At 74.8% G+C, this 55,212-nt stretch carries 52 protein-coding genes and 1 pseudogene (1 of these 53 cut by a window edge); 26 read left to right on the forward strand and 27 right to left on the reverse strand.

The window, feature by feature from the left end:
* From ABTZ58_RS04375 to ABTZ58_RS04385, 3 genes are all read left to right on the forward strand, one after another.
* Positions 1 to 3, forward strand: the end of a protein-coding gene (locus tag ABTZ58_RS04375; RefSeq protein ID WP_351350242.1) for an extracellular solute-binding protein. Its footprint begins 1,437 nt before the window's first position; only the last 3 of its 1,440 coding nucleotides appear in the window; its start codon lies off the left edge, out of view; it ends in the stop codon at positions 1 to 3.
* Positions 4 to 96: 93 nt separating this feature from the next.
* Positions 97 to 282 carry a hypothetical protein gene (locus tag ABTZ58_RS04380; protein WP_351350244.1) on the forward strand — a complete coding sequence of 62 codons (186 nt, stop codon included), beginning with the start codon at positions 97 to 99 and terminating at the stop codon, positions 280 to 282.
* Between the two features lie 113 nt (positions 283 to 395).
* Positions 396 to 920: an ATP-binding protein gene (locus ABTZ58_RS04385; RefSeq protein WP_351350246.1), complete on the forward strand. Its 525-nt coding sequence runs from the start codon at positions 396 to 398 to the stop codon at positions 918 to 920.
* Positions 921 to 970: 50 nt separating this feature from the next.
* On the opposite strand, the gene ABTZ58_RS04390 is transcribed toward ABTZ58_RS04385, so the two are convergent.
* Entirely contained in the window at positions 971 to 1,120 is a 150-nt protein-coding gene (locus ABTZ58_RS04390) for a hypothetical protein (RefSeq protein ID WP_351350248.1), read from the reverse strand.
* Between the two features lie 128 nt (positions 1,121 to 1,248).
* Between ABTZ58_RS04390 and ABTZ58_RS04395 the strand changes: the two genes are divergently transcribed.
* From ABTZ58_RS04395 to ABTZ58_RS04410, 4 genes are all read left to right on the forward strand, one after another.
* Positions 1,249 to 2,592, forward strand: a complete 1,344-nt coding sequence (locus ABTZ58_RS04395; RefSeq protein WP_351350250.1) for a tetratricopeptide repeat protein — start codon at positions 1,249 to 1,251, stop codon at positions 2,590 to 2,592.
* A gap of 63 nt (positions 2,593 to 2,655) precedes the next feature.
* On the forward strand, positions 2,656 to 3,654 hold the full coding sequence (locus ABTZ58_RS04400) for a permease (protein WP_351350252.1): 999 nt from the start codon (positions 2,656 to 2,658) through the stop codon (positions 3,652 to 3,654).
* The gene (locus tag ABTZ58_RS04405; protein ID WP_351350403.1) at positions 3,651 to 4,415 is read left to right on the forward strand and encodes a TIGR03943 family putative permease subunit; all 765 of its coding nucleotides are present in this window, start codon (positions 3,651 to 3,653) and stop codon (positions 4,413 to 4,415) included. The genes ABTZ58_RS04400 and ABTZ58_RS04405 overlap by 4 nt, the downstream gene beginning before the upstream one ends.
* A gap of 237 nt (positions 4,416 to 4,652) precedes the next feature.
* Positions 4,653 to 5,459, forward strand: a complete 807-nt coding sequence (locus ABTZ58_RS04410; RefSeq protein ID WP_502996004.1) for a GAF and ANTAR domain-containing protein — start codon at positions 4,653 to 4,655, stop codon at positions 5,457 to 5,459.
* Positions 5,460 to 5,711: 252 nt separating this feature from the next.
* Here the strand turns inward: ABTZ58_RS04410 and ABTZ58_RS04415 are convergent, their stop codons facing one another.
* Positions 5,712 to 6,500 carry a hypothetical protein gene (locus ABTZ58_RS04415; RefSeq protein ID WP_351350256.1) on the reverse strand — a complete coding sequence of 263 codons (789 nt, stop codon included), beginning with the start codon at positions 6,498 to 6,500 and terminating at the stop codon, positions 5,712 to 5,714.
* Positions 6,501 to 6,914: 414 nt separating this feature from the next.
* Between ABTZ58_RS04415 and thrS the strand changes: the two genes are divergently transcribed.
* The gene (thrS, locus tag ABTZ58_RS04420) at positions 6,915 to 8,135 is read left to right on the forward strand and encodes a threonine--tRNA ligase (protein ID WP_351350258.1); all 1,221 of its coding nucleotides are present in this window, start codon (positions 6,915 to 6,917) and stop codon (positions 8,133 to 8,135) included.
* Between the two features lie 355 nt (positions 8,136 to 8,490).
* On the forward strand, positions 8,491 to 9,471 hold the full coding sequence (locus tag ABTZ58_RS04425; protein WP_351350260.1) for a nucleoside hydrolase: 981 nt from the start codon (positions 8,491 to 8,493) through the stop codon (positions 9,469 to 9,471).
* A gap of 331 nt (positions 9,472 to 9,802) precedes the next feature.
* On the opposite strand, the gene ABTZ58_RS04430 is transcribed toward ABTZ58_RS04425, so the two are convergent.
* A complete protein-coding gene (locus ABTZ58_RS04430; RefSeq protein ID WP_351350262.1) occupies positions 9,803 to 10,744 on the reverse strand; it encodes an LAETG motif-containing sortase-dependent surface protein in 942 nt (313 codons plus the stop codon).
* Positions 10,745 to 11,040: 296 nt separating this feature from the next.
* On the opposite strand from ABTZ58_RS04430, the gene ABTZ58_RS04435 reads away from it, so the two are divergent.
* Complete coding sequence (locus ABTZ58_RS04435) at positions 11,041 to 12,723, forward strand: glycoside hydrolase family 13 protein (RefSeq protein WP_351350264.1); 1,683 nt, start codon at positions 11,041 to 11,043, stop codon at positions 12,721 to 12,723.
* 391 nt (positions 12,724 to 13,114) lie between these two features.
* On the forward strand, positions 13,115 to 13,849 hold the full coding sequence (locus ABTZ58_RS04440; protein WP_351350266.1) for an Ig-like domain-containing protein: 735 nt from the start codon (positions 13,115 to 13,117) through the stop codon (positions 13,847 to 13,849).
* On the opposite strand, the gene ABTZ58_RS04445 is transcribed toward ABTZ58_RS04440, so the two are convergent.
* Both ABTZ58_RS04445 and ABTZ58_RS04450 read right to left on the reverse strand, forming a co-directional pair.
* The gene (locus tag ABTZ58_RS04445) at positions 13,843 to 14,328 is read right to left on the reverse strand and encodes a hypothetical protein (RefSeq protein ID WP_351350267.1); all 486 of its coding nucleotides are present in this window, start codon (positions 14,326 to 14,328) and stop codon (positions 13,843 to 13,845) included. The two genes, ABTZ58_RS04440 and ABTZ58_RS04445, sit on opposite strands and share 7 nt — an antisense overlap.
* A 42-nt stretch (positions 14,329 to 14,370) precedes the next feature.
* Positions 14,371 to 14,745, reverse strand: coding sequence for a DUF6479 family protein (locus tag ABTZ58_RS04450; protein WP_351350269.1), 375 nt, complete (start codon positions 14,743 to 14,745; stop codon positions 14,371 to 14,373).
* 186 nt (positions 14,746 to 14,931) lie between these two features.
* Here ABTZ58_RS04450 and ABTZ58_RS04455 point away from each other — a divergent pair, with 186 nt between their 5' ends.
* The 3 genes from ABTZ58_RS04455 (at position 14,932) to ABTZ58_RS04465 (ending at position 18,980) form a co-directional block, all read left to right on the forward strand.
* Complete coding sequence (locus ABTZ58_RS04455; RefSeq protein ID WP_351350271.1) at positions 14,932 to 15,345, forward strand: DUF5994 family protein; 414 nt, start codon at positions 14,932 to 14,934, stop codon at positions 15,343 to 15,345.
* 533 nt (positions 15,346 to 15,878) lie between these two features.
* Entirely contained in the window at positions 15,879 to 17,783 is a 1,905-nt protein-coding gene (locus tag ABTZ58_RS04460) for a hypothetical protein (protein WP_351350273.1), read from the forward strand.
* Between the two features lie 324 nt (positions 17,784 to 18,107).
* A complete protein-coding gene (locus tag ABTZ58_RS04465; RefSeq protein ID WP_351350275.1) occupies positions 18,108 to 18,980 on the forward strand; it encodes a putative RNA methyltransferase in 873 nt (290 codons plus the stop codon).
* Here the strand turns inward: ABTZ58_RS04465 and ABTZ58_RS04470 are convergent.
* The 4 genes from ABTZ58_RS04470 to ABTZ58_RS04485 all read right to left on the reverse strand — a co-directional run bounded on the left by ABTZ58_RS04470 (position 18,974) and on the right by ABTZ58_RS04485 (position 23,099).
* Positions 18,974 to 19,636, reverse strand: coding sequence for a DUF4328 domain-containing protein (locus ABTZ58_RS04470; protein WP_351350277.1), 663 nt, complete (start codon positions 19,634 to 19,636; stop codon positions 18,974 to 18,976). The two genes, ABTZ58_RS04465 and ABTZ58_RS04470, sit on opposite strands and share 7 nt — an antisense overlap.
* Before the next feature lie 4 nt (positions 19,637 to 19,640).
* Positions 19,641 to 20,003: a DUF952 domain-containing protein gene (locus tag ABTZ58_RS04475; RefSeq protein ID WP_351350279.1), complete on the reverse strand. Its 363-nt coding sequence runs from the start codon at positions 20,001 to 20,003 to the stop codon at positions 19,641 to 19,643.
* A 25-nt stretch (positions 20,004 to 20,028) separates the two neighbouring features.
* Complete coding sequence (bla, locus tag ABTZ58_RS04480; RefSeq protein ID WP_351350281.1) at positions 20,029 to 20,988, reverse strand: class A beta-lactamase; 960 nt, start codon at positions 20,986 to 20,988, stop codon at positions 20,029 to 20,031.
* Positions 20,989 to 21,455: 467 nt separating this feature from the next.
* Positions 21,456 to 23,099, reverse strand: coding sequence for a penicillin-binding transpeptidase domain-containing protein (locus ABTZ58_RS04485; protein ID WP_351350283.1), 1,644 nt, complete (start codon positions 23,097 to 23,099; stop codon positions 21,456 to 21,458).
* Between the two features lie 114 nt (positions 23,100 to 23,213).
* Here ABTZ58_RS04485 and ABTZ58_RS04490 point away from each other — a divergent pair, with 114 nt between their 5' ends.
* Together ABTZ58_RS04490 and ABTZ58_RS04495 are read left to right on the forward strand one after the other, a co-directional pair.
* Complete coding sequence (locus tag ABTZ58_RS04490) at positions 23,214 to 24,164, forward strand: LysR family transcriptional regulator (RefSeq protein WP_351350285.1); 951 nt, start codon at positions 23,214 to 23,216, stop codon at positions 24,162 to 24,164.
* Positions 24,161 to 25,033, forward strand: coding sequence for a serine hydrolase (locus ABTZ58_RS04495; RefSeq protein ID WP_351350287.1), 873 nt, complete (start codon positions 24,161 to 24,163; stop codon positions 25,031 to 25,033). The genes ABTZ58_RS04490 and ABTZ58_RS04495 overlap by 4 nt, the downstream gene beginning before the upstream one ends.
* Position 25,034: 1 nt before the next feature.
* Here ABTZ58_RS04495 and ABTZ58_RS04500 read toward each other — a convergent pair whose 3' ends face one another.
* The 6 genes from ABTZ58_RS04500 to ABTZ58_RS04525 form a co-directional block, all read right to left on the reverse strand.
* A complete protein-coding gene (locus tag ABTZ58_RS04500; RefSeq protein WP_351350288.1) occupies positions 25,035 to 25,595 on the reverse strand; it encodes a tellurite resistance TerB family protein in 561 nt (186 codons plus the stop codon).
* Between the two features lie 176 nt (positions 25,596 to 25,771).
* A complete protein-coding gene (locus ABTZ58_RS04505; protein ID WP_351350290.1) occupies positions 25,772 to 26,332 on the reverse strand; it encodes a flagellar biosynthesis protein FlhF in 561 nt (186 codons plus the stop codon).
* Positions 26,316 to 26,807 carry an RNA polymerase sigma factor gene (locus ABTZ58_RS04510; protein WP_094057990.1) on the reverse strand — a complete coding sequence of 164 codons (492 nt, stop codon included), beginning with the start codon at positions 26,805 to 26,807 and terminating at the stop codon, positions 26,316 to 26,318. Before ABTZ58_RS04510 ends, ABTZ58_RS04505 begins: the two co-directional genes overlap by 17 nt.
* A complete protein-coding gene (locus ABTZ58_RS04515) occupies positions 26,804 to 27,421 on the reverse strand; it encodes a class F sortase (protein WP_351350292.1) in 618 nt (205 codons plus the stop codon). The genes ABTZ58_RS04510 and ABTZ58_RS04515 overlap by 4 nt, the downstream gene beginning before the upstream one ends.
* Positions 27,418 to 27,819 (reverse strand): sortase-dependent protein, encoded by a 402-nt coding sequence (locus ABTZ58_RS04520; RefSeq protein ID WP_351350294.1) that lies wholly within the window; start codon positions 27,817 to 27,819, stop codon positions 27,418 to 27,420. Before ABTZ58_RS04520 ends, ABTZ58_RS04515 begins: the two co-directional genes overlap by 4 nt.
* Positions 27,820 to 27,981: 162 nt before the next feature.
* Complete coding sequence (locus ABTZ58_RS04525; protein ID WP_351350404.1) at positions 27,982 to 29,517, reverse strand: alpha/beta hydrolase; 1,536 nt, start codon at positions 29,515 to 29,517, stop codon at positions 27,982 to 27,984.
* A 360-nt stretch (positions 29,518 to 29,877) separates the two neighbouring features.
* Here ABTZ58_RS04525 and pip point away from each other — a divergent pair, with 360 nt between their 5' ends.
* A complete protein-coding gene (pip, locus tag ABTZ58_RS04530) occupies positions 29,878 to 30,849 on the forward strand; it encodes a prolyl aminopeptidase (RefSeq protein ID WP_351350296.1) in 972 nt (323 codons plus the stop codon).
* 303 nt (positions 30,850 to 31,152) lie between these two features.
* On the opposite strand, the gene ABTZ58_RS04535 is transcribed toward pip, so the two are convergent.
* Positions 31,153 to 33,204: an RICIN domain-containing protein gene (locus tag ABTZ58_RS04535; RefSeq protein WP_351350298.1), complete on the reverse strand. Its 2,052-nt coding sequence runs from the start codon at positions 33,202 to 33,204 to the stop codon at positions 31,153 to 31,155.
* Between the two features lie 268 nt (positions 33,205 to 33,472).
* Between ABTZ58_RS04535 and ABTZ58_RS04540 the strand changes: the two genes are divergently transcribed.
* Complete coding sequence (locus tag ABTZ58_RS04540; protein ID WP_351350300.1) at positions 33,473 to 34,477, forward strand: LacI family DNA-binding transcriptional regulator; 1,005 nt, start codon at positions 33,473 to 33,475, stop codon at positions 34,475 to 34,477.
* A 78-nt stretch (positions 34,478 to 34,555) separates the two neighbouring features.
* Here ABTZ58_RS04540 and ABTZ58_RS04545 read toward each other — a convergent pair whose 3' ends face one another.
* Complete coding sequence (locus tag ABTZ58_RS04545) at positions 34,556 to 36,007, reverse strand: DEAD/DEAH box helicase (protein WP_351350302.1); 1,452 nt, start codon at positions 36,005 to 36,007, stop codon at positions 34,556 to 34,558.
* Positions 36,008 to 36,159: 152 nt separating this feature from the next.
* Positions 36,160 to 36,363, reverse strand: coding sequence for a cold-shock protein (locus ABTZ58_RS04550; RefSeq protein WP_003991681.1), 204 nt, complete (start codon positions 36,361 to 36,363; stop codon positions 36,160 to 36,162).
* Positions 36,364 to 36,715: 352 nt separating this feature from the next.
* Between ABTZ58_RS04550 and ABTZ58_RS04555 the strand changes: the two genes are divergently transcribed.
* From ABTZ58_RS04555 to ABTZ58_RS04565, 3 genes are all read left to right on the forward strand, one after another.
* Positions 36,716 to 38,923, forward strand: a complete 2,208-nt coding sequence (locus ABTZ58_RS04555) for an MMPL family transporter (protein WP_351350305.1) — start codon at positions 36,716 to 36,718, stop codon at positions 38,921 to 38,923.
* A gap of 106 nt (positions 38,924 to 39,029) precedes the next feature.
* The gene (locus tag ABTZ58_RS04560; protein ID WP_351350307.1) at positions 39,030 to 40,265 is read left to right on the forward strand and encodes a sensor histidine kinase; all 1,236 of its coding nucleotides are present in this window, start codon (positions 39,030 to 39,032) and stop codon (positions 40,263 to 40,265) included.
* A complete protein-coding gene (locus ABTZ58_RS04565; RefSeq protein WP_351350309.1) occupies positions 40,262 to 40,939 on the forward strand; it encodes a response regulator transcription factor in 678 nt (225 codons plus the stop codon). The genes ABTZ58_RS04560 and ABTZ58_RS04565 overlap by 4 nt, the downstream gene beginning before the upstream one ends.
* A 7-nt stretch (positions 40,940 to 40,946) precedes the next feature.
* On the opposite strand, the gene ABTZ58_RS04570 is transcribed toward ABTZ58_RS04565, so the two are convergent.
* The 3 genes from ABTZ58_RS04570 to ABTZ58_RS04580 all read right to left on the reverse strand — a co-directional run bounded on the left by ABTZ58_RS04570 (position 40,947) and on the right by ABTZ58_RS04580 (position 44,100).
* Positions 40,947 to 42,119: a serine hydrolase domain-containing protein gene (locus tag ABTZ58_RS04570; RefSeq protein ID WP_351350311.1), complete on the reverse strand. Its 1,173-nt coding sequence runs from the start codon at positions 42,117 to 42,119 to the stop codon at positions 40,947 to 40,949.
* A gap of 104 nt (positions 42,120 to 42,223) precedes the next feature.
* A complete protein-coding gene (locus ABTZ58_RS04575) occupies positions 42,224 to 42,928 on the reverse strand; it encodes a response regulator (protein ID WP_351350313.1) in 705 nt (234 codons plus the stop codon).
* Positions 42,925 to 44,100: a sensor histidine kinase gene (locus tag ABTZ58_RS04580; RefSeq protein WP_502996005.1), complete on the reverse strand. Its 1,176-nt coding sequence runs from the start codon at positions 44,098 to 44,100 to the stop codon at positions 42,925 to 42,927. Before ABTZ58_RS04580 ends, ABTZ58_RS04575 begins: the two co-directional genes overlap by 4 nt.
* A 109-nt stretch (positions 44,101 to 44,209) precedes the next feature.
* On the opposite strand from ABTZ58_RS04580, the pseudogene ABTZ58_RS04585 reads away from it, so the two are divergent.
* The 4 genes and pseudogenes from ABTZ58_RS04585 to ABTZ58_RS04600 form a co-directional block, all read left to right on the forward strand.
* Positions 44,210 to 44,502, forward strand: a pseudogene (locus tag ABTZ58_RS04585) (cation:proton antiporter); the annotation flags it as partial.
* A gap of 131 nt (positions 44,503 to 44,633) precedes the next feature.
* A complete protein-coding gene (locus ABTZ58_RS04590; protein ID WP_351350315.1) occupies positions 44,634 to 45,059 on the forward strand; it encodes a hypothetical protein in 426 nt (141 codons plus the stop codon).
* Between the two features lie 10 nt (positions 45,060 to 45,069).
* Positions 45,070 to 46,014: an RNA polymerase sigma-70 factor gene (locus tag ABTZ58_RS04595; protein ID WP_351350317.1), complete on the forward strand. Its 945-nt coding sequence runs from the start codon at positions 45,070 to 45,072 to the stop codon at positions 46,012 to 46,014.
* A gap of 104 nt (positions 46,015 to 46,118) precedes the next feature.
* Positions 46,119 to 47,357: an NAD(P)/FAD-dependent oxidoreductase gene (locus tag ABTZ58_RS04600; RefSeq protein ID WP_351350319.1), complete on the forward strand. Its 1,239-nt coding sequence runs from the start codon at positions 46,119 to 46,121 to the stop codon at positions 47,355 to 47,357.
* Between the two features lie 64 nt (positions 47,358 to 47,421).
* Here ABTZ58_RS04600 and ABTZ58_RS04605 read toward each other — a convergent pair whose 3' ends face one another.
* The 5 genes from ABTZ58_RS04605 to ABTZ58_RS04625 all read right to left on the reverse strand — a co-directional run bounded on the left by ABTZ58_RS04605 (position 47,422) and on the right by ABTZ58_RS04625 (position 52,813).
* Positions 47,422 to 48,087 (reverse strand): DUF305 domain-containing protein, encoded by a 666-nt coding sequence (locus tag ABTZ58_RS04605; protein ID WP_351350321.1) that lies wholly within the window; start codon positions 48,085 to 48,087, stop codon positions 47,422 to 47,424.
* A 97-nt stretch (positions 48,088 to 48,184) separates the two neighbouring features.
* Positions 48,185 to 48,610 carry a DUF6153 family protein gene (locus ABTZ58_RS04610; protein ID WP_351350323.1) on the reverse strand — a complete coding sequence of 142 codons (426 nt, stop codon included), beginning with the start codon at positions 48,608 to 48,610 and terminating at the stop codon, positions 48,185 to 48,187.
* 73 nt (positions 48,611 to 48,683) lie between these two features.
* Positions 48,684 to 49,175, reverse strand: coding sequence for a DUF4396 domain-containing protein (locus ABTZ58_RS04615; protein ID WP_351350325.1), 492 nt, complete (start codon positions 49,173 to 49,175; stop codon positions 48,684 to 48,686).
* Between the two features lie 155 nt (positions 49,176 to 49,330).
* A complete protein-coding gene (locus ABTZ58_RS04620) occupies positions 49,331 to 49,615 on the reverse strand; it encodes a DUF4190 domain-containing protein (protein WP_351350327.1) in 285 nt (94 codons plus the stop codon).
* A 132-nt stretch (positions 49,616 to 49,747) separates the two neighbouring features.
* A complete protein-coding gene (locus tag ABTZ58_RS04625) occupies positions 49,748 to 52,813 on the reverse strand; it encodes an FG-GAP-like repeat-containing protein (protein WP_351350329.1) in 3,066 nt (1,021 codons plus the stop codon).
* 323 nt (positions 52,814 to 53,136) lie between these two features.
* On the opposite strand from ABTZ58_RS04625, the gene ABTZ58_RS04630 reads away from it, so the two are divergent.
* A complete protein-coding gene (locus ABTZ58_RS04630; RefSeq protein ID WP_351350331.1) occupies positions 53,137 to 54,468 on the forward strand; it encodes a phosphatase PAP2 family protein in 1,332 nt (443 codons plus the stop codon).
* Positions 54,469 to 54,502: 34 nt separating this feature from the next.
* Here the strand turns inward: ABTZ58_RS04630 and ABTZ58_RS04635 are convergent, their stop codons facing one another.
* On the reverse strand, positions 54,503 to 54,829 hold the full coding sequence (locus tag ABTZ58_RS04635; protein WP_351350333.1) for an ATP-binding protein: 327 nt from the start codon (positions 54,827 to 54,829) through the stop codon (positions 54,503 to 54,505).
* Positions 54,830 to 55,212: the final 383 nt, after the last annotated feature.

Genomic DNA, 55,212 nt, shown 5'->3' on the forward strand with positions numbered 1-55,212 from the left:
TGAATTCCGCCCGGTGTGGGAGGCGCGAGGGCGGGAACACGTGATCGAGCGTGGAGTGTGTGCGGGCTGTGCCCCGCCCGAGGGAAGGACGTGGGCGTGCCCGGTGTCACCGGCCTCCTGCTGAGGAGAATGACCGTCGTCGCGTGCCGGGCGCGGCGGACGGTGGGAGGGGCCGTGCAGCCGGCCCTGGTCACTCTCGGCCGGATCCGCTCCTGCCCGTACTGCCGGGCCCTGATCACGGCCGACAGCGCCGTCTGCCCCGGCGGCCACCGCATGGGCTGACCGCGCCGCCGGTCACGGCCGGATCCGCGCGCCGCCCGCAGTGTGCCTGCCCGGCGGCCGGGTAGACGCATCGCGGTAAGCCGCCGAGCGGCGACCACAACGAAAGAGTCCGCATGGCCATCCCGCTTAGGAATCAGGCGGCAGATGAGCAGGACCCAGGCAAGCACGCCACGCTGCACTACGGCGTGGCCTGGGCCGAGGGCACGGCACGCTCCGTCGATGCGCGCCGCGCCCTGCACGCCGTCCTCGCCCACGCCGCACGCACCGGCCGCGCTCCCATGCCGGCCCCGACCGTCCAGGACGCGGAACTCGCGATCAGCGAGCTCGTCACCAACGCGCTGAAACACGCTCCCGGACCCTGCGGCATGGCCCTGCGGCTCTCCGGCGATCACCTGGCCATCACCGTGTGGGACACCTCCCCGGGCCGGCCCGTGCCCCAGGATCCCGACCCGCGCCGCTTCGGTGGCCACGGCCTGCGCCTGGTGCACGAGGTCAGCCACCGCGTGGCCGTCGCGCCCCGCGCCGCGGGCAAGCAGATCACCGCCTGCCTGCGCCTGTCCCCGCCTGACCTCGCGGGCCCGCTCGACCGGAGCGTCCTGTCCACGTCCCTGGCGGATTTGGTGCCACGGATGCCGTGAGCGGCGCCGCGGCGGGGCGCGACCGGCTCGCGCCCCGCCCCGGGCCCGGCTCAGCGGGCGTCGGCGACGGTCTGACCGTGCGGGGGCTGCTCCGGACCGGCCGGTCCGGCGTTGGCCGCCAGCAGGAGGGTGGCCATGGCGACCAGGGCGGCGGCGAAGCCCCGGGCGTACCGCTCGGCGGTGCGTGTGCGTTCGAGCACGGCGACCTCGCAACAGGGGCGGCGACTACGGCGGCAGCGTATTAAGCGTCTTCGGCAATTCGGCTTAACACTCCGTTTAACCTAGGGGCCGGCCAAGCCGAACGGCAAGAGGCACAGGGGGAGTTGGCGTGGGGGAACGGGATGATCCGGGGACCATCGGCCGCCGGGTGCAGCGGTTGCGTGTCGAACGCGGACTTACGCAACGGCAGTTGGCGGAACCTGTGTACACCCCCGCCTACATCTCGACCCTGGAGTCGGGCCGGGTGCGGCCCTCCGACGATGCCCTGCGGCATCTCGCCGGCCGGCTCGGCGTCGCCTTCGACGAGCTCGCCACCGGGCGTTCCGCGCGGCTCGTCACCGAACTGCGGCTGCGGCTGACCGAGGCCCAGCGGACCCTCGCCGTCGGCGAGACGGAGGCCGCGGCCGGACAGTACGCCGAGCTGCTCGCCGAGGCCGAGACGCACGGCCTGGCCGCCGAGCGGTCCGCCGCCCTGCTGGGACTCGGCGAGTGCGCCCTGGAGACCGGCGAGCTGGAGACGGGCCGCGCGTACTTCGAACGCGCCGAGGCCTGCCTGGCCGACGCGCCGCTGCCCGCCCGTGTGCCCGCCCTGCGCGGCCGGGCCGTCGCGCACTACCTCGCCGGGGAGCTGCGCTACGCCGTCTACCTGCTGGAGACGGCCCTGGACGAGCTCAACCGCGGCGGTCTGCACGACCCGGACGCCCTGCTGCTGCTCTACGCCAGCGCCATCGGCCCGTACATGGACATGGGCGCGCACGCCCGGGCCGCCCAGGCCGCCGAACTCGCCCTGGCCCTGGCCCCGCAGTCCGGCGACCCGGCCCTGGTCGCCCGGATGCACCGCTCGGTGGCCCGCACCCTGGTCGCCGAGGGCCGTCTCGCCGAGGCCGACGCCTCGCTGGCCAGGGCGGCCGAGCTGTACCGGGGCCTGCAGCTGCGCACCGAACTCGCCAACTGCCACTGGATGCGCGGCTACGTCTACGCCCAGGACGGGCAGCTGGAGCGCGCGGAGGCGGAGCTGCGCGAGGCCCTCGGCATGCTGTCGGCCAAGCGCGCCGCCCTCTACAGCAGCCAGGTCACCGTCGAACTGGCCGACGTGCTGCACAGGCGCGGCCGGTCCGACGAGGCCGCGGCCCTGCTGCACGACGTCCTCGGCCACCTGTCCCCCGAGCGCGGCGCCGTCCACGCCGCCGCCGCGCACCGGCTGCTCGGCATCATCGCCGAGGACGCCCGCCGCACCGAGGACGCCGAGGAGCACTACGTGCGCGCCCTGAGCCTGCTGGAGCGGGCCGGGGCCGCCGGCGACCTGGCCGACCTGTGCCGGCTGCTCGGCGACCTGCTGCGGCGTACCGGGCGGGTGGAGGCGGCCCTGGACGCCTACCGCACCGGCCTCGGGCACCGCACGGCCCCCGGCACCACCACCCTCGGACCCGCGCCCGCGCAGCCCCCTCTGTGACCGGGCACGGCTGTCACACAGCCGTGCGGGTTAGCCTCTCCCGGGAACGATGGGGGCGGGCACGTGGAGAACCGACCGACGGTGGCCGACGGCATACGGCTGGGCCTGCGGGCCCTGGTGTACGCCGTCCTCGGGGGCGCGGCGCTGATCGCCGTCGTGACGGTGGTGTCGGTGCTCGGGCCGATGGCCGCGCTCGACCTGTACACCCCGCCGGTCGCGGCCTGGTGGACGGTCTTCACGGCGATCGCCGTCCAGGGCGTACCGTTCCTGCTGCTGGGCACGGTGGTGTCGGCCGCGATCGGGGCGTTCGTGCCGCAGCGGGTCCTCACCCGGCTGCTGCCCCGGCGCGCGGCGCTCGCCGTGCCGGTCGCGGGGGCGGCCGGGGTGGTGCTGCCCGGCTGCGAGTGCGCGTCCGTGCCGGTCGCGGGCAGCCTGATGCGCCGGGGTGTCGCCCCGGCCGCCGCGCTGGCCTTCCTGCTGTCGGCGCCCGCGATCAACCCCGTCGTCCTGGTGGCGACCTCGATCGCCTTCCCCGGGCAGCCCGCGATGGTCCTGGGCCGGCTGGTCGCCTCGCTCGGCACGGCCGTGGTGATGGGCTGGCTGTGGGCGCGGTTCGGCAGGGAGGAGTGGCTGCGGCTGCCGAAGCGCGGCGGTGGCCACGAGCCCGGCGGCGGGGCGCGTGCCTTCGTCGCGGGCCTCCAGCACGACTTCCTGCACGCGGGCGGCTTCCTCGTGGTGGGCGCGGCGGCAGCGGCGACGTTCGCCGTCACCGTGCCGCGGTCCGTGATGGACGTCTTCACCGCCTCGCCCTGGCTGTCGGTGCTGCTGCTGGCGGTCGTGCTGTGCGTGTGCAGTGAGGCTGACGCGTTCGTGGCGGCGTCGCTGAGCGGCTTCTCGCCCACCGCCCGGCTGGCGTTCATGGTGGTCGGGCCGATGGTCGACCTGAAGCTGCTCGCGCTGCAGGCGGGCACGTTCGGCCGGGCCTTCGCGGTGCGGTTCTCGGCCGCGACCTGGGTGGTGGCGGTGGGCAGCAGTGTCCTGGTGGGGTGGTGGCTGCTGTGAGGCACTACGGACCGGCGGCGCTGCTCGCGCTCGTGGGGGCGGCGATCCTGCGGGTGTCCCTCCTCAGCGAGCTGTACCTGCGTTACGTCCAGCCGGGGCTGCGGCCGTACCTGGTGGTGTCGGGGGTGGGGCTGGTGCTGCTGGGGGTGGTCGCGGCGGTGTCGGCACGGACCGCCGGCCAGGCACGGTCCGGGGAGCGGCAGGACGCCGGCCCGGAGGGCGACGACCGGCACGGGGAGGCCCCCGGCCTCGGCCCCGGCCACGCCCACGGCCCGCGCGTCGCCTGGCTCCTCACCCTGCCCGCTCTCGCGTTGTTCCTCTTCCCGCCGCCCGCCCTCGGCTCCTACAGCGCCGAGCGCGAGGCGGCCCAGCGGGCGGCGCAGGGCGTCGGCACCTTCCCGGCGCTGCCGGACGGTGACCCGCTCGACCTCACGCTCGGGGAGTTCGGCTCCCGGGCGGTCTACGACAGCGGCCGCTCCCTGCGGGGACGCACGGTCCGGCTCACCGGCTTCGTCACCCGCGACGCCGACGGCACCTGGTACGTCACCCGGCTCCTGGTCTCCTGCTGCGCCGCCGACGCGAGCGCCGCCAAGGCCGAGGTGCGCGGCGCGGACGCCCCGCCCGTCGACACCTGGGTCACCGTCACCGGCACCTGGCACCCCGAGGGCGCCCTCGGCTCGGACGCCGCCTGGCCGCCCGTCCTGGACGCCACGTCCGTACGGCGGGTGCCGCAGCCGGGCAACCCCTACGAGAAGCGCTGAGGCCGCACCCCGCCGCAGACGGCCCACCACGGGTTTCGGCCCATCCGCCACGGGTAGTCGGGGCAGCACTCCGGGCGGGCGCCGGGGCACGACCCGGGTGCAGCGGGGGCGGCCACCCCGAGGTGATCGCTTGCGGCCCGACGCGAGGTGCTCGCGGCCGGCCGTCCCGGCGGGCGGCGCACGCGGGCCCGCCCCGCAGGAGCGGCGAAGTGCAGGTCGCGGTGATCGAAGGAGGCGGTGGCCGTGCGGTCCAGGGACGACCCCCACGGCGCGGCGGGTGACGACCCGGGCGCACGCGGTCCGGGGGGCGGCGACCTGGACGTGGACGGGATCCGGGCCGCCGACGCGATCGCCAGGGGCGTGCGCGGCGCCGATCCCGGTGAGGTGCCCGGGCGGCTGTGCGCGGTGGCCGTCGAACTGCTGCCGGTGACCGGCGCGAGCGTGTCGCTGCGCAGCGAGGGGATGCCCGTACAGCTGAGCGCGAGCAGCCCGCAGGCCGCGCATCTGGCGCGGCTCCAGGCCACCCTGGGCGACGGCCCCTGCCAGAGCGCGGTGGCGGACGGGGTGCCCGTGCTCGCCTGCGACCTGACGAGCGGCCGGGACGCCGGACGCTGGCCGGTCTTCGCCCAGCAGGCCACCGCGGCCGGGGTCCGGGCGGTGTACGCCGTCCCGCTCGGCAGTGACGCGGTGTGCGTCGGCACCCTCGACCTGTACCGCGACACCCCCGGCGGGCTCACCGAGCGCCAGCTGTACGTGGCCCGGCTCGTGGCCGGCGTCATGACCGTCGCCCTGATGGCCCTGCCGCGCGGGGACGAACCCGGGACGCAGGACGGGGAGCCCTGGCTGAGCGGGCTCGCCTCGGACCACGACGAGATCTACCAGGCCGTCGGCATGATCATGGCGCAGCTCGGCGTCGGCACCGACGACGCGCTCGCGCGGCTGCGGGGCGACGCGTTCGCACGCGGGCGCACGGCCCTGGACGTGGCCCGCGACGTCATCGCCCACCGCCGGCGCTTCGACCGGGACGGATCCGACCGCGACTGATCCGACCGGGACTGATTCGACCGGGACGGCTCGGCGGGGGCGGCTTCCACACGGGCGGCTACGGGCGGGACGTGTCGGGCCGCTGGGCGACGGATGCCGGCCCGGACCGCTCGGGCCGGAGACCCGCCGGGTCGGGCCGGATCGCGATCACCGTGGACGACTCCGCGGGCGAGCCCCCCGGCCACCCCGGCCCCCCCGCCCACCCCCAGCCGCGCTACGAGGCGGTCGGCACCCGGCGGCACGGGCCGGTGGTCAGATCTGTGCCCGGCCCCGCCGGGTGAGCTCCGTCAGACGCTGCGCCCCGATCCGTACGGCCTCCCGGGTGACCTCGGCGTCCACCTCGTCGAGCCCGCCGTGGGTGACGACGATCGCCTCGGCGCCGACACGCACGCCGGCGATGTCCATCATCAGGTACGTCGGCTCCCCCTCCTCGGTCTCGCCGGCCAGCGTGATCCGCAGGGCCTGGCGGGCGTCCCCCGCCGCCGGCAGCGGCAGCTCACCGACCTCGACGCCCTGGACGCCGCCGCGCGTGCTCGCGGCGGTGAACCGGCCGCACCTGCCCGGCAGCGACTTGAGCCAGTCCAGGGTGCGGTCGACGTCGGCCGGGGGATGGGCGGCGACCTGGTAGCGCACCTGGGCGTCGGTGTCGGCGGCGTCGAACGCGGCCGTCGCGCCGGGGCCCCCGGGCGTGCCGAACAGCTCCTCGGTGTAGAGGGCGTCCAGCAGCCGCTGGCACTCGGGGTCCTCGGTGGTCGCCTTCAGCAGTCCGTCCCGCCAGGTCCGCGCGCCCCGGGTCGGGCCCCAGGGTTCTCCGAGGTCGGTCTCGGTGATCAGGGCCGCCAGCGCCTGCGCCTCGGTGAGACCGGCCCCGGGCCCGGCGGGCTGCTCGGCGGCGGGCGAGGCGGGGGACGCCGAGGCGGACGCCGAGAACCACTTGGGCCGCGGCTCGTCCTGGACGGCGCACCCGGCCGAGCCCAGCAGGGCGGCCAGGGCCAGCGCGGGGGCGAGGAGGGCACGGGCGGTGGCCGGAGGGTGGGTCATCGGAGTGCCTCCTGGTGGGGCGGGCCGGGGCTGACCAAGGCCGGGTGCGGTGCTCATACGGCACCACCGCGGCAGCCGGCCCACCAGCGCGCCGGGCCGTCCGGGTGAGCGAGGGCGGGCGTGGGGGCGTGTCACGGGGGGACGGGCACCGCAATGCCGTATGACGCGCGTGGGCGCCGGACGAGCGGAACCGGTGGGGTGGGGGCGTCGGCCGAAAAGCCGTCGCATCGCGTCCGGACCCGCTGCTACGGTCACGCCCATGCAGCGCGTCCAGCCGTTCCCGTCCGCCACGACGACGCCGGAGAGTGTCCCGGCGCGCTGACTGCTGACGCAGACGTCCGAAGCCCCGGGGCGAGTGCCCCGGGGCTTCGTCGCGCGGTGCTCGCCCGGACTTCCGTATCCGGAGGAGCCACCATGCACGACCACCGCCGACTCGGCCGTGAGCTGGAGCTGTTCGACACCGATCCGCTGATGGGCGCGGGGCTGCCGTACTGGCTGCCCGACGGTGCGATCGTGCGGCACGCCCTGGAGGAGTACATCCGCGAGGCGGAACGGCGGGCCGGCTACCGGCACGTGTACTCACCCGTCCTCGGCAAACGCGAGCTGTACGAGATCTCCGGCCACTGGGACCACTACGGCGACGACATGTTCCCGCCGATGGACCTGGGCGCCGAACAGGTCCTGCTGCGCCCCAGTCTCTGCCCCCACCACGCGTTGATCTACCGTTCCCGCGCCCGCAGCTACCGTGAACTTCCCTTCCGTATGGCCGAGTTGGGTGGCATGTACCGATCGGAGCCGTCCGGGGTGCTCGGCGGGCTGACCCGGGTGCGGGCCATCACCCTCAATGACGCGCACATCTTCTGCACCCCGGAGCAGGCCGTGGCGGAGGCCCGGGCCGCGCTGGAGCTGATCGGCCGCGCCTATGCCGACCTGGGCATCCGGGCGTCCCGGTACCGCCTCTCGCTGCCCGGCGAGGGCGGCAAGTACGTGGCCGACCCGGAGCTGTGGCGGCGGGCGACCGCGCTGCTCCGGGAGGTCCTGGACGACTCCGGCGTCCCCCACGAGGCCGCCGAGGGAGAGGCGGCCTTCTACGGACCCAAGATCGACGTGCAGATCGCCGACCCGGCGGGCCGGGAGACCACCCTGTCCACCGTCCAGATCGACTTCCACCAGCCCGAGCGCTTCGACCTGCACTACATCGGCCCCGACGGGGGCAGGCACCGCCCGGTCATGGTGCACCGCAGCGTCATCGGCAGCGTGGAACGCGCGGTCGCCCATCTCGTCGAGGCCCACGGCGGCGCCTTCCCGCCCTGGCTGGCCCCGGTGCAGCTGGCCGTCCTGCCCGTGGGTGACGAGCAGGCCGGACCGGCGCACGCGCTGGCCGGCCTGGCCCGGGAGCGGGGCCTGCGCGCCGAGGTCGCCGACCCCGGCCAGGGCACCCTGGCGGCCCGGGTCCGCGCGGCCCGGCTGGTGCCGTACCAGGCGGTGATCGGCGCTCGCGAGGCCGCCGCCGACCTGGTGGCGGTACGCCTGCGGGACGGCCACCGGCCGGCCCCTCTGCCCACCGCGGAGCTGCTGGACCGCATCACCACCCGGGTGGCGTCCCGCGGCACCGGCCTGTGGGAACCGGCCTGACCCGCGCCCAACCTGGGACTCCGCCCGGTCCGGCCACGTCCGCGACAGCCGTTCACCCCGCCCAGGCGGGACCCTACGGCCGCCCCGGCCCCGACCGCGGCGCCGGGGCCTGCGGCCGGGCTGCGTCAGCCCGGAGGGCCGCCCCCGGGGCAGCGGTCACCGCGTCCCGCGGCGCCTCGGGCGCACGGCTGGCCTCGGCACCGACCGCTGCGCCGGGCCACTCGACGTCACGGCGGTGCGGCAGGCCTGAGACGGTGGGCCCGAGGGCGGCCGGAAGCACCCGGGCCGTTTCCCGGCAGGCCGTAAGGTCGCCGGTGGCAGGCCCCGCGCGGAACAGGTGGAAGGAGTCCTCGTCGTGACGGACGGACAGCGCATCCCGGTGATCATCGACTGCGACACCGGTGTCGACGACGCCCTCGCCCTGCTGTTCGCCGTACGGCATCCGGCGCTCGACGTCCGCGCGATCACCTGCGTGGCCGGGAACACCGACGTCGACGGGGTCGTCCGCAACACCCTGACCGTGCTGGACCAGGCGGGCGCCCCCGACATCCCGGTCGCCCGGGGCGCCGAGCGGCCGCTGATCGAGGCGCCCCGCTCGGCCCGGCACGTGCACGGCGACGACGGCATGGGCGACCTGGGGCTGCCGGCCCCGGTCCGTGAGCCCGCCGACGTGGACGCGGTGACGCTGCTGCGGCGCGAGATCCTCGCCTCCCCGCGCCCGGTGACGCTGGTGCCCACCGCGCCCCTCACCAACATCGCGCTGCTGCTGCGCACCCACCCGGAGGTGGTGCGCAACATCGAGCGGATCGTGTTCATGGGCGGCGCGGCGGCGACCGGGAACGCCACGCCCGTCGCGGAGTTCAACGTCTGGCACGACCCGGAGGCGGCCGCGATCCTGCTGACCGCCGGGGTGCCGATCACGATGTACGGGCTGGACGTGTTCACGCGGGTCGTCGTCCCGGCGGAGCAGGTGCGGCGCCTGCGCGCGAGCGCCGAGCCGGGGGCCCGGCTGGCCGGTGAGCTGCTCGCCCACCGTCCGGCGCATCCCGGCAGCCGTCCCGACGACCCGTCCGAGACGGCCGGCGGTCTCGGCGACGCGGGAGCGGTCTGCGCTGTCGCCGACCCGCGGGGCCTGACGACCCACCGCCTCCCCGTGGAGGTCTCCCTCGCGCCCGGCCCCACGCGCGGCATGACGATCGTGGACCGCCGCCCGCGCCCCGGCGAGTCCGAGCTGCACGAGGGCACCCGCGAACAGCCGCTGGTGGACGTGGGGCTGGACGTGGACGTGGAGCGCTACGTGAAGCTGTACCTGGCGACCGTCGAGGGAACGCCCTGACGCTGCGCGAGTGCCGAGGGGCCCGGACGCCGCCCGGCCGTCGAGAGACCGCCGAGCGACCGCCGAGCGACCTTCCGACGCCGCGCGCAGCCGCAGAGGGGACCGTCTGTCGTCGCGCGGTCGTTGAGGGTGCTGTGTGTCGTCGCGCAGCCGCAGAGGGTGCTGTCTGTCGTCGCGCAGTCGTCGAAGTTGCGGTCTTCGCGCGCCCCCGCGGGGGAGATCCCCCGCTCCGCGCGCCGCCGTCGGCGAAACCCTCCCCCCGGCGCGCACGAGGGCGCCCCCGCCGCTGTCGCCGTCGGACGGCAGCAGCGGGGGCGTCACCGCACGCGGATCAGGCGCCCGGAGCGTTCCGCCTCGCCCGGCGGCGGGTCGTCACGACGAGGGCCGCGCCGCCCGCGAGCAGCGCCGCCGCGCCGAGGGCTATCGGGCCGGTGCTGCCGTCGGCGCCGGTCTCGGCGAGGTCGCCGCCACCGCCGTTCGGCTTCGGGGCGGCGGGCGCCGACTCGGAGGCGCTCGGGGTCGGGGTGTCCGTGTCCTCGGACGGCGGGGCGGAGGGCTCCGCCGGCTCGGACGGGGACGCCGGCGGGGTGGTGCCCTCGGCCGGCTCGGACGGGGTCGCGGGCGGCGTGGAGGCGGGCGGCTCCTCCTCCGCCGGCGGCGGGGTCGTGCAGTCCTTCGTGCCGCCGTTCCAGGCCGCGATCAGCTTGTCCTTGATGACCGGGCGGTCCGGCCCCTTGGGCAGCTCGCCGTGGACGAAGCCGTCCTTCGCGTCGAGCTCCCCGTCGAACTTCACCGCGCCCCGGTAGAGGTCGATCTGCCCGAAGCAGCCCCGGTCGGGGATGGCGATGTCGAGCGAGTCGGTGGCACCCGGCTTGACCGTCACCGTGTCGAAGTCGACGAACACCTGCTCGCCGGAGGTCGCGAAGGTCGCGCCGTGGGCCAGGTAGGAGGCGAGGGAGGCCGTGCAGGTCGAGGCGTCACCGGCGGTGCGCACCTTGATGTGCACCTTGCCGTCCTCGGTCGGCTTCAGGTTCTGGTCGTCGACCTTGACGGAGTCGAAGAAGCCGGTGCCGTCGAGCGAGAACTGGCAGCGGTCGGTCCCCGTCTCCGTGCCCGCGCCCGTCCCGGGCCGGTAGCTGCCGCCGGACGACCAGCCGTCACCGCCGGGCGTCCCGTGGGCGAGGGCGGTGGTGGCGGAGGCGGCGCAGAGGGCGAGGGCCGCGGCGCCCGTCCCCAGCAGGCGGCGCGCGGTGGCACGTCTCGCTATGGACATAGGGGTATCCCGTTTCTTGGCGTGTGCCGGAACCCGGGTGGCCGCATGCGGGCAGCGCGGCGCGCGGCTGCCGGGGCCGTACCGGGGGTGAGTGGTTTGAAAAACACTGGGCTCATTGGTCACATGCGCCTCAGTGAGCCCCCATGGTGGCGGCGCCGCAGCACACTGTCAACCTGCGGGAACGCAAAGGAAGTTACCGCTCCAACACACTTCCGACACAGTGGGAATGGATCACTCCGATCAACCTGTTGGTTCCTTTTTCCGGCATTCTGGACAGATTTAATGCTGTCGCCCGTATGCCCTGCAAAGGAGACCGCGTGACCGATCGCTCCACCCTCGACCTGTCGTCCCGCGACCCCGACTGGTGGCGGCAGGCCGTCGTCTACCAGGTCTACCCCCGCAGCTTCGCCGACGCCGACGGTGACGGACTCGGCGACCTGCGCGGCATCACCCGCCGCCTCGGTCACCTCGCCGCGCTGGGCGTGGACGCCCTGTGGCTGAGCCCCTTCTACCCCTCCGAACTCGCCGACGGCGGCTACGACGTCGCCGACCCCCGGGACGTCGACCCGCGCCTGGGCACCCTCGACGACTTCGACACGCTGGTCGCCGAGGCCCACCGCCTCGGCCTGAAGGTCATCGTCGACATCGTCCCCAACCACTCCTCGCACCGGCACCCCTGGTTCCAGGAGGCCCTGGACGCCGGGCCCGGCTCGGCCGCCCGCGACCGGTACGTCTTCCGCGACGGCCGCGGCGAGCACGGTGAACTCCCGCCCACCGACTGGCAGTCCGTCTTCGGCGGCAGCGCCTGGAAGCGGGTGCCGGACGGCCAGTGGTACCTGCACCTGTTCGCCCCCGAACAGCCCGACCTCAACTGGGAGAACCAGGAGGTCCGCGCCGACTACCGCACCACCCTGCGCTTCTGGTCCGACCGCGGGGTCGACGGCTTCCGGGTCGACGTCGCCCACGCCCTCGTCAAGGACCTGAGCGAACCGCTGCGCGACCTCGGCCGGCCCGAGCTGAGCCGCGAGGAGGCGCTCACCGCGCTGCCGCCCGGCACGCACCCCTTCTACGACCGGGACGACGTGCACGAGATCTACCGCGACTGGCGCAAGATCCTCGACGCCTACCGTCCGCCCCGCATGGCCGTCGCCGAGGCGTGGGTGCCGGGCGCCCGGCGCGCGCTGTACGCCCGCCCGGACGAGCTGGGGCAGGCCTTCAACTTCGAGTACCTGCAGGCCCGTTGGGACGCCGGGGAGCTGCGGCAGGTCATCACCGACTCGCTCGCCACCGCCCGGGCCGCCGGCGCCTCGGCCACCTGGGTGCTGTCCAACCACGACGTGATCCGGCACGCCTCCCGGCTGATGCTCCCGCCGGACACCGACCTCAACGCCTGGCTGCTTTCCGGCGGCCGTGCCCCGGCCGTCGACGAGGCGGCCGGGCTGCGCCGGGCCCGGGCGGCCACCCTGCTGATGCTGGCGCTGCCCGGCTCGGCCTACGTCTACCAGGGCGAGGAACTGGGCCTGCCCGAGGTCGCCGACCTGCCCACCGAGGTGCTCCAGGACCCGATCTGGGAGCAGACGGGTCACGTCCGCAAGGGCCGGGACGGCTGCCGGGTGCCGCTGCCGTGGACGACGGCCGGACCCTCGTACGGCTTCGGGCCGGGCGGGGCCTGGCTGCCGCAGCCGCCCGGTTTCGCCGCGTACGCCGTGGAGGCGCAGGACGGTGCCGAGGGCTCGACCCTGGAGCTGTACCGCACGGCACTGCGGTTGCGCCGCAAGCTGCTCGACGGTGAGGATCTGGCCTGGGCGGCGGACGCCCCGGACGGTGTCCTGCAGTTCGACCGCTGCGAGGGCTGGCGCTGTGTGACGAACCTGTCCGCCTCGGCGGTGTCGCTGCCGGCCGGTGAGGTGCTGCTGAGCAGCGCGCCGCTGGAGGACGGCCGGCTCGGGCCGGACACGACGGTGTGGTTGGGGAGGTAACCACGGGGAGGTAACCACCCCGCCGGCCGGCGCGGCTGCCCGCGCCCCTTCGGGGGCGCGGGCCCACCCGTCGGGGCCCACCCGTCGGGGCCCACCCGCCGGGGCCCACCCGCCGGGGCCCACCCGCCGGGGCCCACCCGCTGGGGCCTCCACCCGTTTCGGCGCCCACGCGCTTGGGTCCGCCCGCTTCGGCGCCCACCCGCTGGGGCCTCCACCCGCTTCGGCGCTCACCCGCTTGGGCCCACCCGCTTCGGCGCCCACCCGCTTGGGCTCGCTGCGGGTGCCGTCCGCCCGCTTGGGCCCGCTGTGGGTGCCGTCCGCCCGGGCGGACGCGAGGATCGTCGGCGGAGTGTCTCGACAGGCCGTATCCGGACAGGGAGCCTCGCCCGCGATGAACAGGTCCAGCAGGTCAGCAGCCGTGCCCGGGGTCGTCGTCGCGGGAGTGCTCGCGGCGTGCGGGACGCCGGCGGCGGCCCGGGACGGCGCACCGCTGCGGGGGGCCGCCGTCATCGCGCCCGGCCGCGAGGGCATCGTCGAGGTCGCGGGCGTCCGGGACGCGCTGCCGGGAGCCACCGTGACGCTGATCGCGCCCCGGGGCACGCGGGTGACGGGCGCGCCGCTCGACGGGTCCGGCCTCCGGGGGTCGGTCGCCGCCGGCGGGCGCAGCGGGTCGTACACCGTCACCGGTGGCACCGCCGCGCCGGACCGTACGTTCCCCTTCGTGCTGGCGGTGCCCGCGGACGCCGTGCCCGGCACCCGGCTGCCCGGCTGCGTCCTGCGCGTCATCGACGAGCGGGGCGTACGGCGGGCCGGCGGCCGGTGCTCGGTGACCGTGGGGCTGGCCGGGCCGACGCTGGCCCGGCCGCTGTCCGGCGTCCCGCTGGCCACCCGGCCGGAGATCTCGGACACGGCCCATCCCGGCGCCCGGGTCACCGTCCGCGACAAGGACGAGCGGGAGGCCTGCGCGACCACGGCGGGGCCGGACGGCGCCTGGGCGTGCACGCCGGGCCCGGCGCTGCCGGTGGGGGCCAATCGTCTCCAGGCGGTCGCCACCCTGAACGGGGTGAGCGCGATGAGCGAGCAGATCGACATCGCGGCGGCGGAGGCCGCCGCGGGGCGTCAGTAGCGGACCGCCCGGGCCACCTCCGCCCGGACGTCACCGGACAGGTCGTGGGTGCTGCGGGCGGTGGCCGTGGCGGACTGGCCGGCCTGCACGTGGCCGACCGTGACGATCACGGTGTCGACCAGTCGTCCGCCGGAGTCCTCGAAGTCGACCTGGACGGCGAAGGACCGGGCCGCGTCGTCGGTGTTGCGGACGGTGACCTCGCTGCGGACCCGGCCGTCGGACCCGGTCACGGGCCTGCCGGCCGCGACGTCGCCCTTGGCGTCGACGCCGCCCTGGATGTCGCCGAGCCGGCGTTCGGCCTCCGCCGCGGCCGATTCCACGGCCTCGGTGGCCTGCGAGGCGATCGACCCGACCGCCGACTCGGCCTTGCGCGCGGTGTCCGCGGGGCTGTCACCGCCGCAGCCGGCGAGCACGCCGGTCAGGGCGAGGGCCAAGGCGGCTCCGGCCGTGACCCCGCGGGTGCGGTGTACGACTGCCATGTCGCCTCCCGGCGAGCCGTGCGGACCGCACGGCTCACGGCATCACGTGTGTCCGAGGCCGCCGCCGCCGAAGGATCCGCTGGATCCGGGCGACCAGCGCCGCGGTTTCTGGTCCTTGCCGGTCCTGGTGCTCGCGCGGTGCAGCTCGTGCGGCATGAGCCGGCGCCCGTCGCGGGCCACGACCGGCACGTCGTCGGGCTCACGCATCTCCCGCATCTCGCGGACCGGCCCGGACTCCGGCAGGTGCGGCTGCTCCGCGGGGTCGGGGTGGTGGGTGTCCTTGTCCATGACCTGCATCCCGACGCGCACGCCCCAGATGAGCGCGCACGCCACGATCAGCCCGGCGATGAAGGCGAGGGTCACGGCGACCGCGTGGTCTGACGACGCCGCCAGCACTTCGTACGTTGCCGTATTCATGCTCCGATTATCGCTGACAACTTGTTATAAAGCGCCCGGAATGTCTGCTGCTCCCGGCCGGGCGCCGGACGCCACGCAAGGCCCCGCTCCCGTACCGGCGGGCGGGGTACGGTGGAGGAACCGGGGTAGGTCGCACTGCGGCGGCGCACGGTCGCCGGCCGCCCCCCGTCCGCAGCAGGAGCCCTCATGACGTCCGCCTCGTCGCCCCCGCCCCAGGTCCCCGCCCCGTCCGGGGCCCGGCTGAAACTCGCCGACCAGCCGCGCGAGCGCCGCACGGCCCGCAGGATCGACGGGGCGTGGTGGCCCCGCTCCTACGACCTGGCCGCGGAACTTCCCGGACTGCTGGCCGGGCTGCCGCCCGCCTGGGGCCGGATCAGCAGCGTCCTCGTCCACGGGGACATCTGGCTCGACTGCCCGGAGCGGGTGGACGTGGCCGGCCAGGCCGTCCACGTGGGCCGCAGGGACACGCCCACCGCCTCCGACACCGTCTGCCTGCTCGCCCCCGGCCGCGGCCGCTGGGACCTGCTGGTGGTGCCGCCCGGGACGGCGGAGGCCGAGGCGGACCGGCTGATGGAGCGGGCCGTCACCCAGGGCGCGTGAGCGGTGCCGGCCGGCGGTGGCGGCGCCGTACGCCCCTTCGGGTCGGCGGCCACCGCGCCCCACAGCGGGCCGGCGGCCACCGCGCCCCACAGCGGGCCGGCGGCCACCACGCCCCACAGCGGGCCGGCGGCGAGGAAGCCGTTGCAGAGGCCCTGGTGGGCGGCGGGGGCCGGCACGGGCGCATCATCGCGGACCCGCCCCGCCGCCCCCGTTCGGGCCCGTCCGGGAGGCGCGGCGTGGTGCCGGGTGGCAGATTGCGGCCAGTGGAAGGCCGGCCGGGCCGACGCGTCCCCGCGTGTGCCGCTCGGGAGCCCGGCCCGGCCTTCCCGCCTGTGCCCGGGCCGTAACGTCGGCAGGATCCGCTCGGTGACCTGCGGGTGACGAGCTGCTGCGCCGGTGGCCAGGAACCGACCCTTCTCGGTTGACCGGTCGCCTCAAGTTTGATCAGCTGTCTCACTCATCTTGTTCGATTCTGATCGAGCAGTGTCCGGCTCCCAGGGGGGGAGCTTGTGACGAGTGGGGGAGTTCCCTTGATGCATCACGATGCCGGCGTGCCGCGGCGTGCCCGGTTCCGGCGCGGCGCGGCCGCCCTGACCCTGCTGGCACTGACCGGCGGCACCGCCCTGACGGGCGCCTCCGCCGCCACGGCCGCGGGCAGCCAGGTGCTCGCCGGGAAGGCGTGCACGCCGACGGAGGGGTTCTCCGGCTGCCGGCTGTTCGATCCCACGGGTGCCCGCGAGGACTTCCAGGTCCCGGCCGGTGTCACGGCGCTCGACGTGCGCGCCTGGGGGCAGGGCGGCGAGGGCACGCCCTTCGCCAACGGCGGGGCGGGCGGCTACACCGCGGGCACGCTCAGTGTCACGCCCGGGGAGAAGCTGTCGGTCGCGGTCGGCGTGCAGCGCTTCGGTGACGCGCTCGGCGGCGCGGGCGGCGGCCGGTACGCCGCGGTCGGCGGCAACAGCAGCGGGGTGCGCAGCGGCGACGGCAAGCCGCTGCTCATCGCGGCCGGTGGCGGCGGCGGTGGATACGGCGACGTGGAAGCCGGCCAGGGCGGCCCCGGCGGCGGCGAGCGAGGTCAGGACGACACGGAGTCCGAGCGCGGCGGCAAGGGCGCGGCCGGTCCCACCGGCGGTGCGGGCGGCGGCAACGGCTCCGCGGGCGCCGACGCCTCCGGCGGCGGCAAGGGCGGCGCGGGCGGCTCCGGTGCGCACGGCTACGGCGGTGGCGGCGGCGCCGGTCACGCGGGCGGCGGCGGTGGCGGCGGCACGGACGAGGAGCGCGGCCTGATCGGCAGCGGCGCGGGCGGCAGCAGTTACGTCGATCCCGACCGGGTGAAGGACGCCCGTCTGCTCACCGGCAGCCGGACGGTGCCCCCGGCGAAGAACGACCCGTTCTGGCAGTCCTCCGGCGAACCGGTGCGCGGCGGGATCGCCGAGGGCGGCCTCAACACCGACCGCTCCGGCGACGGGCGCGTGGTCTTCCAGTGGAAGACCCCCGCCGTCGCCGAGCTGGTCCGGGTCTCCGGCACCGACGAGATGGTCCAGCCGGGCGGCGGCGCCGGCCCGCTGGCCGTGGTGGCCCGGGACAAGGCGGGCAACGCCGTCGAGAACGCCTCCGTCACCTTCACCATCGAGGACCCCGACCAGCAGGGCGCCTTCTTCTACGTCAAGGGCGGCGCCGACTCCACCGAAGTCGTGGTGCCGACCGACGCGCGCGGCCGGGCCGAGTCCCAGCCGATCCAGGTGGGCGGCGAGGAAGGCGCGTTCACCGTCCGCGCGGCGGTCGGCGGCGTCTCGACGGTCTTCTCCGTGCAGGTGAAGGACTCGGCGTACACCGTCTCCGTCGCGGGCGGCGACGGCCAGCGGGCCGAACAGGGCACGGACTTCGAGGAGGCCTTGGCGGCCGAGGTCGTCAAGTCGGGCACCGCGGCACCGGCCGGCACCGAGGTCGAGTTCCGGGTCGAGGACGAGAGCGAGGACGCGCCCCGCTTCGCCGACGGTGAGCGGGTCGTCCGCGTGGAGACCGACGAGCGGGGCGGTGCCACGGCCCCGACCCTGACGGCCGGTGAGGGCACGGGCACCTACACCGTGACCGCGTCGGTCGGCGGCGCCATGACGCAGTTCGCGGTCGAGGTCGTCCCCGGCGACGGCACGCAGGACCCCGGCCCGGGCGACGAGCCGTCGGGCAGCCCGAGCCCCTCGGCGGCCCCGAGCCCCTCGGCGGGCACCGGCGGCACGACCGGCGGTGACGGCACCTCCCCGGGCGGCACCTCCACCACGGGCGGAACGTCGACCGACCTCGCCGGCGGCAGCCTCGCCTCCACCGGCGCGGGTGGCATCGGCCTCCTCGCCGCGGCGGCCGCGGCCCTGGCGGCGGTGGGCTTCGCGGCCTTCCGCTACGGACCGCGCCTCAGCATCCGCTCGCGCGACCACGGCTGACCCCGGGCCTGACCCGGCGTCACCGCGACGGCCCGCACCCGGACACACGGGTGCGGGCCGTCGGCGTTCCACCGGCCGATCGGACGTCCGCCCGGACGGGCGGCCCCCGGCGACCGGTGCGGCGCCGGGTAGCCTGGCCGCATGGCCCTGGCATGCAACGCCCTGCCGCACTGCTTCCTCTGACACCGCGGTGAGGACGGCGACGTGAGCGCGTCACGTCGCCGTCCTCGGCGCGCCCGCCCACGGGCGGGCGCCGGCGACTCACGTCCACCGCCCGCACGCGGCCCGGCACTCGGCCCCGCCGCGTCGTCCAGGAGCACCGCCATGCCTTCGGGTCCCGCCCGCCTGCCGTCCGACCGGCTGCTGACCGTCCTGACCTGCCCCCAGTGCCCCTCCGGCCTCACCCGCGCCGACGGCGCCCTGCGCTGCGCCGCGCGGCACACCTTCGACATCGCCCGCCACGGCTACGTGAGCCTGCTGACCGGCCACCGGCGCGCCGCGAGCGCCGACTCCGCCGGCATGGTGAGCAGCCGCGCCGCCTTCCTGCGCGCCGGGCACTACGACCCGCTCGTCCGCGTCCTCGCGGACCTCGCCGCCGGTCTGGCACCCGCCGACGCCACCGTGCTGGACGCGGGCGCGGGCACCGGCCACTACCTGGCCGCCGTCCTGGACGCCCTGCCCGGCGCCCTGGGCATCGGCCTGGACACCTCCGCCGCCGCCCTGCGCGCCACGGCCCGGGCCCATCCCCGCGCGGAGGCCGCCGGCTGGGACGTCTGGCGGCCCTGGCCCGTGCGCACCGGCTGCGCCCACCTCGTCCTCAACGTCTTCGCCCCCCGCAACGGCCCCGAGTTCCGCCGCGTCCTGCGCCCGGACGGCGCCCTGCTCGTCGTCACGCCCACGGGACGGCACCTGCGCGAACTGCGCGAGCCCCTGGGGCTGCCGGCGGTCGACCCCAGGAAGGAGGAACGCCTGCGCCGGACCCTGTCGGCCGCCTTCCGGCTCGATCACACCGAGCCGCTGGAGTTCACCCCGGCCCTGACGGCCGGGGACGTCGTCCACCTGGTGGCCATGGGCCCGGCCGCGCGCCACCTCGACGCGGCGGAACTCCCGGGCCGGGTCGCCCGGTTGGGGACGCCGGTGCACGTCACCGCGTCGTTCGCCGTGTCGGTGTACCGGCCCGTCGGGTCCGCTCAGTAGCCCTGGCGGGCGAGGTGCTCGTCCTGCGCCGTCGTGAGCGTGCGGATCATGAGGGCGGCGGCCACGGCCGCCGCCACGATGACCAGATCGGCGGCCAGCAGGGGCAGGACGTCGGTGTAGGCGCGGGCGATGACCTCGTCCGTGTCGTCGGCGTGGACGATCCCCGCACCGCCCGCCAGACCCGCCAGCCACAGCCCCCACCACCAGTTCACGACGGCGGGCAGCGGCCGCCCGGGGAAGACCGAGCGGTGGACGTCCGCGACCACGCCCCGGGGTATCCACAGGTTGGCGACGGGCACGATCCAGCCGAGGAAGAGCCAAAGGGAGCCGTAGCGCGGTGCGGTGCCCGACAGGGCGCGGGCGTTGTCCCGCATCCGGTCCAGCCAGAACAGGAACACCACGGCGCAGACGGCCGTGACGACGCCGCCCGCCGCGGCGACCTGGTGGTAGGAGTCCTCCAGTGCGGTCGGCGGGCGGTGCGTGCCGCCGCCCTGGTCGGGCGGGCCCGACGCCGGCTGCCCCGCCAGGAACAGCCGCAGGTGCCACACCGCCCGGACGGCCCAGGCCAGCCCGGCCAGCGCGAGGGCCGCGACGGCGCAGCGGGCCGGACGCACGGCGGGGGCGGGGGCGGTGTGGGCAACTTCCTGGACGGTCACCCGGTCATCCTGTCGTACTCAGTTCCGACGCCCGGCCCTCCCCGTCCCACCGCACCTGGAGGACGTGGTCGACGGCGTCCCGGTCGAGCGGGCCGAAGACGTGCGGGAACAGGGTGTCCCCGGAGACGCCGGGCGGCGGTGCGGGGGCCGCCGCCTCCCACTCCACCCTCGCGGTCAGCCGCGTCTCGTCGAGCGCGAGCACCAGCAGGGGCCGGGGCGCGTCCCGGTAGAAGGCGTTGACGACGGCCAGCGTGGTCGCCTCGTCCGGGGAGCAGTGCACGAAGCCCTCCTCGGCGAGGGATGCGGGGGCGTACGGCCGGCCGGGTTCGGTGGTCCAGACGGTGCTCGGTACGACGTGGTAGATCATGGCCCCGTTATAGCCCTCCCCGGTCTCACAGGCCGAGGGCGGCGACGGTTCGCCGGGTCGCCTCGGCGACCAGGGCGTCGGAGGGCTCGGCGTCGTGGCCCGGGCGGTCGGTCATCACGGCGAGCACGAGCGGCTCGCCGCCGGGCGGCTGGACCACCGCGACGTCGTTGGCCCGGCCGTAGTCGCCCGTGCCGGTCTTGTCGGCGACCTTCCAGCCGCCGGGCAGTCCGGCCCGGATGCGGCGGGCGCCGACGGGGGTGGCGTTGCGGGAGAGCCAGTCCAGGAGCAGCGCGCGGTCGCGGGCGGGCAGGGCGGTGCCCAGCAGGAGCGCGCGGAAGTCGGTGGCGACCGCCTCGGGGGTGGTGGTGTCGCTGGGGTCGCCCGGCGGGACGTCGTGCAGCTCGGGCTCGTAGTGGTCCATGCGGCTGGTCCTGTCGCCGAGTCCGCGCAGGTAGGCGGTGAGCTTCCGCGGGCCGCCGATCTCGCGCATCAGCAGGTTGCCGGCCGCGCCGTCGCTGAAGCGGACGGCGGCGTCGCAGAGCTGGCGCAGGGTCATGCCCGTCGCCAGGTGCCTGCCGGTCACCGGTGTGGTGGAGCGCAGGTCGGCCCGGGTGTAGGTGATGCGCCGGTCCAGGTCGTGCGGGGAGCGGTGGTGCAGGACCGCCGCGGCGGCCAGGGCCTTGAACACCGAGCAGAACGCGAAGCGTTCCCCGGCGCGGTGCACGACGGTGGCCCCGGTGCCGGTCGCGAGCGCGTAGACGCCGACCCGGGCGCCGTAGGCGCGCTCCAGGTCCGCGAGCCGGGCGCGGCGCACCGGCGGCCGGCTCGGCGCCGGGGTGGACCGGGAGGACGCCGACGGCGGCGGATCGGCGCGCCCGGACGACCGGTCGCCGGCGGCGCAGGCGGCGAGGGGCAGCGGCAGCGGCAGCAGGGCCGCGGCCGCGAGGAAGGAGCGGCGGGAGGACACGGACCGGTCGGAGGACATACACGTGCTCTTCTCACTCGGCCGCCCTTCCCGACCCGGCGGCGACACGGGACGAACGGCCCCCGGACGGCGGGCTTGTCGGGCGCAGACGGCAGCGGGACGGGACGGGGCGGGTGTCGGGGACGCCTGTCGGGCGAGGGGGCGGGGGCCTTCTCGGCCGGGAACGGCACCCGGCGCGGTACGGTCCGCTCTCGGGCCGGGGAGCCGCGACACTGCGGCTTCTCGGGCCGGGGCAGCACCCGGTGTGGGCGCGGCACCGGCGGGGCCACGGCGCCGGGACGCGGCCGGTGCGGGCCTGGCAGTCGCGTTTCTCGGGGCGGGATGGCAGCCGGGCAGGCGTGGCAGTCGCGGTTCTCCGGCCGGGGCGTGGCGTCGGCGGGGCTCGGGTACGAGCGGCCCTCCCGGGAGCCGGCAGGCCTGGGGCCACCGAGCGGCCCTCCCGGGAGCCGGCAGGCCCGGGGCTGCGCTCATTCCGGGTCGCCGGGCACCGCGGCCAGCAGGCCCCGGACGATCGGTCCGGCCGAGCCGCCGCCGGTGACGCCCTCCTCGACGACGCAGGCGACGGCCACGTTGCCCCGGTGCGCGACGAGCCAGCCGTTGTTGTCCTGGTCGTCGGAGACCTCGGCGGTGCCGGTCTTCGCGCCGACCTCGCCGGGCAGGCCGGCGAGGACCTTCGCGGTGCCGTCGGTGACCGTGGCCCGCAGCATCGCGCGCAACTGCGTGACGACGCCCCCGGGCAGCGGGGTCGTGTCGGTCGTGTCCTCGGTGCCGGCGGTGAGCGAGGGCTGGTGGAACGTGCCGGACACGGCCGTCGCCGTCACGGACGCCATGATCAGCGGGTTGGCCTGCACCCGGCCCTGCCCGATCATCGACGCCGCCTTCTCCGTCTCGTCCTTCGGCACCGGCACCGAGCCGTCGTACGTGGGCGCCCCGACGTGCCACTCCTGCCCGACCCCGAAGTACTCGCGGGCCACCTCGCCGAGCTCCCCGTCGTCGAGCCGGTCGCGCAGGCTGATGAACGCCGTGTTGCACGACTCCGTGAAGTCCTTGCGGAAGGTCGCGCCCGGATGCGCGGACAGCTCCACGTTCTGGAACCGCTTGCCCACCGTGAGGTACTTGGGGCAGTCCACCACGTCGTCCGGCGCGACGGCGTCCTTCAGCAGCAGGGCGCTGCTGGTGACGATCTTCCAGGTGGAGCCGGGCGCGTAGGTGCCGGAGAGCGCGCGGTTGAAGCCGGACGCCGGGGAGTTGGCCACGGCCAGGATCTCGCCGTCGTCGATGCGCAGCGCGACCAGCGCGGCGTTCTTGCCGTCGGCGTGGGCGGCGAGGGCCTGCTCCGCGGCGGACTGCCAGTCGGCGTCGAGGGTCGTGGCGACCGGGCCCCGGTCCGCCCGGACCGTCTTCGCGCCGAAGGTGGCCTCCGTGCGCTCCACCTTCCCGGTGGCCCGGTCGACCAGGCGGATCGCGCCCCGCGCCCCGGTCGCCGTGCCGTCGCCCCCGGCGAGCCGGGTCATCAGCGGCGCCAGCGAGGGGTGGTCGGCGGCGGACAGGGTGGCTCCGTCGCGGTCCTTCACCTCGGGGGGCTTCGTCTCCTCCCGCTCCAGGCGGAACTTCTCCGTGTCGCTCAGCCGCGGGTGGACGAGGGACAGCGTCCAGTCCACCTTCCAGGTGCCGTCGCCCTGCTCGCGCAGCGGCAGCTTCGACTCGTAGGTCCAGGTGCCCAGACCGGTGACGGGCATCCGGGCGGTGAAGGGCACGGTGACCGCGCCGTCCCCGGCCTCGGTCGCGGACCCGGCCGTGAGCTTCGGCTCGCCGATGTCGAGCCCGGTGGTGAAGCTGTCCAGCACCCGCCGCGCCGTTGCCGGGCTGGTCGTGCGGCCCGCCGCGTCGGGCACGCGGCCGGCGGCCCAGTCGGCCAGGAACGCGCGGGCCTGCTTCCCGGCCTCCGGATCGGGCCCGGTGTCCCGCTCGAAGGGCCCGAGACCGGCCGCGTACGCCCCGCCCGCGACGGCGGCCAGCACCACCGCCCCGGCGACGACGGCCCGCAGGCCCCTGCGGCGCGGTCCGGGTCCGCCGGTGACGACGCCCGTGTGGTCGGTGTGAGTGTCCATGCGTCGAGGACAGCAGTGGTCCGGCATCCTGTCCAAGACCGATATCGGTGTCGGATCAATATCCAGTCGATATGATTCCTGCTCGTGGACCTGGTGCGGCACCTGGAGTGCTTCGTGGCTGTTGCAGAAGAGTCACACTTCGGCCGTGCCGCCGCCCGGCTCGGCATGGCCCAGCCGCCGCTGTCGCAGCGCATCCAGCGCCTGGAGCGGCACCTCGGCGTCCGGCTCTTCGAGCGCACCAGCCGGCAGGTGACCATCACCGAGGCGGGGACGCTGCTGCTGGCCGAGGCCCGCGAGGTGCTCGCCCGCTCCGAGGCGCTGCTGGCCACCGCGCGCCGCATCCGTGACGGCGAGACCGGGCTGCTGCGGGCCGCCCTGCCCCCGGACGTCTCCGGCGAGACGATCGCCGCGCTGCTCACGGCGTTCGCCGAGGGCGCCGCCGGCCTGGAACTGGAGCTGCACGAACTGTCCACCGCCCAGCAGCTGGAACGGTTCGCCGCGCACGAACTGGACGTCGGGCTCATCCACCACCCCTGCGACGTCTCCGGGCTGGAGCTGGGCCCGGTGCTCCGCCGCGAACTGGGCGTGCTGCTGCCCGGCGACGCGGCCGCGGCCGGGCTGGCCGAGGTCCCGCTCGCCTCCCTCACCGGCCACGACCTGATCCTCTTCCCCCGCACGGCCGCGCCCGCCGTCTACGACGACCTGCTGACCACCTGCGCCCGCAACGGCTACACCCCGCCCGCCGTACGCCAAGCCCAGGGCGCCGGCTTCGTCCGCGGCCTGGTGCTGTCGGCCCGGGCGGTCGCCCTCAGCCCGCGGGACGCGCACGGCGACGCGGAGCGCGACGCGCCCCCGGGAGCGGACAGCGGTGTCGTGTGGCGCCCCCTCACCGGTGCCCCGCTCGCGCTGCGGCACTCCGTCGCCTGGCCCGGCGGGCGGGGCGACGCCGCCGTCGGCGCGTTCGCCGAGGCCGCCGCGAGCGCGTTGCGCGGCACCGCCGGTGCCACCCCCGACCTGCCCTCCCGCCCGCTCCATCTGCGCCCGGCCTCGGAGTACTGGCTGTGACCGACGTCCTCGCCCGCATCCATACGGCCTTCGCCGACGCCGGGGTCACCGGCCGGCTGCACGCCGTGGACATCGACTCCGGCGCGCAGCTCGACGCCGGCGCCGACCAGCCGGTGTGCACCGCCAGTGTCCACAAGCTGTGTCTGCTGGTCGCCCTGCACCAGCGGGCGGCCGAGGGGCTGCTGGACCTCACCGAGCAGGTCGAGTGCCCGCCGCAGGGCCGCACCACCGGTCCTACGGGGCTCGCCGCGATGCTCGACGGCGCCCGGCTGTCCCTGCGGGACCTCGCCTTCCTGATGATGTCCGTCAGCGACAACGCCGCCGCCGACCTGCTGCTGGCGCGGGTCGGCCTCGACGCCGTCAACCGCGCCACGGCCCGCCTCGGCCTGGCGCACACGTACGCCGTCCACACCTTCGGCGAGCTGCTCGCCACCATCAAGGAGGACGCCGGTCCCGGCGGCGCGGGGGCGCTGGCCGACCCGCACGTCGTCACCCGGCTCCGCGCGCTCGACCCGGCCCGCACCAACCGCAGCACCCCGCGCGACATGACCCGGCTGCTCGCCGCCGTCTGGCGCGACGAGGCGTGCCCGCCGGAGCACGGCGCGGCCATCCGCCGGGTCCTGGGACTGCAGGTGTGGCCGCACCGGCTGGCCTCCGGCTTCCCCTTCGACGACGTGCACGTCGCGGGCAAGACGGGCAGCCTGCCGACCGTGCGCAACGAGGTCGGCGTCGTCGAGTACCCCGACGGGGGCCGCTACGCCGTCGCCGTCTTCACCCGCACGGCCCGCACCTCCGCGCTCCTGCCCGCCGCCGACGCCGTCATCGGCACGACGGCCCGCCTGGCCGTGGACGCCCTGCGCGCCCGCTGACTCAGAGCTGGAACTCCGCCGGGGACAGCCCCAGCGCCGCGCAGGCCTCGCGCAGGACCTGCGCCTCGGCCTGCGAGAAGTGGCCGTCGGCACCGGCGATGACCATGCCGGTCTGGATCACGGCCCGCGCCTCGCTGGGCTTCTTGGCGGCCTTGGCGATCTCCTGCATCGCCTCCGCCTTGCCGTGCTGGAAGTTCATCGTCAGCTGGTCCACGTGCTTGCCGAAGCGCTGGCGCAGCTGCTCCGGCGGGAAGTTCTGCAGCACGTCGTTGCTCAGGATCATCGATTCGACCTGCTGGCGCTCGGAGGCGTCCACCTGCCCGTCGGCCGCCGCGACCAGGGCGCACATCGCCATGCTCGCGTCCCGGTAGGCACCGCTCTTCAGCTCGTTCTTCAGCGATCCGAGCTGCGTCTTGAACAGGCCGATCAACTGGGCCTTGCCGCCCCCGCCGGACCTCGAACCGCCACTGTGCCCGCCGCTGTGCCCCCCGGGCGCGCCGTGTCCGGACTGACCCTGCTGGAGAGCCTTGGCCTGATCCTTCAGCCGGTCCCACACTGCCATTGCCGTCACCTCGGTATTCGTCACCGTCAAAGGACGCACCCGCTCGCGCGCGCACACCCTCCCAACGCCCGGCCCACGGGCAAAGGTTCCGCAAACCCTCTCACCCGGCGCGGCTCCTCGCTCACCGCGCCGCTCCGGTGGCGGGCCGGGTGACGCCGAACGGGAACGCCCCGGGCCTACCGGCGCTCGGGGGCCGGCGCCCCGGCCGTCCCCGTGCGGGCCGCGGAGGGCACGGGCCGGACCGGGGTCTGCGTGGCCGGAGGGGTCCCGGGTGTGGTGCGGGCGTCGCCGCCGGACTGCGCGGCGCGGGCGGGCTCGGTGGCACGGGGGGTGGTGCGCGGCTGCGCCGGGCGGGAGTCCTCGGCTCGGGGACCCGCGGTGCTCGGGCCCGGAGTCCGCGCGCGATCGGCGGCGGAGTCCGTCGCGGACGGCGAGGGAACCGGGGTGGCGGGTGCCCGGGTGGGGTCCGGCGGGGCCATCGGGACCGTCGGGACGGCGGGCGCCTCCGGTGCGCTCAGGCGCAGCGGGAGGACCACGAGGGCGGCCACGGCGCAGCACAGGCCCGCCCCGGCCGCGGTGCGCAGCAGCCGCCGGCGGGTCGCCCGGCGGCGGACCGTCTCGAACTGGCCGGGCGGCGCGCCCAGGTAGTCGGGCGAGGAGGGCCGCAGGATCACGGCGAGCGGGTCGTCGGGGCCGAACTCCGGCTCGCCCGGGGCGTCGTCAAGGCGTGTGGTCAAGGCTTCTCCTCAGATGGACGCGGAGCAGTTCCCGGGCCGCGTGCAGATCGGCCTTGACGGTTCCTTCCTTGCGCCCGGTCAGGGCGGACACCTCCCGGACCGGCATGTCAGCGTAGTAGTGGAGGAGGATCGGGACGCGCAGTCGCTCCGGCAGCGCCTGCACCAACAGCCGCACCGAAGGGTCGGCCTGCTCGGGGTGGGGGCGTACGGCGGCCTCCGAGGTGACGCGGTGCAGGGCCCGGCGCTCGCGCTCCAGTTTGCGCCAGTGGTCCCGGACGAGGTTGGCCGCGGTGACGTAGAGGAACCCGCGGGGCTCCTCGACGGACGTCCAGCGCGCCCACAGCCGGGTGAACGCCTCGGAGGCGATCTCGTGGGCCGTCTCGTCGTCGTCGACGAGACGGCGGCACCAGCCGGCGAGACGCGGGTAGAGGGCGGCGAACAGCTCGGACGCGGCCTTCTCACGGGACCGTTTCAACGCTCTCCAGAGGTGGGGGACTCGGCGCCGTCCTGCGCGGCGAACACGATCACGTTGTCCGCGTATCCGTCGCCGGTACGCGCTCCGCCGCAGGTGATCAGCCGCAGCTCCGGGCGGTCCACGTTCCCGTAGACGTCGTCCACCGGGAAGTCGTGCTTCGGGACGGTCCGTACGGCGGTGACGGCGAAGGCCGCCGCCGTGCCGTTCTCCAGGCGCGACTCGATCCGGTCGCCGGGGCGCAGCCGGGCCAGGTGGCGGAAGACGCCGTCGCCGTGGCGGCCGACCGTGACGTGGCCGAGGAGGACCGACGGCCCGGTCCGGCCCGGTGGCGGCGAGTGCCGGTACCAGCCCGCCCGGTCGTGCGGCGTGACCGGCGGCACCTGCACGGTGCCGTCCGCCGCCAGGCCCAGCGGGATGACCGGGGTGTCGACGCCGATCGCCGGGATCAGCAGCCGGACCGGGACCGGACCGGCCGCCGGACGCGACCCCGCGGCCGGCGTGCGCGTCCGCGGGGTCCCGGTGGCGCGCGGCCGCGCCGCCGGACCGCCACCGCAGGCCGTCAGCACGGACGCCAGGGCCCCGGCCGTGAAGGCGCGCCTGGAGAACGCGGTCATGCCCCGCTCGCCCGGCGGCGCCTGGCGAAGACCGTTCCGCCGCCCACCAGGAGCACCGCGGCGGCGCCCGCGCCGATCGCCGTGCCGTCGGTGCCGGAGTCCCGGTGGCGGCCGGACCCCGTGGTCACGCCGGTGTCGGGCGCGCCGCTGGGCACGACGGACACCTGGTCCCGCGCCGGTGCCCGGGTCGGCTCGGCGCTCGGGGCCGGGCGGGCCGGGCGACTCCGCTCGGCGGGCGCGGCCGGCTCCGGCGTGTCACTCGCGGCCGGGTGGGTGGTCGGCCGGGCGGCCGACGGGACGGGGCTCGGGGCCGTCGCCCCGTCCGCGGACGCGGGCCCCGTGCCCATCAGTACGGCGGTGCCCGTGAGGGCCAGCAGGCTCAGGACGGTTCGGCGCATGGAGTCGCACTCCCAGGTCGGTGAACAGGTCGTGCGGAGAGACGAGGCGGGGACGGAGCGGGTTGTAAAGAGACGGCAAAGTCCCGCAAGAGGGGGTCGGGACCCGAAAAACCCCGGGCTCCCCGTGCGGCACGGGGAGCCCGGGGTCCGGGGCGGGAGGGGTCAGCGCAGGGTTCCGATGCGGTCGAGCCGCTCGTCGACGCCGTTGCGCAGCTCACCGAGGGTCGTGCCCGCGGGGGCCGTCTTCGGTGTGGAGGACGGCGGCTGGGTCTCGTCCGCGCAGGTGGTGCCGCGCGCCGGGACCTCGAGGTCGACGAGGTAGCCGGTCACGGCGTCCGTCGCGCAGGCGCTGCGGCCGAAGGCGGTGTGCCCCTCGGCCTTGAAGGTCAGCAGCCGGCCGTTGTCGAGCGTCCGGGACAGGGCCACCGCGTCCTGGTACGGGGTGTCCGGGTCGCCGGTGGTGCCGAGGACCAGGATCGGCGCGGAGCCCTTCGCACGGAAGGAGCCGGCGTAGCGGCTGGGCTTCTCACCGGTCCACTGGACGCAGGCGGTGGCGTGCTGGTGGTCGTAGGTCGGCGGGCCGTACGCCATGGCCGGGCCCAGCAGCGGCGCCAGTTCCGCGTTCCGGGTGACTCGCCGCTTCAGCAGGGCCGGATCGCGCGGGTAGTCCTTGTCGACGCACTCGACGGCCACGTTGGGGTTGAGGAAGTCGTAGCTGGCCGGGGACGGCGGACGCAGCAGGAACGAGGTGTTGTCGCGCTGCTGCGCCTTGCGCAGGGCCTCACCGAGGGAGGGCCAGATGACCTTGCCCTCGTTGATGTTGAACATCAGGCGGTAGACCAGGGTGTAGCCGTTGGCCTGCCCGCCGTTGGCGGTCGGCACGGGGCCGGCGTCCAGGTCGGCCTTGAGCTTCTCGAACGCGCCCCGGGGGTCGCCGTCGCCGAACCCGCAGGTGGCCTGGTCGGCCTTGCACCAGTCGAGGAAGCGGCCCATCGCGCCATCCAGCGCCAGGTACTGGGGCCGGTCGTAGGCGTACGGCTTGTTCGCGTAGTGCTCCGGGTCGTAGCCGCCGTCGAGCACGAGGGCGCGCACGCGCTCGGGGTACATGGCGGCGTAGACGGTCCCGATGTAACTGCCGAAGGACCGTCCGTAGTACGTCAGTTGCTCCTCCCCGAGCGCCTGACGCAGCAGGTCGACGTCCCGGGCGACGTACCCGGTCCCCACGTACGGCACGAGACCGCCCGCGTTGTCCTGGCAGCCCTGGACGAACGAGGCGGCCTGGCGCACGGCCGGCTCGTAGGCGTCCGGGCCGGGGGTGCCCTTGGCGGCGGTGACGGCCTGCGTGTACGTCGGGTCGTCCCAGCACACCACCTGCGAACTCCGGCCGACACCACGGACGTCGTAGCCGAAGACGTCGAAGTTGTCGCGCAGGGAGGCGGGCAGTCCGGCGTGGTTGTTGCGCACGAAGTCGACGCCGGAGTTGCCGGGGCCGCCGGGCTGGAGGAAGAGCGTGCCCTTCTTGGCGCCCTGGTCGGCGGCCTTCTTGCGGACGACCGCCAGGGTGATGGTCCTGCCCTGCGGGTCGCGGTAGTCCAGCGGCACCTGCGCGTTCGCGCACTCGAACCCGCCCTGGCAGTCGGCCCAGTTCAGGCTCGGCACGGTCGGCTGCGGGTCGGTCGCGGTGGGCTGGGCGGCCATCGCCTGGGGCGCGGTGGCGGCGGATACGGCGAGCGCCGCGGCGGCGGCGAGGGCGACGCGCAGCCGGGGCAGACGTCCGGCCGCGCGCGCGGCGGACCGGCGTCCGCCGTGTTCTGTCGTTCTCACTGAGTGGATTCCCCCTCGGCACGCGGGCGTCGGCCCGGCGCCCTCGGTCGGTCGATCGGACTGGTCGGTCGATCGCGTCGGTCGGAGGCAGTTTCCAGCCGGGCCGGGTCACAGGGAGCGGCCGGGGCGGGATTGTCGGCATCCTGGGACGTGATCTTCGCACTACCTGGCGGTAGTCGTGTGGGTGTTCACTTTCGGAACCCCGGCTCTCGGCTCGCGTGACAGGATTCCGGCATGCCCGAGCTCTATCCCGACTCCGTCGAGCCGTACGCCCACGGCATGCTCGCCGTGGGCGACGGCAACCTCGTCCACTGGGAGACCTGCGGCAACCCCGACGGCAAGCCCGCGCTCGTGCTGCACGGCGGACCGGGGTCCGGCGCGGGTCCCGCCTGGCGGCGGCTGTTCGACCCGGAGGCGTACCGCGTCGTGCTGTTCGACCAGCGCGGGTGCGGGCGCAGCACGCCCGACGCGGCGGATCCGGAGACCTCGCTCGCCGCCAACACCACACAGCACCTGATCGCCGACATCGAGCTGCTGCGGCTCCACCTCGGCATCGAGGAGTGGCTGGTCCTGGGCGGCTCCTGGGGCGTCACCCTCGCCCTGGCCTACGCCGAGCAGCACCCCGCACACGTCTCCGAGCTGGTGCTGTTCAGCGTCACCAGCACCACGCGCCGCGAGGTGGAGTGGGTGACGCGGGACATGGGGCGGATCTTCCCCGAGGAGTGGGCCCGGTTCCGCGACGCGGTACCGGAGGGGGAGCGCGAGGGGAGTCTGGCCGACGCGTACGCCCGGATGCTCGCCGACCCGGATCCGGCCGTGCGGGAGCGGGCCGCGCGGGAGTGGTGCCGGTGGGAGGACGTGCACGTGTCGACGCACCCGGGGCACCGGCCCGACCCGCGCTTCGAGGACCCGCGCTTCCGGTTCCGCTTCGCCCGCCTCGTCACGCACTACTGGCAGCACGCCGCGTTCCTGGAGGACGGGGCGCTGCTGCGCGACGCCGGGAAGCTCGCCGGCATCCCTGGGGTGCTCATCCACGGCCGTATGGACATCAGCGGGCCGCCGGACGTGGCGTGGCACCTGGCCCGGGCGTGGCCGGACGCCGAACTCGTGCTGATCGGCGACGAGGGGCACGGGCTGGCCGGCAGCACCTCGGCGGGGGCGGTGGTGGCGGCGACGGACCGGTTCCGCACGGCGCGCGGGCGCTAAGGCAGGTCTGACCATTCCCGTCTGCTGCGCCACGCCATGCACGCACTCTCGCCGCACCGGCCCCCGACCGACCCCGCCGAAGGACGGCACCGGCGCCCGCGCCCAGGTGGTCCGCCGCCAGCCCGACGGCAGCCGGCCGCGCGTACTGGACCAGCCGGAGTTCACGCCGCCCGCCGCCGGGAGCGACCGGGGCTGACCGCGGACCGCGCCCGGCCCCCGCCGAGCGACGGGGGCCGGGCGGACGGTCGGGGCGTCCTGGCGCCGGGGCTCTCCGCGGGGATGCCAGGCCCCGGACGGCGGGACCTAGTCCGTCACCTCCGTCACCCTCCAGCGCTGGTTCGCCCCCGAGTTGGGCTGCCAGACGCCCACGGGGGCGTTCTCGTTCGTGGACTGGCCGGAGACGTCCGGGAGCAGGCCGGTGGCCGCGTTGACGAGGGTCCAGGTGCCGTCGCCGGTCGTGGAGGCGATCCACTCGGCGGCCCTGTCGCGGCGGCCCGTGTCCGGCTCGGCGACCAGGGCGTCGCCTCGGACGGCGAGGCGCTTGTCCGAGGCGGACTCGGTGAGGACGTAGCGCTTGCGGTTGCCGGTGCCGCGGATGCGCTCCACCGTCCACTGCCGGCCGGCCGGGTCGGCCGAGGCGCCGCGGATGACCAGGCCCGTGCCGTCGCCGGCGATCGCGAGGTCCTTGCCGCTCTGCACGCCGGTCAGGCGGTAGGTGTGGCCCGCGCGCAGTTCCGCCGCGTCCTTCGCGACGCCCGAGACGCCCTCGACGAGGAAGGACGTCACCGACTGGGCGGGCACGGCGACAGTGGCCCGTTCGCCGGTGACACGGACCGGCCGCTGCCTGTCCAGCTTGCCGCCGGCGCTGGTCACCACGGGAGTGACGGTGGCGCGGGAGGAGACACGGCCGAACTTCGACAGGTCGAGCGTGACCTCGCGCGTCTGGCTGGTGCTGTTGACGTGCACGACGGTTGCGGCGTCGCCCTCGCGGGAGACCGCGGCGGTGCTGGACGTGTCGTCGGTCTTGATCAGCCGGTCGCCGGGCCTGATGAAGTGCGTGAAGTTGCGGGCGGTGTCGAACTTGGTGTTCGTGTACACCGGGCAGGTCTCCAGCGTGTCCTTCGCCGTGCAGCTGAACGGCAGCTGGATCTCGCCCCAGTTGCCGCCCTTCGCCGACTCGCCGCCCGGCCTCATGTTGTCGTAGTCCTCGACGGGCTGCCAGAACACCCAGGCCCTCGGCTCCAGTTCGCGCAGGTCGTCGACGATGCGCTGGGCGAGGCCGAGACCGGGCCGCATGTCCGTGAAGCTCTGGCCGTCGCCCCAGTCGCCCTCGACCTCGCTCATCCACAGCGGCTTGTCCGCCGCCTTGGCCAGGTCCCGGACGGTGGTGCGCTGGCCGGTGCCGTAGGTGTGGACGTTCATCCGGCCGACCAGGTCGCGGACCTCCTGCGGGTAGGAGTTCCAGTTGGTGGCGAAGGTGCCGGGGTTCGTCTCGTCCATCGCGGAGATCTCCGCGTGCGAACGGGACTTCTCCAGGACCGGGGCCAGGGCGCGCAGCACCTTCTGCTGGAGCTCGGGGCCCATGTGGGCGCCTTCCTGACGGCCGCCGACCGGCTCGCCGTCCGGGCCGAGCCGGGTGCCCCAGTAGTCCGTGTTCGGCTCGTTGAACGGGTCGAGCGTGCCGACCTCGATGCCGTGCGCCTTCTCCAGCCGCTCGGTCGCCCCCACCAGGTACTTCGCGAAGTCCTCGACGGACCCGGGCTTCAGCTGGTCCTCGCCGGCGTCGAAGTTGCCGGAGACGTAGCCGCTCTCGGTCATGAACCAGGGCGGGGAGTTGCTGAAGGTCTCCCAGTGGGTGATGTCCTTCTTGATGCGGTCGACCCACCAGCGCTGCGTCTTGTCCGCGTTCTCGTTCCAGTCGCCCGGGTCGTCCGCGTCCCACCAGTCGACGTCCTCGCGGGTGGTGCCCGCCGGGGCCTTCCACCAGCCCTCGACCGCGCCGCCCGCGCGCAGGTAGTCCTTCACGTCCGGGGCGTTGCCGCCGCCGATGTTGTAGCGGGCGATGTTCAGGGCCAGGCCCTCGTCGCCGAAGAGGAGCCGGTAGAGCTTCTCGCGTATCGCGGGCGGGTAGTCGCCGGTGGCGTTGGCGAACCAGACCAGGCTGGTGCCCCAGCCCTCGAACCTCTCCCCCGCGTAGGAGGGGTCCGGCCGGACGGTGACCCCGGCGGCGGCCCGGTCGGCCACCGGCTCGGCGTGCGCGGCCGGCAGGGTCGTCGTGGCCAGGATGGTTCCGGTCGCCACGGCGGTGACGCCGATGGCCCCGAGGAGCCTTCTCTTGCGGGTGCGGTGTGCCATCTCGAGTACTCCAGCTCGTGCGACCGGTGCGGGCTTCTGGTGTGGTTCGACGCCTTCTCGTGCGATTCCGACTAGGCGATGTTTACGTAAACATCCACTGGCGGGATGTCTACACTGTCCGAATCTCAGGGGTCAAGGAGTCGTTCCGGACCGAAAATTGCGCCGGGTGCGCGGCGAGGGGCAGGTGGGCACGGTGGACGGGGAGAGCGAACCGGGAGGCACGAGCCGTACGAGAAGGCGTGCTGCCCGGCGCCGCCAGGGCGCGTCCATGGCGGACGTCGCCCAGCTCGCCGGGGTCTCCTCCCAGACGGTCTCCCGCGTCTCCAACGGCTTCCCGGGCGTCACCGAGGACACCCGCCGCCAGGTCCTGGCCGCCATGCGGGAACTGGGCTACCGCCCCAACAGCGCGGCCCGGGCCCTGCGCCGCGGCGAGTTCCGCACCCTCGGGGTGATCACGTTCTCCCTCTCCACCATGGGCAACATCCGCACCCTGGAGGCCATCGCCACCTCGGCGGCCGGGCACGGCTACGCCGTCACGCTGCTGCCCGTGGCCGTCCCCACCCAGGACGAGGTGAACGGCGCGTTCTCCCGCCTGGGCGAACTGGCCGTGGACGCCGTGATCGTCATCATGGAGATCCACCTGCTCGACGCGGCCACGGTCTCCCTGCCGCCGGGCGTGCAGGTCGTGGTGGCCGACTCGGACGCGGGCGACCGCTACACCGTCGTCGACACCGACCAGGCGGGCGGCGCCCGGGACGCCGTACGGCACCTCCTCGACCTCGGCCACGAGACGGTGTGGCACCTGGCGGGCCCACAGGACTCCTTCGCCGCGCAGCGCCGCGCCAACGCCTGGCGCACGACGCTCACCGAGGCGGGCCGCACCCCGCCGCCCCCGGTGCGCGGCGACTGGTCGGCGCGGTCCGGCTACCGCGCCGGCCTCCTGCTCGCCGACGAGCCGGGCTGCACGGCCGTCTTCGCGGCCAACGACCAGATGGCCCTGGGCCTGCTCCGCGCCCTGCACGAACGGGGCCGCCGCGTCCCGGACGACGTCAGTGTCGTCGGCTTCGACGACATCCCCGAGTCGGCGTCCTTCCTCCCGCCCCTGACGACCGTCCACCAGGACTTCGCCGAGGTGGGGCGGCTGTGCGTGGAGGGGGTGCTGAGCAAGATGCGGGACGGGAGCGGCGGGGGGTCCACCGGGGGCGAGCACGGCACGACGCTGGTGCCGACGCGGCTGGTGGTGCGGCGGAGCACGGCACCCAGGGGGCGCTGAGGGCGGGGCACGACGGCCCCGACGGCCGCGCCGGACCGCCCCGGCCGCCGCCGGGACGGTGCTGCCGCCCGGGGGCGGTCAGCGGCGGCGGCCCCGGGACGGCCTGCCCCGGCGGCCGCTCGCGGCGGACCCGGTGCGGCCGGCGGGACGGTTCTCGGCGGCCGGCGGGGTGAGCACGACGGGCACGCCCGACGGCTCCTGCGCGCCCGTGATGCGGCTCAGCTCCGCCTCGCCCGGGGCCACGCGGGTGACCTGCGGGGTGATGCCCGCGTCGTTCATCAGCCGGGACATCTCGCGCCGCTGGTGCGGCAGGACCAGCGTGACGACGGTGCCGGACTCGCCGGCGCGCGCGGTGCGGCCGCCCCGGTGCAGGTAGTCCTTGTGGTCGGCGGGCGGATCCACGTTGACGACCAGGTCGAGGTTGTCCACGTGGATGCCGCGGGCGGCGACGTTGGTGGCCACCAGGACCGTGACGTCGCCGTCCTTGAACCGGGCCAGGGTCCGGGTGCGCTGGGACTGCGACTTGCCGCCGTGCAGGGCCATCGCGCGCACCCCGACCGCCAGCAGCTTCTTGGCCAGCCGGTCGGCGGCGTGCTTGGTGTCCAGGAACATGATCACGCGTCCGTCGCGGGCCGCGATCCGGGTCGTGGTGGCGTGCTTGTCGTCGTCCTCCACGTGCAGCAGGTGGTGCTCCATCGTGGTGACCGCGCCCGCGGAGGGGTCGACCGAGTGCACCACGGGATCGTGCAGATACGCCCGCACCAGCCGGTCCACGTTGCGGTCCAGGGTGGCGGAGAACAGCATCCGCTGTCCCCCGGGGCGCACCTGGTCGAGCAGCGCGGTCACCTGCGGCATGAAGCCCATGTCGGTCATCTGGTCGGCCTCGTCGAGCACCGTGACGCCGACCTGGTCCAGCCGGCAGTCGCCACGGTCCAAAAGGTCCTTGAGCCGGCCGGGCGTCGCGACGACGACCTCGGCGCCGGCGCGCAGGGCGTTCGCCTGGCGGCCGATCGGCAGCCCGCCGACCACCGTCGCGAGCCGCAGCCGCAGCGCCTTGGCGAACGGGGTGAGGGCGTCGGTGACCTGCTGGGCCAGTTCCCGCGTGGGCACCAGGACGAGCGCCAGGGGCTGCCGGGCCTCGGCCCGCTGCCCGTCGACGCGGGCCAGCAGGGCGAGACCGAAGGCGAGGGTCTTGCCCGAGCCGGTGCGCCCGCGGCCCAGGACGTCCCGGCCGGCCAGCGAGTTCGGCAGCGTCGCCGCCTGGATCGGGAACGGCTCGGTCAGGCCCTCGGCGCCGAGCGCGGCCAGCAGCCGCGGCGGCAGGTCCAGGTCGGCGAACGCCTCGACGGCGGGCAGCGCCGGGGTGAGCGTGGCGGGCGGTGCGAACTCCCGGGCGGGGGCGGAGCGGCGGGCGCCGTGGCCACCGTTCGCCGGTCGGGCGGCGGTGGTCTGGCCTGCCGCCTTGCGGGTCCGGAACCCGCCGTCGCGGGAGCGGGGGGAGCCGTTGCTCCTGCGAGCCGTGCGGTCCATGGGGAACCTTCCTCGATGCGGCACGTATCGGGGAATGCGCGACGGCGCCGGAGAGCCGCAGGATTCGCAAGAGCGAGCCGGAATGAGTGGAAACGAGCCGAGGCCCGCACCGCGAGGGGTGCGGGCCCCGGTCAGGGCAAGACGCGTCGGCGTCAGGCGGGAACGATGTTCTCGGCCTGCGGGCCCTTCTGGCCCTGCGTGACGTCGAAGGTCACCTTCTGGCCTTCCTGGAGCTCACGGAAGCCGGAGGTGGCGATGTTCGAGTAGTGGGCGAACACGTCGGGACCGCCGCCCTCCTGCTCGATGAAGCCGAAGCCCTTTTCCGAGTTGAACCACTTGACGGTGCCGGTAGCCATATGAATCTCCCTTGAGGGGCAGTACTCAGGGCCCGCACCTTGCGGACCCGTAGTCGCTGAAATGATCACCCTGTGGAGAGATCCGAAAATCCTCGGAAACAAAAAAGAGTGCTCGTGTCGACAAAAGGTCGATAGAGCACTCGAAGTCTCTGGGAACCAAAACCGCAACAACAACGACGGTAGCACAGGGGTCGCCGGAAGGCTCGGGAAATCTCGTACCCGGGGTGGAGACGGGCGCCGGCCCTACTGCGTGGCGAGTACTCCGGATTGTCGGCAGCCGCACGACGACGGGACGGCCCGCGGGCGGAGACGCTGGGCGGACGATCGACACCAGATGTGGAGACCTCCTGCCGTGGCAACTTTCCTGTACCGAGTGGGCCGTCTGGCCTTCAGGCGACGCTGGTACGTCGCCCTGGTCTGGGCGGCCGTCCTGGCCGCCGTGGGGCTGGGCGCCCTCAAGGCTCCGGGCGCCGTCGACGAGGAGTTCTCGATGCCCGGCATCGAGTCCCAGAAGGCGTTCGACCTGATGGAGGAGCGCTTCCCCGGGGACACCGCCGACAGCGCCACCGCCCGGGTCGTGTTCATCGCGCCCAGCGGCGAGAAGGTGACCGCCGCCGGGAACAGGGAGGCGATAGAGAAGGCCGTCGGCGGCCTGGGCGACGGGACGCAGGTCGCGGGCGCCGTCGACCCGTTCCGGGCGAAGACGATCAGCAAGGACGGCTCGACCGCCTTCGCGACCGTCACCTACGAGGTCGGCGCGGCCGACCTCACCGACGCCAGCCGCGCCCACCTGGAGCGCACGATCGACCAGGCCCGGGATTCCGGGCTGACCGTCGAGGCCGGCGGCACCGCGCTCGCCGAGGAGGGCGGGCCGGGCGGCGCGGCCGAGGTCATCGGTGTCGCGATCGCCGCGGTCGTGCTGCTCATCACCTTCGGCTCGCTGGCCGCCGCCGGGCTGCCCCTGCTCACGGCCGTCATCGGCGTCGGTGTGAGCATGGCCACGATCCTCGCCCTGTCCAGCGCCCTCGGCCTGTCCACCACCACCGGCACCCTGGCGATGATGCTGGGCCTGGCCGTCGGCATCGACTACGCCCTGTTCGTCGTCTCCCGCTACCGCGAGGAGCGCGCCAGGGGCCGGACGCCGCAGGAGGCGACCGGTCTGGCCGTCGGCACCGCCGGGTCCGCGGTCGTCTTCGCCGGGCTCACCGTCGTCATCGCGCTGGCCGGGCTCGCCGTCGTCGGCATCCCGATGCTCACCAAGATGGGGCTGGCCGCGGCGGGCGCCGTCGTCGTCGCCGTGCTGATCGCGCTGACCCTCGTGCCGGCGTTCCTCGGCTTCTGGCCGAACGCCGTGCTGACCCGCAGGTCCCGCAAGAGCGGCCGCATCGAGGGCAGCAGCGAGACCAACGGCGGCACCCGCTGGGCCCGCTACGTCCTGCGCCGCCCCCTGCCCGTGCTGCTCCTGGGCGTGCTCGGACTCGGCGCCCTGGCCGTGCCGGTGACCGGCCTGCAGCTGGGCATGCCCGGCGACGAGGCCAAGCCGGTCTCCACCACCGAACGCCGCGCCTACGACGCGCTCGCCGAGGGCTTCGGGCCCGGCTCCAACGGGCCGCTCACCATCGTCGTGGACGCCAAGGGCGCCGCCGACCCGAAGGCCGCCGCGGCCACGGTCGCCGAGGAGATCGGCGCCACCGAGGGCGTGGTGTCCGTCTCCCCGGCCCGCTTCAACGACGCCGGTGACACGGCCGTCTTCTCGGTCGTGCCGTCGACGGCGCCGACCGACGAGAGGACCAAGGACCTGGTGACGACCATCCGGGACGAGCGGCCGGGCGTCGAGTCGGACACCGGGGCGAGTTACGAGGTCACCGGCACGACCGCGATGAACATCGACATCGCGGCGAAGGTGCAGGCGGCGCTGGTGCCGTACCTGATCGTGGTGGTCGGCCTGGCGGTGGTGCTGCTGCTGGTGGTCTTCCGGTCGCTGCTCGTCCCGCTGAAGGCGGCCCTCGGCTTCCTGCTGTCGGTGCTGGCCTCCCTCGGCGCGGTCGTCGTGGTCTTCCAGGAGGGGCACGGCGCGGAACTCTTCGGCGTCGAGCAGACCGGCCCGATCATGAGCCTGATGCCGATCTTCCTGGTGGGCATCGTCTTCGGTCTGGCGATGGACTACGAGGTGTTCCTCGTCTCGCGGATGCGGGAGGCCCACGTCCACGGCGAGACGTCCGAGCGGGCGGTCGTGTCCGGCTTCCGGCACAGCGCCCGGGTGGTCGTGGCCGCCGCCCTGATCATGATCGCGGTGTTCGCCGGGTTCATCGGCGAGAGCGACTCCATGATCAAGATGATCGGGTTCGGGCTCGCCACGGCCGTCCTGTTCGACGCGTTCGTCGTCCGGATGGCGATCGTGCCGGCCGTCCTCGCCCTGCTCGGCGACAAGGCCTGGTGGCTGCCGAAGTGGCTGGACCGGCTGCTGCCCCGCGTCGACGTGGAGGGGGAGGCCCTCACCCGGCCGGCGGCCGGGCCCGCCCCGGACGGTGCCCGGGACCTGGAACCGGCGCGCACCTGAGGAGACCCCTCCCAGGGCCGCCCGTGGCCAAGGACACGGGCGGCCACTCGGGCGTCCCCACCCCGCATCGATGACGATGGTGACAGTCCACCGACCGGAGAGCCCCATGACCACCAGCCCGGAGCGGCGCTACGCGGACCGCCTGGAGGAGTTCGCCCACCGCCGCCCCTTCCTCGTCGACCTGGCGACGGCGCTGGCGCTGATGGCCTGCGCGACGTACGGCACCTCCCTGACGCTGCCCAGCGCGAACACGCCGGCCCGGGACACGACCGGAATCGTCCTCATGGGCGTGGGCTGCCTCTTCCTGCTCAAGCACCGCGCCTATCCGCGCACGGTCGTGCTGGTCAACACGGCCTGCACGGTGGCGGCGGTGGCGAAGGGCTACCTGCTCACGCCGCTGCTGCTGGCGCCGATCATGGCGGCGCTGTACTGGCTGGCCACCGTCTCCCCGCGCAAGACCCTCCGCGTCTACGGCCTCGTCACCATGCTGGCGGTGACCGTCGCGGCCGTGTTCGCCGACTCCATGGACCACCTCTCACTGCTGCTGCGCACGATCGGCCCCTTCTTCTGGCTGCTGCTGCCCCTCGCCGCCGGCAACATGACCCGGATGCGGCGCGCCTATCTGCACGCCGTGCAGGCCCGGGCCGAGCACGCCGAGCGGACCCGGGAGGAGGAGGCGCGGCTGCGGGTCACCGAGGAGCGCGTGCGCATCGCCCGGGAACTGCACGACGTGGTGGCCCACCACATGGCGCTGGCCAACGCCCAGGCCGGCACGGCCGCCCACCTCGCCCTCACCGACCCCGAGCAGAGCCGGAAGATCCTCACCGACCTGACCGGCACCACCTCCGCCGCGCTGCGGGAGCTGAAGGCCGCGCTCGGGCTGCTGCGCGAGAACGACGACGCCGACGGGACGGGCCCGCTGGAGCCGTCGCCCGGTCTGGCCCGGCTGCCCGAGCTGGTCTCGGCGTGCGAGTCGGCCGGTCTGGAGGTCGCCGTCAGCACGGAGGGCGAGCCGCAGCCGCTGTCGCCGGGTGTCGACCTCACCGCGTACCGGATCGTGCAGGAGGCCCTCACCAACGTCACCAAGCACGCCGCCGCCGAGGCCGCCCACATCCGGCTCGCCTACACCGGCTCCCGCCTGCTGATCACCGTCACCAACGACGGCCCCAGCGGGGCGGAACCCGCCCAGGGCCGCGGTTTCGGCGTGATGGGCATGCGCGAGCGGGCCCGCTCCATCGGCGGCGACCTGTGCGCCGGACCCCGCCCCCAGGGCGGCTTCGAGGTCACCACCGCCCTGCCGCTGCAGCCCGCCGACCACCTCCCGGAAGGAACCACCGCATGAGCATCAGGGTGCTGCTCGCCGACGACCAGGCCCTGCTGCGGGCCACCTTCCGCATCCTCATCGACTCCTGCGCGGACATGGAGGTCGTCGCCGAGGCCTCCGACGGCAGGGAGGCGGTGGAGCTGACCCGCGCCCACCGCCCCGACATCGTCCTGATGGACATCCGCATGCCCGGCACCGACGGCCTGGCCGCCACCTCCACGCTCTGCGCCGACCCGGAGCTGTCCGCCACCCGGGTGCTGATCCTGACCACGTTCGAGACCGAGGACTACGTCGCCCAGGCCCTGCGCGCCGGGGCCAGCGGCTTCCTCGGCAAGGACGTCACCGCCGACACACTGCTGGCCGGCCTGCGCACGGTGGCCTCCGGCGAGGCGCTGCTGTCGCCGGGGGCCACCCGCTCCCTGATCACCCGTTTCCTCATGGCACCGGCCCCCGGCGCGGATCCGGCGCCGCCGGAGCGCCTGGCCGACCTCACGGTCCGCGAACGCGAGGTGATGGCCCTGGCCGCGGAGGGCCGCTCCAACACCGAGATCGCCGACGACCTCGTGCTCAGCCCGCTGACCGTGCGCACCCACATCCACCGGGCCATGACCAAGCTCGGCGCCCGCGACCGGGCCCAGCTGGTCGTCATCGCCTACCAGACGGGCCTGGTCCGCGCGGCACCCCCGGCGTGAGGCGCCGCTACGGCCTGCCGTAGACGGCCACCATGAGGTGCTCCGCCACCCGGTTCATGTCCCGGCCCTTGGCGTCGGTGGAGTTGACGCTGTAGACGAGGGTGCGCGAGCCGTCGCGCGTGGAGGCCACCGCCGCGTTGTAACCCCAGCGCCCGCCCGTCTTGCCCCACACCTCGCGTCCGCCCAGCACCTTCACGGACAGCCCGGCGGAGTACGCGGCCGGTTCGCCGCTGCCGAGGTCGGTCACCTTCGGCAGGGTGAACATCTCCTCCAGCAGCGGCCCGCGCACGATGTGGCCCCGGAACAGGGCGCGGGTGAACCGTTCGAGGTCCTCGGTGGTGGAGACGAGGTCCCCGGCCGCCCAGGCGTCCGTGCTCGTCCACACGGACACGTCGCGCAGCCCCGTCGTCCCGTCGTCCAGCCGCATCCGCTGGTAGCCGTGGTTGTGCGGTCCGGTGATGCGGGGGTTCCTCCCCGGGGAGTACGTGTCCCGGAGCCCCAGCGGCCGGAGCACCCTGCGGGCGAGCTGGTGCTCGTAGCTGTCGCCGGTGACGCGTTCGACGAGCAGACCGGCGATCGTGTACCCGATGTTGAGGTAGTGCTGCCGCTCGCCCGGCGCGAACTCCGGCTTCTTCGCGGTCGCCGAGCGGACCATGTCCCGCGGGTCGTGGACCCGGAAGCGGTGGGCGTACCACTCCTCGACGGTGGTTCCGGCGACGTCGGGGGCCGGGATGCCGTGCGTGTGGTTCAGCAGCTGCCGGACGGTGACGCCCGCGTACGGCGCCGGGACGAGGTCGGGCAGGTAGGAGCGGGCGGTGCGGTCGAGGTCCAGCCGGCCCTCGGCGGCCAGGTGCAGCACGACGGCCGCGGTGAAGACCTTGGTCACCGACCCGGCGCGGAAACGGGCCGCGGGGTCGGCCGGCCGGCCGGTCCGCAGGTCGTGCACGCCGGAACTGCCGTGCCAGGCACCCTCGGTGCCCCCGACCCGTACGAGGGCGGCGGTCGCGTCGGCGTCGGGGAGACCGGCGAGGGCGGCCTCCAGGGCGGCGTGCGGGATGCCGTGCGGGGACCGCGCGGTGACCGCGGAGGGCGCGGCGTGGGCGGTGTCCGGCAGGACGGACGGCCCGGCGGCCACGCCCACGGCGAGCACGGCGGCGAGCAGTGCGGTAGGGGTCCTCATGGGTCAACTCCGTGATGGTGAGCCGTTGTCGCGTACGGCTTCATCCTTCGCGGCCGCGACGCCCCGCGGATCGCCCGCGCGAGCGGTTCCGGGGCGCCGGCGGCTCACCGGCGCGGGGGAGGAACGGGCCGTTCCGGCTCGCCCGGGCGGGGCTCGCCGGCCGTGATCAGACCCGTCTCGTACGCGCAGATCACGGCGTGGATCCGGTCCCGCAGCCCCAGCTTGGCGAGCACGTTGCCGACGTGCGTCTTCACGGTGTGGTCGCTGACCACCAGTTCGGCGGCGATCTCGGCGTTGGACAGGCCGCGCGCGAGCAGCAGCAGCGTCTGGCGTTCGCGTGCCGTGAGCATTTCCAGCCGGGGGTCGGGCCTGCGGGGCCGGGTGGCGGGCGGCCGGGTGTACTGCTCCACCAGGCGCCGGGCGACGGTGGGCGCGAGCAGCGCGTCGCCCCGGGCGGCGACCCGCACCGCGTGCACCAGGTCGTCGCGCCGGACGTCCTTCAGCAGGAACCCGCCGGCGCCCGCGTGCAGCGCCTCGTAGACGTACTCGTCGGAGTCGAAGGTCGTGAGCATCACCGTGCGGCAGTTACCGGCCGCGCTGATCGCCCGGCAGGCCTCGATGCCGTCCATGCGGGGCATGCGGATGTCGAGCAGCGCCACGTCGGGGGCGTGCCGCCGCACCGCCTCGACGGCCTCGGCCCCGTCGGCCGCCTCCGCGACGACCTCGATGTCCGGCTGCACGTCAAGGATCAGGGCGAAACCGCTGCGCACCAGTTCCTGGTCGTCGGCCACGACCACCCGGATGGTCACCCCGCCGCCTCCGCCGCGGCCGGCGCGAGGGGGAGGCGGACGCGCACGCCGAAGCCCCGGCCGTGCGGGCCGGCCCCGGCGACCGCGGTGCCGCCGTGGGCCGCGGCCCGCTCCCGCATCCCGACGAGCCCGTGCCCGCCGCCGCGCCCCGATCCGGGCCGCGGCCCGCACCCGTCGTCCGTCACGCGGATCTCCAACTCCTCGTCCTGCCAGTCCAGTTCCACCGTCACGGTACGGGCGCCGGCGTGCCGGACGGTGTTGGTCAGGGCTTCCTGGACGATCCGGTACACGGTGGCCCCGACCGCCTCCGGGACCGGGCGGATGCGGCCCGCGGCGCGGTAGCGGGTGTCCAGGCCGCTGTCCCGCACCCGGTCGAGCAGGGCGGGCAGCTGGGCGAGACCGGGCTGCGGGGCGCGCGGGGAGCCGCCGGGTTCGTCGCCGTCGCGCAGCACGCCCAGCATCCGGCGCAGCTGTGCCATGGCGTCACGGCCGGTCGCGGAGATGGCGTCGAAGGCGGCCTCGGCCCGCTCGGGCGCGGCCCGCACCGCCACGGGTCCGGCCTCGGCCTGCACGATCATCAGGCTCACGGCGTGGGAGAGGATGTCATGCATCTCGCGGGCGATCCGGGCCCGTTCACGGGCGGCGGCCCGCTCGGCCTCGACGCGGTGCGCGCGCTGCCGGGCGTCGGTGAGCCGCCCGAAGACGTAGGCGGCGGCGAACACGAACCAGGAGAAGGTCAGTTCGCGTGCCGACCGGGTGTTGAGCCACACCCCCGCCGGTACGGCGACGAGCAGCAGCACCCCGGTGAGGAGCCGCCGCGGCGCGGGCGACAGGGCGGCGATGGTGTAGACGGCCACCAGTCCGGTGTACGGCAGGGGCTGCCCGGGCCCGTCCAGGGTCAGCCGGTACAGCGCGTTCGCGGCCAGCACCGCGAACAGCACGGCGAGCGGGGCGCGCCGCCGCCAGACCAGGGGCAGGACGGTGAGGGTGCTCAGCCCGTACGCCCCCCAGGTCGCCGGTGGCAGCGCGGGGTCGCGCGGCACCAGGAACGGCATCGTCATGGCGCCCTGCACGAGCAGCGCGATCCCGAGATCGACCAGTAGCGGCCGGGCGGCGGCGCGTTCCCGCCCCCGGTCCCATGCGTCGCGCACCCTGCCGCGTATGCCCGTCACCCCGTACGCCCCCGTCCCGTTCCGTCCCGTCCCGTCCCGTCCCCTGCCGTGCCGGCTGTCGGCTGCCGGACACGGTAACGGGGGGGTGTGGCGGCAGAACGCGTTCGCGAGGATCGCCACCGGATACCGGGCCGCCCGCCGCGCCGGGATCTCGCCGCGGGGCCGCCGGCGCGCGGGCGGCACCCTGGTCGGCGCGGCGAGTTCTCCCTCGTCGTCGCCGGGCTCAACGCCGGCGCAGAACCGCGGGTCGGCCCACCGGCCACCGCCCGCGTCCCGGTCCTGGTCGTCGTCGGCCCGCTCGCGGCCCGCTGGACCGAGCCCCCCGCCCGGCGCCTGGACCACCGCACCGTCTCCGCACTCGCGGCGGAGAGCCTCAAGAGCGCGCCACCCGAGGGAAGTTGAGGCGCCAGGACGCCACACGCCGGGAACGGCCGGAAGGCGCCCGGGCAAAGACGCCATATACCCCGACCGTGCCCGGCGCACCACACGCGGGGGCACAATCGCTGTGCAGGACAGCGGAAGGAACCGCCGGCATGATCGAGTGGATGCCCCTGAGGACCGGGGTCAGGCCCGTCCCCCAGCCCGTGGCGACGCCGTTGGTCTGGGCCGGGGCCTTCGGCGGCGCGCTGGTGCTCGTGGCGCTCCTCAACGGCCTGGTCGGGCCCGGCCGGCCCGCACTGGCCCTGGCCGCGCTGTCGTTGCTCGCCGCCGTGCTGGGGCTGTGCGCCCGCTTCACGGCGGCCCCCGGCACGGCCGTCCTGTGCTGGCTGTTCCTCAACGCGTTCGGCATCCCGCCCATGGGCACCCTCACCTGGGCGGGCCACCGCGACACCACCTGGCTCGGCTGTCTGCTCGCCGCCACCCTCGCCGGCACGGCCCTGTCCCGTGTCGCCCACGCCCGCGCCGCCTACCACCGTCTGGCGCCGGGCGGCACCCGGCCCGGCCGCCACGGGCGTTAGGATCCGGGCCATGCCCCTGACCGTGGAGGACGTGGACCGGTTCGAAGCCTTCAGGCCGCGCCTGGAGGCCATGGCCTACCGGCTCCTCGGTTCGGCGAGCGAGGCCGAGGACGTCGTGCAGGAGACGTTCCTGCGGTGGCAGGCCGCCGACGTCGAGCGCGTCGAGGTGCCCGAGGCCTGGCTGACGAAGGTGCTCACCAACCTGTGCCTCAACCAGCTCACCTCCGCCCGCGCACGCCGCGAGACCTACGTGGGCCAGTGGCTGCCCGAGCCGCTGCTCGCCGGTGACCCGATGCTCGGCCCGGCCGACACCGCCGAACAGCGCGACTCGGTCTCGTACGCCGTCCTCACCCTGCTGGAGCGCCTGACCCCCAACGAGCGGGCGGTGTACGTGCTGCGCGAGGCCTTCGGTTACGCGCACCGGGAGATCGCCGGGATCCTCGACGTCACCGAGGCCGCCAGCCAGCAGATCTTCCACCGCGCCAAGCGGCACGTCGCCGCGGGCAAGGCCCGCGCGGAGGTCGACGAGGCCACCGCGCGGCGGGTCATCGACGAGTTCCTCGCCGCCGCCACCAGCGGCCGGACCGAACCGCTCGTACGGCTGCTCACCGAGGACGCCGTGGCGATCGGCGACGGCGGCGGCAAGGTCCCGGCCCGCGCCCGGGCGTTCGAGGGCGCCCTCGCGGTCGCGAAGTTCCTGCGCGGCATGTTCAGGCCGGGCAAGGCCCAGCGCGCCCTGGCCGGCGGCTCGGTCGAGATGTACGCCACCACCGTCAACGGCGGGCCCGCCCTCCTGGCGGTCGTCGACGGCCGGGTCTTCGGCATCACCACCCTGGAGATCACCGCCGACGGCATCGCCGCGCTCCGCAGCCAGGTCAACCCCGACAAGCTGGAGCGCGCGACCCGGCAGTGGGCGGCCTCCGACCACGGAGAACCACTGGTCACGCTCTTCTGACCCGCCCCTCTCCCCGATGTGAGCTGCTTCACACCGCACTCCTGTCAGGAAACGGCGGACCACCCGGTTCAAGGGGTGAATCCGCGAACGACAGGAGCCAGGAAATGCAGCACCGCATCATCGTCCTCGGCGCCGGATACACCGGCGCCGTCGCCGCCGGCCGCCTCGCCAGGCGCCTGCACCGCGACGACGTCGCCATCACCCTCGTCAACGCCGAGCCCGACTTCGTCGAGCGCGTCCGGATGCACCAGCTCGCCGTCGGCCAGGACCTGACGCCCCGGCCCTTCGGCGAGATGTTCCGGGGCACCGGCGTCGCCCTGAAGCTCGCACGGGTCACCGCCGTCGACGTCGACCGCAGGACCGTCACCGTCACCGCCCCGCACGACTCCGGCACGCCGGGACAGGGGGAGCCCGGGGACGCGGAGCCGTCGCACGAGGAACTGGAGTACGACACCCTCGTGTACGCGCTCGGCAGCGGCTGGAACGTGCACGGCGTGCCCGGCGTCGCCGAGCACGCCCACGAGATCGCCGGCCGCCCCGGAGCGCTCCGGCTGCGCGAGCGCCTGGCCCGCCTCGACGCCGGACAGCCCGTCGTCGTGGTCGGCGGCGGCCTCACCGGCCTGGAGGCCGCGACCGAGATCGCGGAGGCCCGCCCGGACCTCGACGTCGCCCTCGTCACCGGCGGCGTCCTCGGTGACTGGCTGTCGCCCCGGGGCCGCCGGCACCTGCGGAAGGTGACCGACCGGCTCGGCATCACCGTGCACGAGCACACCGAGGTCACCTCCGTCGCGGCCGACCACGTCACCACCGCCGACGGCGGCTCCGTGCCCGCCGCGATCACCGTGTGGACGACGGGCTTCGCCGTCCACCCGATCGCCCGGGCCACCGCCCTCAAGGTCACCGACACCGGCCGGATCGTCGTCGACCGGACCATGCGCTCGGTCTCGCACCCGGACGTGTACGCCGTCGGCGACGCGGCCCTCGCGACGGGCCCCGGTGGGAAGCCGCTGCGCATGTCGTGCGCCTCGGGCGTGCCCATGGCCTGGCAGGCCGCTGACGCCATCGCGGCCCGCCTGACCGGCGGAAAGCTCCCGAACGTGTCGATCAGGTACTTCAACCAGTGCGTCTCGCTGGGCCGCCGGGACGGCCTGATCCAGTACGTCACCGCCGACGACCGGGCCGTCGACGCGGCCCTGACCGGCCGGTTCGCCGCCCTCTACAAGGAACTGGTCTGCAAGGGCGCGGCCTGGGGCGTCACCCACCCGGTCATCGGGCCGGCCCGCCGCCGGCGGGTCGTGGCCGGAGCCGGTGCGGCGAACCCGTCGGTCGAGGCGGCGGCCTGAGGGGCGGGACGAGGCCGGGCCCCGGGGCGGGTGCCCCGGGGCCCGGCCGCCGCTTCACCGCCGGTCAGAGCCGGTCGAGGATGCCCTGGAGCTGCTCGACCTCGGCGGACTGGCTCTTGACGATGGCCGCCGCCGTCTTCCGGGCGTCGGCGTTGTGGCCGTCGCGCCGCTCGTCCTCGGCCATGGTGATCGCGCCCTTGTGGTGGTCGATCATCATCCGGGCGAAGGCCTTGTCGAACTCCTCGCCCCGCATGGCCTTGAGCCCGCTCATGTCGGCCGCGCTCATCATGCCGTCGCCGTCGTGACCGCCGTGGTCCATGCCGGACGCCGACGGCGCGGCGGTGGGCTTGTTCCAGGCCGTGAGCCAGCCCTTCATCGTCTTGATCTCGGGGCCCTGGGCCTGCTCGATCTTCCGGGCGAGATCCTTGATCCCGGCGTCGGAGGCCCGGCCGTCGGCCAGCCGGGACATCTCCAGGGCCTGCTCGTGGTGCGGGATCATCATCTGCGCGAACATCACGTCGGCGTCGTTGAACTCACCGGCGGGGGCGCTGGAGGGGGCACCCGATCCGGCGTCGGCCGAGGCCGACGGGCCGGTGCCGCCGTGGTGCGTTCCGCTGGTGTCGTCGCCGCTGCCGCAGGCGGACAGCAGCAGGGCCGCGGCCGCGAGGGCGCTCGCCGCCGCGGTACGCCGGGCGGGGGTGCGGCGCAGGGCGCGCGTGAAGGCGTTCATGGTGCTCTTTCACCTCGGTGGTTCGGTCTTCGGGCTGTTTTCGGGTGTGCGAGACGGCGGGACCGCGCGAGGAGCGCGCCCGCAGAGGTGTCTCGGCCTACAGCCGAAGGACCGACAACCGGGTGAGATCGGGACCGCGGGGCGGCGGGGGGCCGGGGCGCCACGCCGCGAGGGCCCGGGCGCGCAGCCGCGTCCGCCCGTCGGGATCGCGGGCCAGCGCCGACCGGGCGAGCGCGGTGAGCACCCATGCGGCGAGCAGGACCGCCACGCACAGGGAGGTCATGTCCCCGGTGCCGACGGGCAGGTCGGTGGAGGCCGGATGATCCGCGGGAGCGGCGTGCGGTGAGTCCTCGGAGCTGTGGGCGGCGGGCTGCTCGCGCACCGTCGCGTGCCCCGTACCGGAGCCGTGTGCCTCGGTGGGGTGGCCCACGGTGTGCATGACGAAGACCCCGAACGCGAGCACCACGACGAGCAGCAGGTGCCCGAGGGCGCCTGATGTTCGTACGTACCGGCTCACGGCCACGGTGACTGGACCTCCGTCGTGGGCGACAGGGGCAATATACCCCCGGCCCGTATCCCGGGAAGCCCGGGACTCGTCAGTGGTGGGCGTGCACCACGGCGTGCCCCTTGCCCCGCCCGATCATCCACTTGTTGACGGGCGTGGTGACCAGGAAGGCGACCGCGAACCCGCCGAGCAGGGCCGACCAGAACAGCCCGTCGGACAGATGCGCGTCCATCGCGCCGGGAGTCAGGGCGATGATCGCGTTGTCGACGAACTCCATGACGGCGATCGAGACCGTGTCGGCGGCCAGGGCCACCTTGATCGCGGCCTTCAGGCTCAGCCCGGCCCGCACCACCGCGAACAGCGTGAACGAGTAGCCGAACAGGAAGGCCAGCGTGATCGCCAGCGCCATGGTGGGCACGTTGCCCCAGAGCAGCGCGGTCCCGATGACCATGCCGAGGATCTCGCCGATGGCGCAGCCGGTCAGGCAGTGCAGCGTCGCCTTGACCGCCGTACCCCAGGAGGCGCCCGCACGGGCGTCGTGGGGGGACGCGTGATGTGCCGAGTCGTGTGTGGAGTGGTCCATGGCCCCAATGTATACCCCCAGGGGGTACCTTGCCACCCTGCGGGGAGGGCGAGGACAGAAGGGAAGGGCGGACAGCACAGCGGGTGGGCACCGGCCCTGACCTGCCGGTGTCCACCCGCACGCGCTTCTCGCGCCGTCGTCCGCCCGGGCGGACGCTAGCCGCCCACGTACCAGCTGAAGCCGCCGTTGCTGGAGGCGACCGCCAGCATCACGAGCCACAGCACCACGGCGACCACGCCGAGGATGATGCCGGCCTTGGCCATCCCGGCACCGTTCCCGGCCGCCTGACGGCGTGCGACGACACCGAAGACGATGGCCAGCGGGCCGAGGATGATGTTCAGGATGAACAGCCCGACGATGCCGCAGCACAGGCTCGCGATCGCCAGACCGTTGGTGCGCGATCCGGAGGACGCGGCAGGGGAACTGCCGTAACTCGTCATGGGAGACTCCCAGTTGTCGATGACACGAACCGAACGAGCCGTCCGTACCCTCACGTTCGGCTCGATTGTCCGAATGCCCCCTTGTCGCGTTCCCATGTCACCCGGTGCGGGAGGCCGGGGCGATGACTGCCGTCAGAACAGCCCCTTGTACCCCTGCCACCCGGTCGCGATCTTCGTGCGGCCGCCGAAGGAGCCCTTGCCGTTGCCGTTGTTGCGCCAGGCGTTGCCCGAGGAGTCGCGGGAGACCAGGTCGGCCCGGCCGTCGCCGGTGAGGTCGCCGACGCCCACGACCGTGTCGTAGGAAGCGCCCCAGTCGTCGAACACCTTCACCCGGGCCTTGAAACCGCCCGCGCCCGTGCCGTCGTAGCGCCACAGCTCGTTCGACCTGTCCTGCGCGAGCAGGTCGCCGTGGCCGTCGCCGTTGAGGTCGCCGGCGCTCAGGACCTTCCTGTAGCCCGTCCACTTGGACGCGATCTTCACCCGCGTGGCGAGCTTCCCCGTGCTCGTCGCCTTGTAGAGGTAGACGTCCCCGGTCGTGGCCTGGCGGGCGATCAGGTCCGCGCGCCCGTCACCGCTGACGTCACCCGGCGAGGTCAGCACGTCGTACTGGGTCCAGCCGGACGTGCCCAGCGAGGTGTACGCGGTCGACGGGGTCACCGCCTTGCCGCACCCCGGCCGGTAGGCGCGCAGCGCCCCGCTGCCGAACCGCACCAGCACGTCGTTGCACCGGTCCCCGTTCAGGTCGCCGAACGGCACCGCCTTCACGGTCGTCGGCCACCCCGAGCCCGTCGTCTTCCCGGTGAACACCCCGGTCCCGGTGCCGTACTGGTACGTCAGCCCGCCCGAGCCGTTGAGCGTCAGCAGTTCGCCGAAGCCGTCCGACCCGGTGAAGTCGCGCCACGCCGGCGCCGCGCCGGTGACCTTGACCGTGCCCGTCCTGGTCAGCGCCGCGCCCTGCCCGTCGGCCGGGGTGACGGTCAGCGTCCAGGTGTAGGCACCGTTGGGCACCAGCCGTCCGGCGCCGTCCTTGCCGTTCCACGCCGGTGCCACCACACCGCGCGCCTGACCGCCCGAGAGGGTGCGCACGGCCGCCCCGGTGGCCTTGCCGGCGATCACCAGCTTCCAGGAGGCCGCCGGCTTGTTCAGCCACCACTTCGGGCCCCACTGCGCCGCACCGCCCTTGACGTCCACCGAGGCGGCGACGGTGGCGTCCCGCTGCACGAGGGGCGAGACGGGGACGCCGCTGGGGGTCAGGCGGATGGAATTATCGGAGCGGAGCTGCGCGATCACACCGGTGTAGGGGTCGACGTCCCAGGAGTGGAGGGCGTTGCCCTCGAACGCCCCGGCGGTGCGCGTCACCGGCGTCCCGCCGCGCACGTCGATCACCTTGAGCTGCCCTTCGTCGGACAACGCGACGAAGCCGTCACCGAGCTGCGCCTGTCCCCAGACGTCGCCGGAGACGAGCGTCGTCTTCTGCTTCGTGACCGTGTCGTACACGCCCAGGCCCTCCGAGTTGAGCACGCAGTGCCACAGCAGCAGGTGACCGACCGCCTGGAAGTTCTCCAGCAGGCACCCGCGCCCGAACGACACCGGCTCGCCCTCGCGCCCGGTCAGCAGGTCGACCGGGATCACGGCGTTGCTGCCGTACGACAGCCACGCCGTGGTGCCCCACAGCGCCTCCACCCGCTCCGTCGTCGTGTACACCGTGCGCCCGGAGTCGAGGTCGACGACCCGCGTCTGCCCCGCTTCGGCGCTGTCGTGGGAACCGGTCAGCGCGGCGAAACGGCCACTGGCGGCGGTCACCGGCTCGTACCTGCGGGAGCTGTCGATCCGGGTGCCGGGCAGCGACTGGGCGGGCCCGAGGAGGCGGGGCTGCGCGGCGGTGTCCTCGCCGTAGCCGGAGACGATCGTGCGGCCGTCACCGGTGTCGGCCAGGCGCGGGCCGGCATCGCCGTAGGGCACCAGGTCGAGGCGGCCGCGCTTGGTGCGCGTGCCCGCCGTGGGGGAGCCGGTCACGCCGGTCTCCCGGGTGTGCAGATACGTCCACTCCCCGGCGGGGTCCTCCTCCACGGTGGTCAGCAGGCCCTGGGCGTAGGTCAGCCGGGAGACCGTGTGGGCGGCCCGCCGCGGGTTCGCGTCCGCGACCCGGCGCACGGTGACCCCGCCGCCCGCCGCCGCCTCGACGAGGGAGACGCCCCAGTGGTCCGGGTCCGTGCCGCCCGGCAGCAGCAGCCCGCCGTCCGGGGTCGGCATGGCCTGCCGCGACGTCCGGGCCAGGATCGTCCGGGGCGCCGAGCCGTCGAGCGGGACGGCGTCGGCCCGCCAGACCGGGAGGTGAGTGCTGCTGCGGCCGAAGGACGCGTCGTACCGGGACACGATGACGGAGTCGCCGACCAGGCCCAGCACCTGCCCGACGTCGGCGAGCGGCATGGTCCGCGGAGTGGCGGTCAGGTTCTCGCGCGGGACGGTGAACAGGGTGCCGTTGTGCCACCACACCAGGTGGGTGGCGCTGAGCGAGACGAGGGAGTACCACGCCTTCACCTCGTACGGCAGCGTCGTCAGCCGCCCCTGCGCGACGTCGAGCCAGCCGGTGAACTCGTCGTCGCCGGTGCGGTACCGCACGATCTGCCCGTGCGCGTCGCCCAGCGACGAGTGCCACAGGTGGCTGCCGGAGGGCAGGCCCGTCACCGTGCGGTCGGCGACCGAGCCGTCGTCCCGCGGGTCCAGCAGATGCAGCACCGTGCTCGTGCCCGCGGTCCCCGTGGTCGTCACGACCGTCGACCCGAGGGTGCTGAAGTACGTGTGCCCGTCGGGCAGGGCGACCTCGCGGACCTCGCCGGAGGTCATGTCGCGCAGCGTGACGGTCCTGGCCGTCTGGTCGTAGCGGGCGACGACGTCCGTGCCCGCGCCGGACGCCGTGGTGCCGTACGAGTCCCAGCCGGACGGGTCGACGACCGTGTCGGCGCCGTCGTAGCTCGTCCAGAGGTGACCGCGTCCCTGCTCGTAGCGCAGGAACCCGGAGGGTCCCGCGCTCAGCAGGCTGGTCCAGGGGACGGCGGCCGTGGTGGCCGGCACGATCACCTCTGCGGCTACCGTCTCGCCGTGCGCGCTCCCGGCGGTCAGCGAGCCGAGACCGACGGCGAGCGTGAGGGAAACGGTGACGGCGGTGGCGCCTCGAACGAGCGCGCGTCTGCCCATGCAGGACCTCTTTGGGGATGTAGGCATGGCGGGGGCAGGCGTGTGCGCGCGCCGTCGCGCCGCAGGTCATGCGCCTGCGCCGCCGGCGTTTCGGACACCCCCCCAGGTGAGTGGCCGGATCGTAGCAGTTGTTCGGTTCATGATCGACTGCGGAAGCCGCGTGCTGTCGCCGCGAGCTGTCCTCGTCGCGCCGTCGCGGCCGTTCCCGCCGTTCCCGCCGTTCCGGCCACTCGTCGGCGGCCCTCCGATAACATGTTCGATCTCATCAAACGATCAAAAACTGGAGCATCGCGGGTGTCTTCGCGGATGAGCGGATGAGCGGCATGAGTGCGTGGATCGCGTGGCGCCACGGGCGCGCGGTGCTGTGGACCGCGGCGGGTGTGGTGGTGTGCGGATTCCTCGTCGCCCTGGAGGCCGCCGCCCGCCACTACGGCGAACCGGGCCCGATCACCAACCAGCTGCAGGCCCTGGTCCTCGCCCCCAAGTCGGGCCCGCTCTACGGCGGTCTGGCGCTGATGATGGTGGTGCTGACCTGGCGGCAGCGGTTCCTCGCGGCCGGCGCGGCGCTCGGCATCGACACCTTCCTGGCGCTCGTCCGCTGGGCGGCCGGTGCCGAGATACCCGAAGGCGTCTCCTTCGGCACGGGCGCGCTGTGGGTGATGCTGGGCACCGCCGTCATCGCCCTCACCCGCCGCACCGGCCCCGAACGCGTCCTGCTCCTCAAGGGCGTCGGCCTGGGCCTGCTGCTGGTGGCCGCCCGCAAGATCGGCGACACCTGGCTGTTCATCACGTCGAAGACCCGCCCGACCGTCCTCGACCAGTACGTGGCCACCGCCGACCACGCCCTGGGCGACCCGTCGTGGCTGGTGGGCCGGCTGCTCGGCGCCACCGCCCCCGTGGGGCCGCACCTCCTGCAGCTCGTCTACGCGCAACTGGCCGTGGCCGCGGTCGTCGTCGCCTGCCACCAGCTGCGCAACGTCGTCACCGAGCGCCGCTTCCCGCGCCACCACCTGGTCCGCACGTTCCTGCTGATCGGACTCCTCGGCCCGGGCGTCTACATGATCTTCCCGGTCGTCGGCCCGGTCTTCGCCTACGGCCCGGGCGCCTCCGGCACCGGCGGCGTGGAATGGGCGGTGGCCGACCTGTGGCCCCACACCCTGCCGCCGGTCACCACCCCGCTCCCCATGACCTACGACGGGATCACCCCGCGCAACTGCATGCCCAGCCTGCACACGGCCTGGGCCCTCGCCATCTACATCCACACCCGCAGGGCCCCCCGGCTCCTCCGCTACGCGGGCACGTTCTGGCTGGCCGCGACCCTCACCGCGACCCTGGGCTTCGGCTACCACTACGGCGTGGACCTCATCGCCGGCGTGGTCTTCGCCCTCACGGTCGAGGGGGCCCTGCGCGCCGCCGACCGGGGCTGGGACCGCTCCGGCATCCAGCTGGTCGCCTACGGCACGACGATCTTCCTCGCGCTCCTCCTCTCGTACCGCTACCTGCCGATGGAGATGGCCCGGTACCCGGAGATGTCCGGCCCGCTCCTCATCCTGGCGATGACGTCGGTGATCTACGGCTACATACGGACGACGAAACGCTGGGACCCGGCCCCCGCCCCCGCCCACCGTCCGGAACCCCAGCCGGAACCGGTCTGAACGCCGCCGGGGCGCCGTGCGACGCCCGGACCGGTCACAGGGCCAGCACCGCGCGCACTCTGTTGCCGCCCCCGGCGACCCGGGCGATGTCGAGGCGCTGTGCCAGGCACCGCACCATGGCGAGGCCCCGCCCGCTCTCGCTCCACGTCGTCAGCGGCCGTACGTCGGGCCGCCCGGGGCTGCCGTCGTAGACCTCGACGGTCACCTGGGTCTCGGACACGTGCAGGCACAGGCGGCAACTGCCCCCGTGCCGCGTGGCGTTGGTGACCAGCTCCGAGACGATGAGGGCCGCGTCACCGATGTGCTCGGCGTCGAGTCCCCCCGCCCGCAGAGCCGGCCGGGCCAGGAACTGTGCGGTCAACGTCCTTGCCCTGCGCGCCGACTGGGCCTCGTCCGGCAGGTGGTACTCGACTCGTGCGGAACGCCGATGGGTACGCCGATGCGTACGCATGGCGGATCACTTCCCCTCCTGGGTCACCCGACCACCCTGGCCGTGACCGCTCGCCCGGCCGCGGAACGTCCTGTCCGGCCGGGCCTGCCCCCTCGTGATGCCCCGGGCCTGTGATCGCCAACCGGAAACGGGTGAGGCGGAGTCCGGGCCACTTCCGCCGAAGGGTTCTCACCCATAGCAAGCGCACCTGGTCTCGCGGCTGTCCGCCGTGCACGGGTTCCGGTCGGAACGCACGCCGTCCGGCAGCCCGAGGGCTGTCCGCGCCCGAGCCCGGGCAAGGACCGATGCGCAAC

This window comes from Streptomyces sp. NPDC094143 (assembly GCF_040303825.1).
In the GTDB taxonomy this organism is placed as follows: Bacteria; Actinomycetota; Actinomycetes; order Streptomycetales; family Streptomycetaceae; genus Streptomyces.

Excerpts from the sequence above, each read along its gene's own strand:
- bla (WP_351350281.1), bottom strand. The coding sequence starts at position 20,988 with ATGTCCTCCGACCGGTCCGTGTCCTCCCGCCGCTCCTTCCTCGCGGCC.
- ABTZ58_RS04620 (WP_351350327.1), bottom strand. The coding sequence starts at position 49,615 with ATGACGAGTTACGGCAGTTCCCCTGCCGCGTCCTCCGGATCGCGCACC.
- ABTZ58_RS04435 (WP_351350264.1), top strand. The coding sequence starts at position 11,041 with ATGCCCTGCAAAGGAGACCGCGTGACCGATCGCTCCACCCTCGACCTG.
- ABTZ58_RS04595 (WP_351350317.1), top strand. The coding sequence starts at position 45,070 with ATGCCCCTGACCGTGGAGGACGTGGACCGGTTCGAAGCCTTCAGGCCG.
- ABTZ58_RS04605 (WP_351350321.1), bottom strand. The coding sequence starts at position 48,087 with ATGAACGCCTTCACGCGCGCCCTGCGCCGCACCCCCGCCCGGCGTACC.
- ABTZ58_RS04625 (WP_351350329.1), bottom strand. The coding sequence starts at position 52,813 with ATGGGCAGACGCGCGCTCGTTCGAGGCGCCACCGCCGTCACCGTTTCC.
- ABTZ58_RS04450 (WP_351350269.1), bottom strand. The coding sequence starts at position 14,745 with ATGAATACGGCAACGTACGAAGTGCTGGCGGCGTCGTCAGACCACGCG.
- ABTZ58_RS04465 (WP_351350275.1), top strand. The coding sequence starts at position 18,108 with ATGCCTTCGGGTCCCGCCCGCCTGCCGTCCGACCGGCTGCTGACCGTC.
- ABTZ58_RS04475 (WP_351350279.1), bottom strand. The coding sequence starts at position 20,003 with ATGATCTACCACGTCGTACCGAGCACCGTCTGGACCACCGAACCCGGC.
- ABTZ58_RS04525 (WP_351350404.1), bottom strand. The coding sequence starts at position 29,517 with ATGGCCGCCCAGCCCACCGCGACCGACCCGCAGCCGACCGTGCCGAGC.
- ABTZ58_RS04430 (WP_351350262.1), bottom strand. The coding sequence starts at position 10,744 with ATGTCCATAGCGAGACGTGCCACCGCGCGCCGCCTGCTGGGGACGGGC.
- ABTZ58_RS04615 (WP_351350325.1), bottom strand. The coding sequence starts at position 49,175 with ATGGACCACTCCACACACGACTCGGCACATCACGCGTCCCCCCACGAC.
- ABTZ58_RS04540 (WP_351350300.1), top strand. The coding sequence starts at position 33,473 with ATGGCGGACGTCGCCCAGCTCGCCGGGGTCTCCTCCCAGACGGTCTCC.
- ABTZ58_RS04550 (WP_003991681.1), bottom strand. The coding sequence starts at position 36,363 with ATGGCTACCGGCACCGTCAAGTGGTTCAACTCGGAAAAGGGCTTCGGC.
- pip (WP_351350296.1), top strand. The coding sequence starts at position 29,878 with ATGCCCGAGCTCTATCCCGACTCCGTCGAGCCGTACGCCCACGGCATG.
- ABTZ58_RS04445 (WP_351350267.1), bottom strand. The coding sequence starts at position 14,328 with ATGGCAGTCGTACACCGCACCCGCGGGGTCACGGCCGGAGCCGCCTTG.
- ABTZ58_RS04545 (WP_351350302.1), bottom strand. The coding sequence starts at position 36,007 with ATGGACCGCACGGCTCGCAGGAGCAACGGCTCCCCCCGCTCCCGCGAC.
- ABTZ58_RS04440 (WP_351350266.1), top strand. The coding sequence starts at position 13,115 with ATGAACAGGTCCAGCAGGTCAGCAGCCGTGCCCGGGGTCGTCGTCGCG.
- ABTZ58_RS04485 (WP_351350283.1), bottom strand. The coding sequence starts at position 23,099 with ATGGACACTCACACCGACCACACGGGCGTCGTCACCGGCGGACCCGGA.
- ABTZ58_RS04385 (WP_351350246.1), top strand. The coding sequence starts at position 396 with ATGGCCATCCCGCTTAGGAATCAGGCGGCAGATGAGCAGGACCCAGGC.
- ABTZ58_RS04415 (WP_351350256.1), bottom strand. The coding sequence starts at position 6,500 with ATGACCCACCCTCCGGCCACCGCCCGTGCCCTCCTCGCCCCCGCGCTG.
- ABTZ58_RS04535 (WP_351350298.1), bottom strand. The coding sequence starts at position 33,204 with ATGGCACACCGCACCCGCAAGAGAAGGCTCCTCGGGGCCATCGGCGTC.
- ABTZ58_RS04600 (WP_351350319.1), top strand. The coding sequence starts at position 46,119 with ATGCAGCACCGCATCATCGTCCTCGGCGCCGGATACACCGGCGCCGTC.
- ABTZ58_RS04455 (WP_351350271.1), top strand. The coding sequence starts at position 14,932 with ATGACGTCCGCCTCGTCGCCCCCGCCCCAGGTCCCCGCCCCGTCCGGG.
- ABTZ58_RS04500 (WP_351350288.1), bottom strand. The coding sequence starts at position 25,595 with ATGGCAGTGTGGGACCGGCTGAAGGATCAGGCCAAGGCTCTCCAGCAG.
- ABTZ58_RS04515 (WP_351350292.1), bottom strand. The coding sequence starts at position 27,421 with ATGACCGCGTTCTCCAGGCGCGCCTTCACGGCCGGGGCCCTGGCGTCC.
- thrS (WP_351350258.1), top strand. The coding sequence starts at position 6,915 with ATGCACGACCACCGCCGACTCGGCCGTGAGCTGGAGCTGTTCGACACC.
- ABTZ58_RS04560 (WP_351350307.1), top strand. The coding sequence starts at position 39,030 with ATGACCACCAGCCCGGAGCGGCGCTACGCGGACCGCCTGGAGGAGTTC.
- ABTZ58_RS04630 (WP_351350331.1), top strand. The coding sequence starts at position 53,137 with ATGAGTGCGTGGATCGCGTGGCGCCACGGGCGCGCGGTGCTGTGGACC.
- ABTZ58_RS04520 (WP_351350294.1), bottom strand. The coding sequence starts at position 27,819 with ATGCGCCGAACCGTCCTGAGCCTGCTGGCCCTCACGGGCACCGCCGTA.
- ABTZ58_RS04460 (WP_351350273.1), top strand. The coding sequence starts at position 15,879 with ATGCATCACGATGCCGGCGTGCCGCGGCGTGCCCGGTTCCGGCGCGGC.
- ABTZ58_RS04570 (WP_351350311.1), bottom strand. The coding sequence starts at position 42,119 with ATGAGGACCCCTACCGCACTGCTCGCCGCCGTGCTCGCCGTGGGCGTG.
- ABTZ58_RS04590 (WP_351350315.1), top strand. The coding sequence starts at position 44,634 with ATGATCGAGTGGATGCCCCTGAGGACCGGGGTCAGGCCCGTCCCCCAG.
- ABTZ58_RS04565 (WP_351350309.1), top strand. The coding sequence starts at position 40,262 with ATGAGCATCAGGGTGCTGCTCGCCGACGACCAGGCCCTGCTGCGGGCC.